The sequence below is a fragment of the Pseudomonas putida genome, from assembly GCF_001636055.1.
Taxonomy (GTDB): Bacteria; Pseudomonadota; Gammaproteobacteria; order Pseudomonadales; family Pseudomonadaceae; genus Aquipseudomonas; species Aquipseudomonas machongensis.
Genome location: NZ_CP011789.1, coordinates 1313988 through 1371423, shown reverse-complemented (window position 1 = coordinate 1371423; position 57436 = coordinate 1313988). Strand labels below are relative to the sequence as shown.

Below are 57436 nucleotides of genomic sequence, written 5' to 3'. Positions count from 1 at the left end.
GGATCGTTCCTGGTTCAGCTACCTGACCTTCGGTCTGTTCGACTGACAGATCGCGCAACGAGAAAGGGAGGCCCAGGCCTCCCTTTTTTCATGGCCGCGCCCTAGACTGTGGCCTCTTCATTCACGACAAGCTGGACACCATGGTTCGCCTACTCTTCTGGATCGCCCTGATCGCCGCCGCGTTCTGGCTGTGGCGCAAATTCAAGATCAGCCAGCAGTCACGTCCCGAGCCACGCCTCGAAGACCCCTTGACCATGGTGCGTTGCGCCCATTGCGGCGTACACCTGCCCAATGACCGGGCGCTCAAGCTCGGCAAGGACTGGTACTGCAGCCAGGCCCACCTCGAACAGGGTCCTGGCCGACAAGGCTGATCGCACAGAACGAGCTCTCCCTTGTGGGAAAGCGGGTTTGCCCGCGCCCACGGGGGGGCAGTTTCAGATTTTCGAGCCCGCCTCACTTATCCCTCCCCGACCCTTTCACTCCATTTGCGACCCCTGCTCCCCCGCCACCATTGACCCCTTCCAGCAAAACTCGCTAAATCCTATTTATCCGCATAAATATGAAAAATAGCGAAATGCTCAAACCCAAACGCAAGCGCCAGAAGCTCTCCGACGTCATCGTCGAATCGGTCAAGCGCTCGATCGTCACGGAGGCCCTGCGCCCAGGCGATCGCCTGCCCACCGAACGCGAGCTGATGGAGCACTTCGAATGCTCCAAAGGGACCGCCCGCGAGGCGCTCAAGGCCCTGGAGGTCGAAGGGCTGGTCAACACCCGCACCGGCCCTACCGGCGGCGCCTATCTCGCTGAAGTCGGCACCGAGCCCGCCAGTCGCGCGCTGCGCAACTACCTGCACTTCCAGCATCTGGACGGCGAACAGGTCTACCAGCTGCGCAAGGTCATCGAGGTCGAGCTGGCAGTGGCCGTGATGGGCCAGCTCAGCGACGCCGACTACGCTGCGCTGCAGGCCAACATCGACTACTGCAGCACCCCGGAAGACAGCGAACAGGGCCAGCGCGAACAGCGCCTGGCGGAGATCGAATTCCACACCTTGCTGGCGCGCCGCTGCCCCAATCCACTGCTGCGCTTCATGGCGGTGTTCCTCAACGACCTGCTGCGCGACCTGGTGGTGCTGAAGAAGGCCTACCTGCCCAAGCGCCAGGCGTTCGCCGCTGCCAACATCGACTACCACAAGCAACTGCTGGTCGCCCTGCGCGCCAGCGACGAGAAGGCCGTGCGCCGGCTGATGCACGAACACATGTGCGACGCCGAACACCATATGACCGCGCTGGAGGGCGAGGTCGAACGCAACTTCCTGCTGGAGTTCGAACACCACCACTGATCCAGCCCGCACAGAGGCCTGCTCAAAGGCCCGGCCGTACCCGCTTTGCCATTGCCACTCCTGCCTAATAACCAGAACCAAGGAGTTATCCATGCAAAGACGTACCCTGCTCAAGGCAGGTCTTGCCCTGGGTGCCCTCGGCAGCCTCCCCCTGGGAGCGCAGCGGGCATTCGCCGAACAGCCGCTGGTCTTCTACGGGCTCAAGTCGATGTCCGGCGCCTTCGCCAGCTATGGCAAGTACGCCGACATGGGCTCGCGCCTGGCCATCGCCGAGCATCCGCAACTGCTGGGGCGGCCGCTGCAGTACAAGGTCATCGACACCGAAGGCAATGCCGGCAAGGCGGTGCGCAAGGTGCAGGAAGCCATCGGCCAGGACGGTGCGAGATTCTTCCAGGGCTGCACCCTGTCTTCGTCGGCCCTGGCCGTGTCCAAGGAAATCAACAAGGCCGGCGGCGTGTTCATGACCCCGGTCGGCGCCGACGAGATCACCGGCAAGGATTGCAATCTGTCGACATTCCGCTGGTCGGTCCCGACCTACGGCGCGATTCGCGAAACCCTGGTGCCGATGATTCGCCAGCTGCCGCAAGCCAAGCGCTGGTACACCATCACCCCGCAATACGTGTTCGGCGATGCGCTGCTGGACAATGCGCGCAAGGTTTTTGCCGAGTTCGGTGTCGAGCACATCGGCAACAGCTACCACTCACTGCAGGAGCAGGAGTTCTCCGGGTACCTGACCAATGCCATCGCCGCCAAGCCCGACGTGCTGGTGCTGCTGAACTTCGGCAGCCAGTCGTCCAACGCCCTGCGCCAGGCGGTCAATTTCGGGATCAAGGAGCGGATGAAGGTGCTGCTGGTCTGGTCGGCAGGGCTCGACCAGTTCCAGGAGCTGGGCAGCGACGTGCTCGAAGGGGTCTACCTGGGTGCCCAGTACTGGCATCAGGTGGATACGCCGCTGAACAAGGCACTGGTCGCCGCCACGCAGAAGGCCTACGGGATCAACCCCAACTATCCGCTGGCTGCCGACTACATCGGCACCAAGGTCATGCTCGACGCCATCGTCCAGGCGGGCACCTTCGACGGCGCCAGCGTCGCCAGGGCCTTGCAGGGCATGCGTTTCCAGGGCCCTACCGGCGAAGAGCTGATCCGCCCTGGTGATCACCAGGTACTCAAGGACTACTACCTGCTGCGCGGCAAGCCCCAGGGCCAGTTGCGCGACGAGGACGACCTGGCTGAAGTCATCAGTTCGGGCCGCTCGTTCGTCGAGGTCGATCACACCGGTTGCGCCTTGGCCTGAGGCTACGGCGCCAGTCAAACACACCTGTACAGGCAGCCGCGCCGCGCGCTGTCGAGGGCACGCTCATGCTCGAATTGTACCTGTTCCAACTGCTCAACGGCCTGGGCCTGGGGATGATCTACTTCCTCATCGCCGTGGGCCTGACGATCATTTTCGGCCTGCTCAACTTCGTCAACTTCGCCCATGGGGCGTTCTTCCTGCTCGGCGCCTACCTGTGCTACACCGCCGTGGCCCTGACCGGCAACTTCTGGCTGGCACTGCTGATCGCACCGTTGGTCGTGGCAGCGCTGGCCTGGGCGGTCGAGCGCCTGCTGATCAAGCGCATCTACCACCTGCCGCACACCTTCCAGATCCTGGTCACCCTGGGCATCGCGCTGATCATCCAGGAAGCCTCGGTACTGATCTGGGGGCCGGTGGGCAAGAACATCGCCGTACCGCCGGAGCTTCGTGGCGTGATCATTCTGGGCGACTTCATCTACCCCTACTACCGCCTGTTCCTGATCGGCTTCGCCGCGCTGATCGGCCTGGCCCTGTGGCTGCTGCTCGAACGCACGCGTTTCGGCGCCCTGGTACGCGCCGGCAGCGAGAGCACCGAAACCGTGTCGCTGCTGGGCACCAACATCTTCCGCCTGTTCTCCCTGACCTTTGCCCTCGGCGTGGGTCTGGCCGGTGTCGCCGGGGTGCTGTTCGCGCCGTTGCGTGGTGCCCAGCCCTTCGTCGGCCCGGAGATCCTCGGCATCGCCTTCGTGGTGGTGGTGATCGGCGGCATGGGTTCGTTCGGCGGCGCGCTGGTCGGTGGACTGCTGGTCGGCGTGGTGCAAAGCATGATGACCAGCCTCTGGCCGCAAGGCGCCAGCCTGATGATCTACGGGGCGATGGCCGCGGTGATCCTGGTCCGTCCCTATGGCCTGTTCGGGAGAGCATGATTGATGAGCGAGAAGAATCCACTACCGGCCGGGCCGCGCACGCCCGTCCTGCTGTTGCTGGTGGTCGCCAGCCTGGTGCTGCTGCCGCTGGTGCTGCCCTCGGCCACGCTGGCCACCGAGATCCTGATCTTTGCCCTGGCGGCGCTCGCCTGCAACCTGCTGTTGGGCTACACCGGCCTGCTGTCATTCGGCCAGGGCATTTTCTTCGGCGTGGGTGCCTATGGCGCGGCACTGCTGATGATCCACCTGAAATGGGGACTGTTCGCCGCGCTGCTGGGCGCTGCGGTATTCGGTGCGTTGCTGGCGCTGCTGGTCGGCGCACTGGCGATCCGGCGCAAGGGCATCTACTTCGTCATGCTGACCCTGGCCTTCAGCCAGATGGCGTACTTCCTGGCCTACACCCTCAGCGGCTGGACCGGTGGCGACAATGGCCTGCTCGACGTGCCACGGCCGAATGTCGAAGTCTTCGGCCACGTGCTGGTCGACCTGGGCAACCCTCGGCACTTCTATGCCTTCGTCGCCCTGCTGTTCCTGCTGATTTTCGCCTTCGCCCTGCGGGTGATCCGCTCGCCCTTTGGCAGCACCTTGCTGGCGATCCGCGAGAACGAGACCCGCGCGGCGGCGATCGGCTACGACACCCGCCACTTCAAGATTCTGGTGTTCATGCTGTCCGGCGCCATCACCGGTATCGCCGGGGCGCTGTACGCCATGCTGCTGCACTTTGCGCCGCTGTCGAACATCGACCTGATGATGAGCGAGAACATCCTGATCATGACCATCATCGGCGGCACCGGCTCGCTGTTCGGCTCGCTGCTGGGGGCCGGCGCCATCGTGGTACTGGGCGATGTGCTGTCGGAGCTGTGGCCACGCTGGCTGATGCTGCTCGGGCTCATCCTGATCCTGGTGGTGGTGTTCATGCGTGGCGGCCTGTGGGGCGGCCTGGCCGAGCTGGGCAAGCGCCTGCGTCCGGGGCGTGCGTTGTCGACCAAGACCAAGGAGACCTTGTGATGAGCGAGTTCCTGCTGGAAACCCGCAACCTGGAGCTGGCCTACGGACCGTTCCGCGCGGTCGGCGGTGTCGACCTGAAAGTCCGGCCTGGCACCATCCACACGGTCATCGGCCCCAATGGTGCCGGCAAGACCAGCCTGTTCCACTGCCTGACCGGCGAACGCCAGGCTACCGCCGGCAGCATCCTGTTCAATGGCCGCGACATCGTCCGCAAGCCCTCCCATGGACGCGTGGCCCTGGGCATGGCGCGCTCGTTCCAGCTCACCAGCCTGTTCCAGAACCTCTCGGTGCGCGAGAACCTGCGCCTGGCCGCCCAGGGCCGCGACGGCCTGGGCGCGCTGAACTTCTGGCGCAGCGTCGAGCACAAGCGCAGCCACTGGGACACCGCCGACCAGGTGCTCGAGCGCCTGAAACTCACAGGCCGTGCCGACACCCTCGCCGGCGAACTCTCCCATGGCCAGCAGCGCGTACTGGAAGTCGGCATGTCGATCTGCGCCAAGCCGAGCCTGCTGATGCTCGACGAGCCCACCTCCGGCATGGGCATCGACGACATCCCGCTGATGACCGAACTGATCAGCGATCTGGGCCGCGACCACACCGTGCTGCTGATCGAGCACAACATGAGCATCGTCATGTCGATCAGCCAGCGCATCACCGTCATGAGCCACGGCCAGATCCTGGTCGAGGGCACCCCGGACTTCGTACGCAACGACGAACGCGTGCGCACCGCCTACCTTGGAGAGGCCGCCTGATGCTCAACGTCGACTCGATCCATTCCTACTACGACAAAAGCCACGTGCTCGAAGGCGTCTCCCTGCAGGTCGGCGCCGGCGAACTGGTGACCCTGCTCGGGCGCAACGGTGCCGGCAAGACCACTACCTTGCGCAGCATCCTCGGCATTGTCCGACCTCGCCAGGGCCAGATCAGCTTCGATGGTCAGCCTCTGGTCGGCCGCGAAATCTTCGATATCGCCCGCCGGGGCATCGCTCTGGTGCCGGAACATCGCGGCATCTTCCGCCAGCTCAGTGTCGAGGAAAACCTGAAGATCGCCACGCGCAAGGAGAGCCGCTGGCAGTTGCGCGACGTCTACGCGATGTTCCCGCGCCTGGAAGAGCGCCGCCGTAACGGTGGCTTCGCGCTGTCGGGCGGCGAGCAGCAGATGCTGGCGATCGCCCGCGCCCTGCTCAACGGCCCGCGCCTGCTGATCCTCGATGAGCCGACCGAGGGGCTGGCACCGGTGATCGTCGACGAGCTGGTGAAGATCCTGCGGCGAATCAAGGACGAAGGCCTGTCGATCCTGCTGGTGGAGCAGAACCTGATGGTCTGCGATGCCTTGGCCGACCGTCACTACGTGCTCGAACAGGGCCGCGTGGCCTACCAGGGCACCGCCGCACAGTTTCGCGACGACCCGAGCATCAAGAACCGTTACCTGGCGCTGAGTGCCTGATTTCAGGCCTTGCTCTGTATCGGCCTCTTCGCGGGCAAGCCCGCTCCCACTGGGATATCGCCACAAGCAGCCCGCGAAGAAGGCCTCTAATTGCTACAGGAGAGACGCACCATGAACACCCGCATCGATCCCTCGCAACACCTGCTCGGCCAGGGCGCCCTGGTCAACCGCGAGCGCCTCTGGCAATCGCTGATGGACCTGGCCCGGCTCGGTGCCACGGCCAAGGGCGGTGTATGCCGCCTGGCGCTGACCGATCTCGACCGCCAGGCCCGCGACCTGTTCGTGCGCTGGTGCGAAGAGGCTGGCTGCACGGTCAGTGTCGACGCCATCGGCAACATCTTCGCCCGCCGCGCAGGACGCAACCCGGCACTGGCGCCGGTCATGACCGGCAGCCATATCGATACCCAACCCACCGGCGGCAAGTTCGACGGCTGCTACGGCGTCATGGCCGGGCTCGAAGTGGTGCGCACCCTCAATGACCTTGGCCTGCAGACCGAGGCCCCGCTGGAAGTGGTGGTGTGGACCAACGAAGAAGGCTCGCGCTTCCCACCGTGCATGATGGGATCGGGGGTGTTTGCCGGTAAGTTCGGTCTGCAGGAGACCCTCGACAAGGTCGACGAACAGGGCCTTTCGGTGGGCGCGGAGCTCCAGCGCATCGGTTACGCCGGCCCGCGGGTGCCCACCGGGCATCCGGTCGGCGCTTATTTCGAAGCGCATATCGAGCAGGGGCCTGTGCTGGAGGACCAGCGCACCACCATCGGTGTGGTTCAGGGCTGCCTGGGCCAGAAGTGGTTCGACCTGGTGTTCACTGGCGTCGAGGCCCATGCAGGCCCGACGCCGATGCACCTGCGCAAGGATGCGCTGGTTGGCGCTGCCGAGGTGGTGGCCGCAGTCAACCGCGTGGCCCACGCCCACCAGCCACATGCCTGCGGTACCGTCGGCTGCCTGAACGTGCACCCCGGTTCGCGCAACGTGATTCCCGGCCAGGTGCAGATGACCCTCGACCTGCGCCACCTCGACCCCGCCCACCTGGATGCGATGGTCGCCGAGGTGCGCGAGGTGATCGAGGCCAGTGCCGCCCGCCATGGCCTGAGTTTCGAGCTGGCCCCCACCGCCGACTTCCCTCCGTTGTACTTCGCCGAGCAATGCGTCGATGCGGTACGCCAGGGTGCGCGCGAATTGGGCTTGAGCCACATGGACATCGTCAGTGGCGCTGGCCACGATGCGATCTTCCTCGCCGAACTGGGCCCGGCCGGGATGATCTTCGTGCCGTGTGAAGGCGGCATCAGCCACAACGAAATCGAGAACGCCGCGCCGCAGGACCTGGCAGACGGCTGCGATGTGCTGCTGCGCGCCATGGTCCAGGCCGCCAACCCGGGAGCCCATTGAGATGACAGGCAAGACCGCCATCGGTGAATTCAGTGCCACCGAGCTGCTCGAACTGTACCGCAGCCGCCAGTTGTCCCCCCTCGAAGTGATCGACGACGTGCTGGCCCGCATCGACCTGCACAACCCCGCCGTCAACGCCTACTGCCATGTCGACGGCGAAGGTGCACGCGCCGCTGCCCGCGCCAGCGAACGCCGCTGGCAGCGTGGCGAGCCGTGCGGACGCCTGGACGGATTGCCCACGTCGATCAAGGACCTGACCTTGACCCGCGGCATGCCGACCCGCAAAGGCTCACGCACCAGCTCAGGCGTCGGACCATGGGAAGTCGATGCGCCCTTCAGCGCCTTCATGCGCGAGGCCGGCGCCGTGCTGGTGGGCAAGACCACCACGCCGGAGTTCGGCTGGAAAGGGGTCACCGACAACCCGTTGTACGGCATCACCCGCAACCCTTGGGATACCCGCCTGACCGCGGGCGGGTCGTCTGGCGGTGCGGCAGCAGCAGCGGCGCTCAACCTCGGCGTGCTGCACCAGGGCAGCGATGCCGGTGGCTCGATTCGAATCCCCTGCGCCTTCACCGGCACCTTCGGCATCAAGCCGACCTTCGGCTACGTACCGCAGTGGCCAGCAAGCGCCATGACCGTGCTGTCGCACCTGGGGCCGATGACCCGTACGGTGGATGACGCCGTGCTGATGCTCGACTGCGTAGCCCGCCCCGACCCCCGCGACGGCCTGGCCGGAGCCCCACGCCAGTCGCCCTGGCTGGACGACTCGACAGACCTGCGCGGCCTGCGTATCGCCTACAGCGCCGACTTCGGCTACATAAAGGTCGATCCGCAGATCTCGGCACTGGTGGCCCAAGCGGTGCAGCGCCTGGCGCGCCTGGGGGCGACGGTGGAGGAAGTCGATCCGGGCTTCAGCGATCCGTTGCAGACCTTCAATACCCTGTGGTTCGCGGGCGCGGCACGCTTGGCCAGTGGACTGAGCGAGGCACAACGGGACTTGCTCGACCCGGGCCTGCGCGGGATCGCCGAGCAGGGGGCTGGGATCAGCCTGGCCGATTACACCCAGGCACTGGAAGCACGTGCCGAGCTGATCGCGCAGATGAACGCCTTCCACCAGCGTCATGACGTGCTGCTTTCACCGATGCTGCCGCTGGTCGCTTTCGAAGCCGGGCACAACGTGCCGCCAGGGTCGGGCATGGCGCAGTGGATGGAATGGACGCCCTTCAGCTACCCGTTCAACCTGACCCAGCAGCCTGCGGCGTCGGTCCCCTGCGGCTTCACCCGCGAGGGGTTGCCGGTGGGGCTGCAAGTAGTGGGCGCGCGCTTTGCCGATGAACAGGTGCTCAGGGTGTGCAAGGTGTACGAACAGCATTACCCGAGTCGGCACCTGCAGGCGCCGCAGCGGCACTGAGGGTTGTGCAAGACACGCAGCGGCCTTGCGCGACCCGAGGCCGCTGCGTGTTTTCAGCCCAGACGCCCGGCCGGGGCGTAGGGCGCAGGATCGATGATCGGCTCGGCGCCGGTCAGCAGGTCGGTAAACAACTGGCACGAAGCAGGCGCCAGCACCAGACCGTTGCGGTAATGCCCGCAGTTGAGCCACAGCCCGGCGTGCCCAGGCACCGGCCCGATGTAGGGAATACCTTCAGGCGAGCCCGGTCGCAGCCCGGCCCAATGCCCAACGACTGGTGCGTCCTTCAGTTGCGGCAACAGTTCGATCGCCGAAGCCCGCAGGCTTTGCAGCGCAACCTCGGTCGGGGTCTTGTCGTAGCCCTCATGCTCAAGCGTGCTGCCCACCAGGATATGCCCGTCACGCCGCGGAATCGCATAGCGCCCCTTGGCCAGTACCATGCTCGGCAGAAAGTCGGCATCGCACTTGAACAGGATCATCTGGCCCTTTACCGGCTCCACCGGCAACTCCAGCCCGAGGGTGCGCAACAGGTCGCCACTCCAGGCACCGGCACTGAGCACCACTTCGTCGGCGGCCAGTACGCCTTCATCCGTCAGCACGCCGGTCACGCGCCCGCCTTTCTGGGCGAAACCGCTGATCTGGCAGTGTTCGCGCAGGCTGACGTTGGGCAGTGCCAGCAACGCGGCTTTCAGCGACTTCACCAGGCGCGGGTTGCGTACGTTGGCCACACCGGCCATGTAGATAGCGTGCTGATAGCCTGGGCCGAGCACCGGCACTGCGTCATAGGCCGCCGAGATGTCGACGGCGCTCAAGGGACGGTGTTCGCGTGCAGCCCAGGCCAGGGCCTGGGCTTCATCGTCGAGGTCGAGCCAGTACAAACCGGTGGTGTGCACTTCAGGATCGACGCCCGTGCTGGCGAACAGACGCTCGCCCAACTGTGGATAGAAATCCTGCGACCAATGCGCCAGGGCGGTCACCGCCGGGCTGTAGCGCCACGGATACAGGGGCGAGACGATACCCCCGCCGGCCCAGGACGACTCACGACCGACCTCGCCCTGGTCGCACACCACTACACGGTCAACCTTTGCGGCCAGGTTGAAGGCAGTCAGCAGACCGATCACCCCGCCACCGACAATCACTACGTGCTTGCTCATCTGTCGATCCAACACCTGAAGTAAAAACGCCTCACCAACAATCCGCCTCATCCAGCGCCCCAGGATTCGCACGCACACCGGCCTGGTCAAGCTGGTAGTCGCCACAGCGATCACGCGCCATCAGCCCCTGGGGCTGACGCTCGGCCAGCAGCCGATAATGGCCGTGCTCGCGCCAGGCTCGCAGGCGGTAGAAACGGCTACCCTCGGGCAGCGGTGTCTGCCACTGCTCGCTGTCGGCATACTGGCCGGTACGGGCGTAGTGGTATTGCAGACGCTGGGCGGCATCGTGCAGCAGGCCGACCGCTTCGCCGCGCGCGGCACGCCGAAGCTGGTCGCTGTAGCTGGGATAGGCAACGCTCGCCAGAATGCCGGTCACGGCTACGACAAGCAACAGCTCCATAAGGCTAAGGCCACGCTGCATCTCAAGACTCCCTGAATCGCTGGCGCCAGGCGATACGCCGGGGTGCCTGGGCCTGTCCGGGCTCGACCGCATAGATCGCCTCCAGTACCTGCCGTGCGCGGGCCTGACGGCTTACCGCAGTGATCCGGAACAAGACCACCCTCGCCCCTTCCGGCATGTGCGCAGCGCGGGTGCTCACCCCCAGTTGCTGCACCAGAAAGAAACCGTGCTCGCTGGTCTGCCACGGTGGCTGCCCATCGATCAGGTCATGGGGTGCGGGCGGCGGGACGCACACCTGGCAGGGCGAGGGAGGCGCCAGGGCAAGCTGCAGCGCGCCCGCCAGCAGGCTCGCCTCGGCCTCTTCAAAGGCGCGCGCCGCCGCCAGCGCGCTGCCCGCCAACGCCATCTGCTGCAGCGTGTCACGCAGGGCCGAGATGGAGAACAGACCCAGCAGCAGGCTCAGCACCAGGGCCAGCAGCAAGACCATTCCGCGCTGGGCGCTCATGACGATGGCAACCGGTTGCGCAGGGCAACGCTCAGCGCGTAGTTTCGCTCGACGCCCAGCACAGGATCGCCAAGGGTCAACTGCAGGTCCACGCGCTCCCCGTCATTGCCCACGACATGGGTGACACGAAAAGCACGCACATTGTCGATGAGCACGGCATTCATGCCGCCGCCGCTGAGCATCAGGCCGTCGCCTTGAAAGCGGTAGGTCTGCCGCCGCACCGGGAACGCCAGCGTAGTGCCGCTACCGGCCTGGCGTGCCGGATGAACCTCGGCCCAGGTGAGGCAATCGGTGAGCAGCGTCCAATCCGGGTTGCCTCCTGCCCCTCGCACGTCGGCCGTCACCAGGCTGAGCGTGACCTCGCGGCCATCGCCGGCATGGGATATCTGCAACGGCTGGGCGAAGGCCTGTGCAGCAGAGGGGGCGATGAACTCGATGGCTTCGGGTGCCAGGCAGCCGAACATGCCGGTCATGCGAATGTCCTGCGCCAGCCGCTGAAAGGCGAGCGAGGCGTCATCCTGCATCCGCGACAGCGCGCCTTGTACGCGCCAGGCTTGCTGGGCCGACACCAGAGCTTGCCCCGCAGCGGCCAGCAGTATCAAGCCCAAGGCCAGTGCCAGCAGGGCCTCCAACAGGCCGAAGCCTCGTTGTCGAGGCGTCATGGCAGCACCCTGCCCTGCAGAGCGATGAACTGCGCCTCGCTGGTGCGTGGGTCATGCCAGCGAATCTCCAGCTGCAACCACTCTCCCGCCACGACCGCCCGCCCCTCACCGCGCTCGTCCAGCAATGAACCTGTCAGGGCGCGCCAGCCGTGCAGCGCCTCGGGTTCAAGCGTACCGCTCGCCCTCACACGCTCGAACAACAGGTGCGCCAACTGCACGGCCTGTGCATCGCGCCGCGCGCCCTCGCCGGCCTGCACTGCGCGTATCTGCGATGCCGCCGCGGCGAACAAGCCGAGCGACAGCACCAGCACTGCCAACACCACTTCCAGCAAGGTCATGCCCTGCTCCCTGTGCACCATGGTTTCGCCTCCTGCGAAATTTCCCGCCAAGCCTGATCGGCCTGGCTGACTGGACCTCCTGGTCCGCAGCACCGAAGCTACAGCGAAGCACTTCCAGGGAGGAATGCACGATGCGGCAACAGGGAGTAACACTGATACAAATGATGAGCGTACTGGCCATGGTCGCGCTTCTGACACAGCTCGCGGCACCGGCCTACGCCAACTTGACCGAAGACCTTCGCCAGGCCGCAGCCGCCCGTGACCTGGCACAGAGCCTGCGAAGCGCACGTGGCGACGCATTGCTGCAGAACCGGAGCGTTGTGGTGCAACCACTGGAGGGGGATTGGGGGAAGGGTTGGCAAACAGTGCTGGAAGGCAACCAACAACTGCTGCGCGAACATCGGCTGGGCCGACCCATGAGGATCGCTGCCAACCTGGAAAAACTGAGGTTCAGTGGCCTGGGTGTCCCGCTGCGCGACAATGGCGCATTTTCCGGCGGCACCTTGCAGATCTGCCAACGTGCGCAGGGCAGCAGTCAGCATCGGGTCGTTGTCGCACCTAGCGGGCGAGTCAGCCTGCGCAGCGGGGCGAGCGAAGCGCCGCGCTGCGTAGGCCCCTGATCAGATCAGCGAGCGAACCCGCAGCTCCTTGGGCATCGAGAAGGTGATGTTCTCTTCACGCCCATCGAGCTCCTCAGCGCCCGTAGCGCCCCAGGCCTTGAGCTGCTCGATCACCCCACGCACCAGCACCTCGGGCGCAGAAGCGCCTGCGGTGATGCCGATGCGCTGGACGCCGTCGAACCAGGCACGCTGCAGGTCTTCGGCACCGTCGATCAGGTAGGCCGGCGTGCTCATGCGTTCGGCCAGTTCGCGCAGACGGTTGGAGTTGGAGCTGTTCGGGCTGCCGACCACCAGCACCACATCACACTCATCGGCCAGTTGCTTGACCGCATCCTGACGGTTCTGGGTGGCGTAGCAGATATCATCCTTGCGCGGACCACCAATATTCGGGAAGCGTGCACGCAGGGCATCGATGACGCGACTGGTGTCGTCCATCGACAGCGTGGTCTGGGTGACGAACGCCAGGTGGTCAGGATCGCGGACCTGCAGGGTGGCGACATCCTTTTCGTCCTCGACGAGGTAGATGGCGCCGCCATTGCTGGCGTCATACTGGCCCATGGTGCCTTCGACTTCCGGGTGTCCGGCATGGCCGATGAGAATGCATTCACGGCCATCACGGCTGTACTTGGCCACCTCGATGTGCACCTTGGTCACCAGCGGACAGGTGGCGTCGAACACCTTCAGGCCACGACCGGCCGCTTCCTGGCGCACGGCTTGCGAGACGCCGTGGGCACTGAAGATGACGATCACATCGTCCGGGACCTGATCCAGCTCTTCGACGAAGATCGCGCCGCGGTTGCGCAGGTCCTCGACGACGAACTTGTTGTGCACCACTTCGTGGCGCACGTAGATCGGCGGCCCGAAAACTTCCAGGGCACGGTTGACGATTTCGATCGCCCGGTCCACACCCGCGCAGAAGCCACGCGGGTTGGCGAGTTTGATTTGCATGCTCGGCTCCAGGCTCACAGCGCCTTCACGTCGAGGATCTTGACCTCGAAGTTCAGGGTCTTGCCAGCCAGCGGATGGTTGAAGTCAATGGTCACCTGGTTGTCATCGAAGGCTTTCACCACACCCGGAAGCTCGGTGTTGGCGGCGTCGTTGAAGATCACCAGCAGGCCCTCTGACAGCTCCATGCCGTCGAACTGCGAACGGGGCATCACCTGCACGTTCTGCGGGTTGGGCTGACCGAAGGCGTTCTCAGGGGTGATGGTCAGCTTGCGCTCGTCGCCGGCCTTGAAGCCGAACAGTGCAGTCTCGAAGCCCGGCAGCAGGTTGCCATCGCCGACCTTGAACACGGCGGGTGCCTTGTCGAAGGTGCTGTCGACGGTGTCGCCGTTTTCCAGGTGCAGCGCGAAGTGCAGGGTGACTTCGGTGTTCTGGCCGATACGGGTCTCAGTCATGGACCGGCTCCTCGCTTTTCTTGCTCTTGAACATGTCCAGCGCCAGCATCACCGCACCAACGGTAATCGCACTGTCGGCCAGGTTGAAGGCCGGGAAGTAGTGGGTGTTGCGCCAGTGGACGAGGATGAAGTCGACCACATGCCCCAGCACGACGCGATCCCACAGGTTGCCGATGGCACCACCCAGCACCAGGGCCAGCGCGACCGCCAGCCAGGTCTCGTTGCGCCCCAGGCGCTTGAGCCAGACCACCAGCACGGCGCTGACCACCACGGCGATCAGGGCGAACAACCAGCGCTGCCAGCCCGAGCTGTCGGCCAGGAAACTGAAGGCCGCGCCCGTGTTGTAGGCCAAGGTCCAGCTGAAGTAGTCGGGAATGACCACGATCTGCTGGTACATGGTCAGGGCGTTGTCGAAATACAGCTTGGTGGCCTGGTCGAGGACCAGGACCACCAGGCTCAGCCAGAGCCAGGCAAGGCGCCCGAAGCGCCCCGCTGCAGGATTAGGCATAGTGGCGCACCTCACCGTTGCCGCTGATGTTGTCGACGCAGCGAGCGCAGATCTCCGGGTGTTCCGGGTGGCTGCCGACGTCGGCGCGGAAGTGCCAGCAACGGCCGCACTTGGCGTGGCCGGACTTGACCACTTTCAGCTTGAGGCCTTCGACTTCGGTTGTCACCGCCTCGGCCGGCGCCTGGACGAACGGCACCACGCTGGCGGCAGAGGTGATCAGCACGAAGCGCAACTCGTCGCCCAGCTTGGCCAGGTCGGCGCTCAGGCTTTCCTCGGCGAAGAGCGTGACTTCGGCTTGCAGGTTGCCACCGATGACCTTGGCCACGCGCTGGTTCTCCAGCTCCTTGTTGACCGCCGCCTTGACCGCCATGATGCGGTCCCAGTAGGCGCGATCCAGCTCGCTGTCCTGTGGCAGCTCGCTCAGGCCCTGATACCAGGTATTGAGCATGACCGACTCGTTGCGCTCGCCCGGCAGGTACTGCCAGATCTCGTCGGCGGTGAAGGCCAGGATCGGCGCGATCCAGCGTACCAGCGCCTCGCTGATGTGGTACAGCGCGGTCTGGCAGGAGCGGCGCGCAACGCTGTTGGCGCCGGTTGTGTACTGGCGGTCCTTGATGATGTCGAGGTAGAAGCCGCCCAGCTCCTGCACGCAGAAGTTGTGCACCTTGGAGTAGACGTTCCAGAACCGGTACTCGGCGTAGTTCTCTTCGAGCTCACGCTGCAGCAGCAGGGTGCGATCGACCGCCCAGCGGTCCAGGGCCAGCATGTCTTCGGCCGGCAACAGGTCGCGCGCCGGATCGAAGCCGGACAGGTTGGAGAGCAGGAAGCGCGCGGTGTTGCGGATACGCCGGTAGGCGTCGGCGCTGCGCTGCAGGATCTGCTCGGAAACGGCCATCTCGCCGGAGTAATCGGTGGCGGAAACCCACAGGCGCAGGATGTCGGCGCCCAGGGTGTTGTTGACCTTTTCCGGCTCGATGGTGTTACCCAGCGACTTGGACATCTTGCGGCCGTTCTCGTCCACGGTGAAACCGTGGGTCAGCAGCTCGCGGTACGGCGCGTGGCCGTCGATGGCGCAACCGGTCAGCAGGGAGGAGTGGAACCAGCCGCGGTGCTGGTCGGAGCCTTCCAGGTACAGGTCGGCGCGCGGGCCGGTGGTATGGCCGATGTCGTGCGAGCCACGCAGCACGTGCCAGTGAGTGGTACCGGAGTCGAACCAGACGTCGAGGGTGTCGGCGATCTTGTCGTACTGGCCGGCCTCGTCACCCAGCAGCTCCTTGGCGTCGAGCTTGAACCAGGCCTCGATACCTTGTTTCTCGACGCGCTTGGCCACTTCTTCCATCAGCTCGACGGTGCGAGGGTGCAGCTCGCCGGTCTGTTTGTCGAGGAAGAACGGGATAGGTACACCCCAGTTGCGCTGGCGCGAGATGCACCAGTCAGGACGGTTGGCGATCATCGCGTGCAGGCGAGCCTGGCCCCAGGACGGCACGAACTTGGTGTCTTCGATGGCCTTGAGCGCACGCTCACGCAGGTTTTCACCGTTGTTGGGCTGCTTGTCCATGCCAACGAACCACTGTGCGGTGGCGCGGTAGATCAACGGGGTCTTGTGGCGCCAGCAGTGCATGTAGCTGTGGCTGATGGTTTCGGTGTGCAGCAGCGCACCGACTTCCTGCAGCTTCTCGACGATGGCCGGATTGGCCTTCCAGATGAACTGGCCACCGAAGAACTCCAGCGATGGCGCGTACACGCCGTTGCTCTGCACGGGCGTGAGAATGTCGTCGTTGACCATGCCGTAGCGCTTGCAGGTGACGAAGTCGTCCTCACCGTAGGCCGGCGCGGAGTGGACCACGCCAGTACCGGCGCCCAGCTCGACGTACTCGGCCAGGTAGATGGGCGACAGGCGCTCGTAGAACGGGTGGCGGAAATTGATCAGTTCCAGCGCCTTGCCTGGCGCGGTGGCCACTACCGAGCCTTCCAGCGCGTAACGCTTCAGGCACGACTCGACCAGTTCTTCGGCCAGCACCAGCAGGCGCTCGCCGGTATCGACCAGGGCGTAGTTGAAGTCCGGGTGGATGTTCAGCGCCTGGTTGGCCGGAATGGTCCAGGGGGTGGTGGTCCAGATCACGATCGCGGCAGGCTTGTTCAGCGAAGCCAGGCCGAAAGCGGCGGCCAGTTTGTCCTGGTCGGCGATCGGGAAGGCGACATCGATGGTCTGGGATTTCTTGTCGGCGTACTCGACCTCGGCCTCGGCCAGGGCCGAACCGCAATCGAAGCACCAGTTCACCGGCTTGAGGCCCTTGAACACGTAGCCTTGCTTGACCATCTCGGCCAGGGCGCGGATCTCGCCAGCTTCGTTGGCGAAGTCCATGGTCTTGTAGGGATTGTCCCAGTCGCCCAGCACGCCCAGGCGGATGAATTCGCTCTTCTGCCCTTCGATCTGCTCGGCGGCGTAGGCGCGGCACAGCTCGCGGGTCTGGTCGGGCGTCAGGTGCTTGCCATGGGTGACCTCGACCTTGTGCTCGATCGGCAGGCCATGGCAGTCCCAGCCCGGCACGTAGGGCGCGTCGAAGCCCGACAAGGTCTTGGACCGGACGATCATGTCCTTGAGGATCTTGTTCAGCGCGTGACCGATGTGGATTTTGCCGTTGGCATAGGGCGGGCCGTCGTGCAGGACGAACTTCGGACGATCCTTGCCAATCTCGCGCAACTTCCGGTACAGGCCAATGCTGTCCCAGCGCTGCAGGATCTGCGGTTCGCGCTGAGGCAGGCCGGCCTTCATGGGGAAGGCGGTGTCCGGAAGGTTAAGCGTGGCTTTGTAGTCGGTCATTTCAGGCTCTTGGTTAGCGGTTGAGCGTGCCAGTGGGCACGTGCGGCGGCGATGTCCGCGTCGATCGCCGACTTCAGCGCCTCCAGGGAGGCGAATCGCTGCTCCTCGCGCAGCTTGTGGTGGAACTCCACTGTCAGACGCCGGCCATAGAGGTCGCCGGTGTAGTCCAGGAGATGGATTTCCAGGTGGGGACGCCCATCACCCTTGACGGTGGGACGAACCCCGATGTTGCCGACACCCGGCCAAGGCGTGCCGTCGATTTCGATGCTGGTCAGGTAGACCCCGGACAGCGGCACGCGACGGCGCTTGAGCTGGATGTTGGCGGTGGGCGTGCCGAGCTGGCGGGCCAGTTTCTGGCCGTGCAGCACGCGCCCGGTAATGCGATACGGACGGCCCAGCAAGTGCTCGGCCAGCTCGAAGTCGGCTTCGGCCAGGGCCTTGCGCACTTCGGTGCTGCTGACGCGCAGGCCGTCCTGGATCACGGTGTTGGCCGCCTCGACGGTGAAACCGTACTGCTGGCCGGCCTGGAGCAGGAAGTCGAAGTCGCCGGCACGATCGCAGCCGAAGCGGAAGTCGTCGCCTACTTCCAGGTGACGCACGCCCAGGCCATCGACCAGCACCGCCTTGACGAACTGATCGGCGCTGAGCTGGCTAAGGCGCTGGTTGAAGGCCAGGCACAACACCCGGTCGATGCCTTCGTCGGCCAGCAGCTCGACCTTGTCGCGCAGACGCGCCAGCCGGGCCGGCGCAGTGTCCGGGGCGAAATATTCCCGCGGCTGCGGCTCGAAGATCACCACGCAGGTGGGCAGGCCCAGCTCCTGGCCGCGCTCACGCAGGCGCGCCAGGATGGCCTGGTGGCCCCGGTGAACCCCGTCGAAGTTGCCAATGGTGGCGACACAGCCCCGGTGCTCGGGGCGCAGGTTGTGAAGACCTCGAACCAGCTGCATAACGCGCTTCTTGCTCATAAAGTGGCCGATTATAACCACACCGGGGCGCTGGTGACAGGCAGCAGTGCCACTGTGGGCCGTGGAATGCGAAAAACCGACGCCTGGCCCTGCCCCGACCTCAGTGCAGCGCCTTGCGGACAAAGTGCCGAGGGCGGAAACCGCACAGGAACAGGCACCCGAAGTAGGTCACCACACCCGCGCCGATCAATGCGCCGAGGCGCAGGAAACGCTCGAGCATGTTGCCCTGCTCCCAGGCTGGCATGAAGTGCATGCCCAGCAGCAGCACGCCAGACATCAGCGCCACCGCCAGTACCAGCTTGAGCAGGAATACCATCCAGCCGGCCTGGGGCTGGAACAGGCCCTGGCTGCGCAGCTTCCAGAACAGCAACCCGGCGTTGAGGCAGGCCCCCAGGCTGATGGCCAGGGCCAGACCTGCATGTTGCAGCGGGCCGATCAGGGCGAGGTTGAACAATTGCGTGCAGACCAGGGTGAAGATGGCGATCTTCACCGGCGTACGGATGTTCTGCTGCGCGTAGAAGCCGGGCGCAAGCACCTTGACCAGGATGATCGCCAGCAGACCGACCGAATAGGCGATCAGTGCGCGCTGGGTCATGGCGGCATCGGTGGCGGTGAACTTGCCGTACTGGAACAGCGCCACGGTCAGCGGCTCGGCGAGGATCGCCAGGGCCAGGGTGCAAGGCAGCACCAGCAGGAAGCACAGGCGCAGGCCCCAGTCGAGGATCCGCGAATACTCTTCACGGTCCTTGTTGGCGTAGGTCTTGGCCAGGGTCGGCAGAAGAATGGTGCCCAAGGCTACCCCCAGCACACCGGAAGGAAGCTCCATCAGGCGGTCGGCGTAGTACATCCAGGAAACCGAACCGGCGACCAGGAAGGAGGCGAAGATGGTGTTGATGATCAGCGAGATCTGACTCACCGACACCCCGAGGATCGCCGGCAGCATCTGCTTGAGCACGCGCCATACCCCCGTATCGCGCAGGTTCAGCCGTGGCAGCACGAGCATGCCGATCTTCTTCAAGGCTGGCAGCTGGTACAGCAGCTGGGCCAGCCCCCCCGCCAGCACGCCCCAGGCCAGGGCCATGATCGGCGGGTCGAAATAGGGGGTGAGGAACACGGCGAAGGCGATCATCGCCACGTTCAGCAGGGTCGGCGTAAAGGCCGGCACCGAGAAGCGGTTCCAGGTGTTGAGGATCGCCCCGACCAGCGACGACAGGGATATCAGCAATATATAAGGAAACGTCACCCGCAACAGTGCGGTGGTGAGTTCGTATTTCTCGGCACTGTCGACAAAGCCGGGGGCCGTGACCCACACCACCCAGGGCGCGGCGAGTATGCCCAGGGCAGTGACCAGAGCCAGGACCAGCGTGAGCAGGCCACTGACATAGGCGATGAAAGTACGCGTGGCCTCCTCGCCCTGCTGGGTCTTGTATTCGGCAAGAATCGGCACGAAGGCTTGGGAAAACGCGCCCTCGGCGAAGATACGCCGCAGCAGGTTGGGCAGTTTGAAGGCAATGAAGAAGGCGTCGGTGGCGATGCCGGCGCCGAAGACCCGCGCCAGAATGGTGTCGCGCACGAAACCCAGCACCCGCGAAATCATGGTGATGGAGCTGACTGCAGCCAGGGATTTGAGCAGGTTCATCGAAAAGTTTTACGCCTGGGACTTGAGAGCGCTGCCAGATGACGCCCGGATGTGCGATAATCCCGCTTCTTTGCAGGGGTGCCAAAAACTCCCGAGTTTACAGGTCGTTGCGTAGAAAGGAATCTCTCCTTCCGCGCACACATGCCACTCGGCAGATCCTTGCAACTGGCCTTGACATCCGTCCGACTCATCGGCATGATTCGCGGCCTTATTTGTTTGCTATTTACCCAAAAGTCTTTCGAGGAGCTCGACGGTGGCCAACACACCTTCCGCCAAGAAACGTGCAAAACAGGCTGAGAAGCGTCGCAGCCACAACGCCAGCCTGCGTTCCATGGTCCGTACCTACATCAAGAACGTAGTCAAGGCCATCGACGCTAAAGACGCCGAAAAAGCGCAAGCTGCTTACACTCTGGCTGTGCCTGTAATCGACCGCATGGCCGATAAAGGCATCATCCACAAGAATAAAGCTGCTCGCCACAAAGGCCGTCTGAATGGCCACATCAAGGCGCTGAAAGAAGCTGCAGCTGCCTAAGCGACGCGCTTTAACAAAAACCGACCCTAGGGTCGGTTTTTTGTTGCCTGCGATTTAGCTGGCCATCGACAGGCAACCCAGAAGTCCGGGCCGCGATAAGCGGCCCTGGACTCATTGCTACTTGCCCACCGGGATCTTCGGCGCCCACTGCAACCAGGCATCATCCGGTTTATCGAACAAGGCAAAGGTCTGCTGCGGCCGCGCGGGATTGCCCATCTGCTCGCCATCCGGCGTTGCAAAGGCGATCCCTCCATCGATGAGGGTTTCCAGCGATTCGGTTCGCACCGTGGCCCCCTTGAACAGCCCCCAGTCAAAGCCGAAACCACTGCTGTTCCAGAAGCGGCTGCCGCCCCGTACCAAGGCGGCATAACGTGGCTCGATCAGAATATGGATCAACACCCGATCCGCACTCTGCCCCAGTTCGTAGCCCGTGACCTTGCCAACCTGTACTTCACGGTAGGTGACTGGTACACCCGGCTTTATCGAACCACGACGTGAGGCGCTCAACGTCAGCGGCAGACCGACTTCCTGACCGACCACCTCCGGCGCTTCGGGCAAGGCGATGAAATCCCGCTGCGGGCCCTGGCTCTTCAATGCCGGCTGTACCTCCAGGTACTGGCCGCCGATCAGGGTATCCAGGTTCTCTGTGCGCACCAGTCCGAATGCCGGCTTCACCACCCAGAATTGCGTGCCTGCCCGGGCAATGCGGTCCGCAGCATCGGTGATCCGCGCACGCAGCAGCACAGCCTGCAGATCGGAGGTCAGGTCGACGCTTTCAATGCTGCCTACGTCGAGGCCACGGAAGCGGATCGGCGTACCGGGCTTGAGACCATCGGCACGCTCCACACGGATGGTCACGAGAGTGCCGGCACGGTTGGCTGCCTCCTCGTTCTCCAGCAGGCGGAAACGTGGAATGTGTCGTTTGAGCGGCACGTTCTGCTGCGGCGTGTCAAAAGCGATGCCTCCGGCCATCAGGGTCTGCAACGACTCACTCTTGATCTTGATACCCGACAGGCCGCCAGTGAGCGTGATACCGCTGGCATTCCAGAAGCGCGTCGAACCGTTCACCAGGCCGGCATACTCTTTCTCGATATGGACACCAATCAGGATACGCTTGCTGTTGCGTGCGAACTGGTAGCTCTGCACGCTACCGACCTTGACCTGGCGATAGGTTACCGGACTACCTACCTCGAGCGAGCCGAGCGTGTCAGCGAACAACACCAGGTGCAGGCCCGGCGCCTTGAGATCGAGCGGTGGCGCCTTGGCTCTGGCCTCGAACTCACGCTGCGGTCGCGCGCCTTTCTCACCCGGACGAATGGCGATGTAGTTACCCTTTACCAGCGCCTCCAGGCCGGTGATGCCCGCCAATGAAATGGACGGTTTGACCACCCAGAACTGGGTACCTTCCACCAGGTAGTCTTCGGCCAGCGGGTCCAGCGTGAGCTCGGCCATGGCGCCATCGAGGCCATCATCGATCTTCAGCGTTTTCATGGAGCCCACCTGGATACCCTTGTACATCACCGGGGTACGTCCAGCCTGCAGGCCTTCGTAATCGGTCAGGTGCACCTTGATGCGGATACCAGCCTGAGCTGCCTCGAAGTCCTCATAGAGACGGAACGGAAGGCTCGGATCGGTGGGCGGGCTGTCCTTGCGATGCTCTGGAGTAGCGAAGGCGATGCCGCCAGCCACGATGCTCGACAGCGATTCACTGCGCACCTTGACGCCCGACAGATTGGCATCGATGCTGATGCCGCTGGCATTCCAGAAACGCGTGTGTTTGCGCACCAGACCAGCGTATTCAGGCTCGATGAACAGCTTGATCTCGACCGTTCCGTGGTCGTCTGACAGGCGATAGCTTTTTACCTTGCCCACCTGGATCTGCTTGTAGAACACCGGGCTCTCACGATTGAGCGAGCCCAGGCGCTCGGCCTTGAGCGTTAGGTGCAGGCCGGGCTCCTTGTCAGAAAGCGGTGGTGCCTCGGCCAGTGCGGTGAAGCGACGGGTAGGTTCGCCCTGCCCTGGATCAACGGCGATGTAGTTGCCGGAAACCAGTGTCTCCAACCCGGAGATCCCAGCCAGGCTGACGCTCGGCTTGACCAGCCAGAAGCGCGTGCCTTTATTCATGTGCGGCTCGGCCGTCTTGTTCATCTCGATGGTGGCGATCACACCCGTATTGCTGCCCTCGGCATCCAGCACCAGGCTGGTAACCTTGCCCACCGACATACCCTTGTAGATCACCTCGGTCTTGTTGGCGACGATACCCTCGCCGGTTTCGAAACGAACCTGAATCTCCACGCCAGCGTCACGATAGGCCTGCCAGGCAAGCCAGCCCCCGATCATCAGGGCGATCAGCGGCAGAATCCAGATGGCCGACCAGTTCGAGGCTGGGCGTGTTTTGGCCGTTGGCAAGTCACTCATGGTCGTCGTCCGACTCCGTGTTATCCCAGATCAGTCGGGGATCGAAAGTTAAAGCAGCAAGCATCGTCAGGATCACCACACTGGCAAAGGCGACGGCGCCCAGGTTGGCTTCGACACTGGCGATGCGACCGAAATTCACCACCGCCACCAGAATGGCGATGACGAAGATGTCGAGCATCGACCAGCGACCGATGAATTCGATAAAGCGGTACATCAGGATCCGCTGCCGGGCCGAGAGCGGCTGATGACGCTGCACCGAGTAAAGCAGCAGGCCAATGCCCACCAGCTTGAAGGTCGGCACCAGAATACTGGCAATGAATACCACCGCGGCAATGGGCAGCATGCCGTGCTTCATCAGGGTGATGACCCCGGACATGATGGTGTCCGGGCTGCCCTGGCCCAAGGTGCTGACGGTCATGATCGGCAGCAGGTTGGCCGGGATGTACAGGATCATCGCAGTGACGAGCAGCGCCCAGGTGCGCACGATACTGTTGGGGCGACGCGCATGCACGATGGCACCACAACGAGTGCAGGCCTGCGAGTCGCTGCCCGGCGCCTGGCGATTGAGCTCGTGACACTCGTTGCAGACCAGGATACCGGCATCAATCGCCCGCATGGGTATCCTCCCCGGAGAGCGCTACCCATATCTGATGCGGCGACATCACCACCTCCAGCCAGACCTGCACCAGCAACAGGCTGATAAAGCAGAACAAACCGAGCCCGACGGTCAGTTGCGCCAGGTCGACCAGCTTGACGATCGCTACCAGCACGCCCATGAAGTACACCTCGAGCATCCCCCACTCCCGCAGGTGATGATAGATGCGATAGAACAACAGGCCATGACCACGACCGATATTCAGGCGAATGCTCAGCAGTACCAGGAGTTGGCACAGCAGCTTGAGCAACGGAATAGCCATGCTGCACAGGAACACCACAATGGCGACGCCACGCATTTCAGAGTTGTACAGGCCCAGAACACCACTCCACACCGTGTCGTCAGCGGTCTGGCCGAGCAGGTGCAGTTGCATGATAGGCAGGAAATTGGCCGGGATATAAAGAAACAGCGCGGTCAGCACCAGCGCGAGGCTGCGATTGACGACATTGTAACGATGCGCATAGAGCTCGTAGCCACAGCGCGGACACTGGGCTTTCTCGCCATGCTGCAGCACAGGCTTGCGCAGCAGCAGGTCACACTCGTGACAAGCCACGAGGTCTTCCAGCGGCAGGCTGGCCAGCGCTTCGGGATCGGCAGGGTTGGACATAGGGAGTTCTGATAGGAAAGTCGGCTCTATTCTAGTGTTCAGAGTCGAAATGTGGGAGATGGTGCTTTGCAAAGGCGGTTACGAATGGTGTCGGCCACCTGCTTGCTCTCGGCAGCGAATGCTGCCGGCTCTTGATCGCGGAAAAGACAAAACCCCTACCTGCTCGCGCAGATAGGGGTTTTGCGAAATGAATCTTGACGATGACCTACTCTCACATGGGGAAACCCCACACTACCATCGGCGATGCATCGTTTCACTGCTGAGTTCGGGATGGGATCAGGTGGTTCCAATGCTCTATGGTCGTCAAGAAATTCGGTTGCCAGTGCGTCCTTGCAGACACGCTAGCCAATTCGGATATGTGATCTTTGTGGGTCGCTTCGAACTTTCGGTTCGTTTCGTCTTCACCACCACAATCTGCAAGGCAGATTGCTTGGGTGTTATATGGTCAAGCCTCACGGGCAATTAGTATTGGTTAGCTCAACGCCTCACAGCGCTTACACACCCAACCTATCAACGTCGTAGTCTTCGACGGCCCTTCAGGGGATTCAAGATCCCAGTGAGATCTCATCTTGAGGCAAGTTTCCCGCTTAGATGCTTTCAGCGGTTATCTCTTCCGAACATAGCTACCCGGCAATGCCACTGGCGTGACAACCGGAACACCAGAGGTTCGTCCACTCCGGTCCTCTCGTACTAGGAGCAGCCCCTCTCAAATCTCAAACGTCCACGGCAGATAGGGACCGAACTGTCTCACGACGTTCTAAACCCAGCTCGCGTACCACTTTAAATGGCGAACAGCCATACCCTTGGGACCGGCTTCAGCCCCAGGATGTGATGAGCCGACATCGAGGTGCCAAACACCGCCGTCGATATGAACTCTTGGGCGGTATCAGCCTGTTATCCCCGGAGTACCTTTTATCCGTTGAGCGATGGCCCTTCCATACAGAACCACCGGATCACTAAGACCTACTTTCGTACCTGCTCGACGTGTGTGTCTCGCAGTCAAGCGCGCTTTTGCCTTTATACTCTACGACCGATTTCCGACCGGTCTGAGCGCACCTTCGTACTCCTCCGTTACTCTTTGGGAGGAGACCGCCCCAGTCAAACTACCCACCATACACTGTCCTCGATCCGGATCACGGACCTGAGTTAGAACCTCAAGGTTGCCAGGGTGGTATTTCAAGGATGGCTCCATGAGAACTGGCGTCCCCACTTCAAAGCCTCCCACCTATCCTACACAAGCAAGCTCAAAGTCCAGTGCAAAGCTATAGTAAAGGTTCACGGGGTCTTTCCGTCTAGCCGCGGATACACTGCATCTTCACAGCGATTTCAATTTCACTGAGTCTCGGGTGGAGACAGCGCCGCCATCGTTACGCCATTCGTGCAGGTCGGAACTTACCCGACAAGGAATTTCGCTACCTTAGGACCGTTATAGTTACGGCCGCCGTTTACCGGGGCTTCGATCAAGAGCTTCGCTTGCGCTAACCCCATCAATTAACCTTCCGGCACCGGGCAGGCGTCACACCCTATACGTCCACTTTCGTGTTTGCAGAGTGCTGTGTTTTTAATAAACAGTCGCAGCGGCCTGGTATCTTCGACCGGCATGGGCTTACGGAGCAAGTCCTTCACCCTCGCCGGCGCACCTTCTCCCGAAGTTACGGTGCCATTTTGCCTAGTTCCTTCACCCGAGTTCTCTCAAGCGCCTTGGTATTCTCTACCTAACCACCTGTGTCGGTTTGGGGTACGGTTCCCAGTTATCTGAAGCTTAGGAGCTTTTCTTGGAAGCATGGTATCAACCACTTCGCACTCTAAAGAGCGCTCGTCATCAGCTCTCGGCCTTGAAATCCCGGATTTGCCTAAGATTTCAGCCTACCACCTTAAACCTGGACAACCAACGCCAGGCTGGCCTAACCTTCTCCGTCCCTCCATCGCAATAACTGGAAGTACAGGAATATTAACCTGTTTTCCATCGACTACGCTTTTCAGCCTCGCCTTAGGGACCGACTAACCCTGCGTCGATTAACGTTGCGCAGGAAACCTTGGTCTTTCGGCGTGCGAGTTTTTCACTCGCATTGTCGTTACTCATGTCAGCATTCGCACTTCTGATACCTCCAGCAAGCTTCTCAACTCACCTTCACAGGCTTACAGAACGCTCCTCTACCGCATCACCAGAGGTGATACCCGTAGCTTCGGTGCATGGTTTGAGCCCCGTTACATCTTCCGCGCAGGCCGACTCGACTAGTGAGCTATTACGCTTTCTTTAAAGGGTGGCTGCTTCTAAGCCAACCTCCTAGCTGTCTAAGCCTTCCCACATCGTTTCCCACTTAACCATGACTTTGGGACCTTAGCTGACGGTCTGGGTTGTTTCCCTTTTCACGACGGACGTTAGCACCCGCCGTGTGTCTCCCATGCTCGGCACTTGCTGGTATTCGGAGTTTGCATCGGTTTGGTAAGTCGGGATGACCCCCTAGCCGAAACAGTGCTCTACCCCCAGCAGTGATACATGAGGCGCTACCTAAATAGCTTTCGAGGAGAACCAGCTATCTCCGAGCTTGATTAGCCTTTCACTCCGATCCACAGGTCATCCGCTAACTTTTCAACGGTAGTCGGTTCGGTCCTCCAGTCAGTGTTACCTAACCTTCAACCTGCCCATGGATAGATCGCCCGGTTTCGGGTCTATACCCAGCGACTAAAGCGCCCTATTAAGACTCGCTTTCGCTACGCCTCCCCTATTCGGTTAAGCTCGCCACTGAATATAAGTCGCTGACCCATTATACAAAAGGTACGCAGTCACCTAACAAAGTAGGCTCCCACTGCTTGTACGCATACGGTTTCAGGTTCTATTTCACTCCCCTCTCCGGGGTTCTTTTCGCCTTTCCCTCACGGTACTGGTTCACTATCGGTCAGTCAGTAGTATTTAGCCTTGGAGGATGGTCCCCCCATGTTCAGACAAAGTTTCTCGTGCTCCGTCCTACTCGATTTCACTGGCAAGAGATTTTCGTGTACGGGGCTATCACCCACTATGGCCGCACTTTCCAGAGCGTTCCACTAATCTCAACCCAGCTTAAGGGCTGGTCCCCGTTCGCTCGCCACTACTAAGGGAATCTCGGTTGATTTCTTTTCCTCAGGGTACTTAGATGTTTCAGTTCCCCTGGTTCGCCTCTTGCACCTATGGATTCAGTACAAGATACTCAGCTTATGCTGAGTGGGTTCCCCCATTCAGAGATCTCTGGATCACAGTCTGTTTGCCGACTCCCCAAAGCTTATCGCAGGCTACCACGTCTTTCATCGCCTCTGACTGCCAAGGCATCCACCGTATGCGCTTCTTCACTTGACCATATAACCCCAAGCAATCTGGTTATACTGTGAAGACGACATTCGCCGAAAATTCGTGAGAACTCACAAATTTTACCTTAGCCTGAACTACCAGCAGTGAAACTGGCATTCAGTCTATTTCTATCACATATCCGAATTTTTAAAGAACGATCTGACAAAAGCCAGAAATCAGCATTCATCAACGAATGTTCATTTCTAGGTTCTGATCAAGGTACAGCGTAAGTGGTGGAGCCAAGCGGGATCGAACCGCTGACCTCCTGCGTGCAAGGCAGGCGCTCTCCCAGCTGAGCTATGGCCCCGCATATTGGTAGGTCTGGGCAGATTTGAACTGCCGACCTCACCCTTATCAGGGGTGCGCTCTAACCAACTGAGCTACAGACCTATATAGGGTCTTGATCGTCTTCACAATGAATCAAGCAATTCGTGTGGGAGCTCATCAGCAGGCTGATGTCTTCGATTAAGGAGGTGATCCAGCCGCAGGTTCCCCTACGGCTACCTTGTTACGACTTCACCCCAGTCATGAATCACACCGTGGTAACCGTCCTCCCGAAGGTTAGACTAGCTACTTCTGGTGCAACCCACTCCCATGGTGTGACGGGCGGTGTGTACAAGGCCCGGGAACGTATTCACCGCGACATTCTGATTCGCGATTACTAGCGATTCCGACTTCACGCAGTCGAGTTGCAGACTGCGATCCGGACTACGATCGGTTTTGTGAGATTAGCTCCACCTCGCGGCTTGGCAACCCTCTGTACCGACCATTGTAGCACGTGTGTAGCCCAGGCCGTAAGGGCCATGATGACTTGACGTCATCCCCACCTTCCTCCGGTTTGTCACCGGCAGTCTCCTTAGAGTGCCCACCATAACGTGCTGGTAACTAAGGACAAGGGTTGCGCTCGTTACGGGACTTAACCCAACATCTCACGACACGAGCTGACGACAGCCATGCAGCACCTGTGTCAGAGTTCCCGAAGGCACCAATCCATCTCTGGAAAGTTCTCTGCATGTCAAGGCCTGGTAAGGTTCTTCGCGTTGCTTCGAATTAAACCACATGCTCCACCGCTTGTGCGGGCCCCCGTCAATTCATTTGAGTTTTAACCTTGCGGCCGTACTCCCCAGGCGGTCAACTTAATGCGTTAGCTGCGCCACTAAAATCTCAAGGATTCCAACGGCTAGTTGACATCGTTTACGGCGTGGACTACCAGGGTATCTAATCCTGTTTGCTCCCCACGCTTTCGCACCTCAGTGTCAGTATCAGTCCAGGTGGTCGCCTTCGCCACTGGTGTTCCTTCCTATATCTACGCATTTCACCGCTACACAGGAAATTCCACCACCCTCTACCATACTCTAGCTCGCCAGTTTTGGATGCAGTTCCCAGGTTGAGCCCGGGGCTTTCACATCCAACTTAACGAACCACCTACGCGCGCTTTACGCCCAGTAATTCCGATTAACGCTTGCACCCTCTGTATTACCGCGGCTGCTGGCACAGAGTTAGCCGGTGCTTATTCTGTCGGTAACGTCAAAACAGCAAGGTATTAACTTACTGCCCTTCCTCCCAACTTAAAGTGCTTTACAATCCGAAGACCTTCTTCACACACGCGGCATGGCTGGATCAGGCTTTCGCCCATTGTCCAATATTCCCCACTGCTGCCTCCCGTAGGAGTCTGGACCGTGTCTCAGTTCCAGTGTGACTGATCATCCTCTCAGACCAGTTACGGATCGTCGCCTTGGTGAGCCATTACCTCACCAACTAGCTAATCCGACCTAGGCTCATCTGATAGCGCAAGGCCCGAAGGTCCCCTGCTTTCTCCCGTAGGACGTATGCGGTATTAGCGTTCCTTTCGAAACGTTGTCCCCCACTACCAGGCAGATTCCTAGGCATTACTCACCCGTCCGCCGCTGAATCAAGGAGCAAGCTCCCGTCATCCGCTCGACTTGCATGTGTTAGGCCTGCCGCCAGCGTTCAATCTGAGCCATGATCAAACTCTTCAGTTCAATACTGCTTGGGTTTTTAAGAAACCCTAAACTTGGCTCAGCAATCTCAAATGACTATGTGATTTCTCGCATGGCCACTTGTGATGCTGATAATCTTGGCGACTATCAGTCCGTACTCACAAGCACCCACACGAATTGCTTGATTCGATTTGTTAAAGAGCGGTTGGTTAAGAGCTTTTCGTCTCAACCGAGGCGCGCATTCTACGCTTTCCTCATTGGCTGTCAAGCGTTTATTTTGAAGTTTTTCGCGAGAAACTCGTTTAGCTTCAAACACTTGACTCGCTGCGATCTCTCGTAGCGGGAGGCGAATCATACAGCACTCGAAGATGCTGTCAACTGCCTTTTTCACCGCTGCCGATCAGGTGACCGAAGCCCTTCACGCCTTGCCGAAATCGCTTAACTCGTTGATTAACAAGAAGTTTTGCGTTCCGTTTGCTGCGGAAGTGGGGCGCATTATAAGGGAATCTGAGAGGCCGTCAACCTTTTATTTCAAAAAAACGATAAGAATGAAAAGCTTAAGCGCGCCGGCCTATCAGACGAGGCACCCGCCGCCATACCGGTGGGACCCGCATCACCATCAGCAGCGCCCCTACCCCGGCATAGATAGCCCACTCCTGCAGGTCCGAACGCACAATCCACAGGAAATGCAGCAAGCCCAGGCCGAGAATCACATAGACCAGTTTGTGCAGCTTCTTCCAGCGCGCACCGAGCCGTCTCTGGCTATAACGGTTGGAGGTCACCGCCAAGGCCAGCAGCCCCAGGAAGGCGATAACCCCGACGATGATATAAGGTCGCTTGCGCAACTCGACGCCAAGCTGCCCCCAGTCGAGCCCAAGGATGAAGACCATATAGGCCGTCATGTGCAGGACGATATAGGCAAAACACCACAATCCGAGCTGTCGCCGCGCGACGATCCAACCACCCCACCCCGTCAGACGCTGCAGAGGGCTCATGCCCAAGGTCACCAGCAGGAACACCAGCGCACCGAGCCCCAACCTGTCTACCAGAATTTTCCCCGGATCCGGCCCAAGCAGGTTCGTAGCCGCCTCATACAACCACCAGGCCGGAAACAGGCAGCCAACGATGAAAATCGCCAAGCGAAACCAGGGATAACGCATCAGTAGTTCTTCCGAAGATCGAGACCGCTATAAAGAGAGGCAACCTCCTCCTCATAGCCATTGAACATCTGAGTGGTTCGCACATTGGGGCTGAACAGGCCACTGGGCAGCCGCCGCTCACGCGCCTGGCTCCAACGCGGGTGATCGACCTGAGGATTGACGTTGGCATAGAAGCCATACTCGTTCGGCGCCAGCCCCTGCCAAGTGGTCTTCGGTTGCTCGGCCACCAGACTGATGCGCACGATCGACTTGATGCTCTTGAACCCGTACTTCCATGGCACCACCAGACGCAGTGGTGCTCCATTCTGGTTGGGCAGTTCGCGCCCATACATGCCAACCGCCAGGATCGCGAGCGGGTTCATCGCCTCATCCAGGCGCAACCCTTCCACGTAAGGCCAGTCGATCAGGGCAAAGCCCGAACGTTGGCCCGGCATGCTCTTGGGGTCCTGCAGCGTTTCGAAACGCACATAGCGAGCCTTGGAAGTTGGCTCGACCTGCTTGAGCACCTCGGACAGCGGAAAGCCCAGCCAGGGGATGACCATCGACCAGGCCTCGACGCAACGCAGCCTATAGATGCGCTCTTCAAGCTGCAGGGGCTTGACGAAATCTTCCAGCGCGTAGCGCCCAGGCTTGCCGACCTCGCCATCGACCACCACGCTCCAGGGTTCGGTCTTGAGGCTACCGGCATTGGCCGCCGGGTCGCCCTTGTCGGGTCCGAACTCGTAGAAGTTGTTGTAGTGGGTAGCGTCCTTGAACGGCGTGATTGCCTCATCCTTGACCGTCACGGCCTGCCAGCGCGTCGCACCGAGCTTGTCCTTGAACCAGCCAGGTGTCGAACCCGCTTCCACGTCAGCATAGCGTGAAGCCTCGGCGGCCTGGCCGAGCACGGGCAAAGCGCCCAACGCAAACCCGGCTAGAGAGGCACCCAATACAGAGCGGCGAGAGAAATAGACACTTTCGGGGGTAACGTCCGATTCGTTGCAATCGGACGACTTGGGAAGCTTGATGAGCATGGCGGCTCCACAGCACTGGTGGCGGATGTACCAGTAAGACTATGGAGCCGGAGAGTTATTCCAGCATTAAATCTTTTTTCAGACTTTGCGACGACGACCGCGCAGCAAGTACTGCACTGGGCCTGAAACCGCATAGCCGAGGAAGATCAGCAGCAGAATCCGTGGTGGATCGCTGAACACCACGGCGAACACCAGCACCACGGCCAGGATCGCAACAAAAGGTACGCGCCCCTTGAGATCCAGCTCCTTGAAGCTGTTGTACTTGATATTGCTGACCATCAGCATGCCTGCAGCCGCCACCAGCAGCGCCACCAGGAACGACAGTTTCGAGCCCTGGATACCGTAGTCGCTGAAGGCCCAGACGGTCCCCGCCACCACACCTGCGGCAGCCGGGCTGGCCAGACCGATGAAGTAGCGTTTGTCGGCGGTGCCGACCTGGGTGTTGAAACGCGCCAGACGCAACGCTGCGCCGGCCACATAGATGAAGGCGACCATCCAGCCGACCTTGCCCATGTCACCCAATGCCCAACCAAAGGCCAGCAGTGCCGGCGCCACACCGAAGGCAACCATGTCCGACAACGAGTCGTACTCGGCACCGAAGGCGCTCTGCGTGTTGGTCATCCGCGCCACACGGCCATCGAGGCTGTCCAGAACCATGGCGACGAAGATGGCGATAGCGGCGAAGGCGAAGTACTTGCTCGCCTCGCGCGGGTCGCCTGCGCTCAGGGCGCTCTGCGCACTGATGGAGTTGATGATCGAGTAGAAACCGGCGAACAGGTTGGCGGTGGTGAAGAGGTTGGGCAACAAGTAGATGCCGCGATGCCGGACCTTGCGCCCTTCGGCGTCGTGACCTTCCTCAACATGCTCATCGACAGGTAGCAGGCTTTCGGCGTCGGAGGGCTTGTTCGGCTCTTCGGGACGTTCGCTCATGAAATGCACCTTGCAACTGGGTGGAATAAGTTCGACAGAGGCCGGCGAAACAGGTTCTAACGGCAGGCCTCTGGTCGCTTTATACCAGAAGCTGGCTGCCTAAACGAAAAAACGCGGCCGAAGCCGCGTTTTTAATCTATCGAGGCAAGACTCAGTTCTTGGTCTTGTCGACGATCTTGTTGGCCGAGATCCAAGGCATCATCGAGCGCAGTTGCTCGCCGATGATTTCGATGCCGTGGGCGGCGTTGTTACGACGCTTGGCGGTCATCGAAGGGTAGTTGGTCGCACCTTCGCTGATGAACATCTTCGCGTATTCGCCGTCCTGGATGCGCTTCAGAGCGTTGCGCATGGCCTTGCGGGATTCTTCGTTGATGACCTCAGGACCGGTGACGTACTCACCGTACTCGGCGTTGTTGGAGATCGAGTAGTTCATGTTGGCGATGCCGCCTTCGTACATGAGGTCAACGATCAGCTTCAGCTCGTGCAGGCACTCGAAGTAGGCCATTTCAGGCGCGTAGCCTGCTTCGACCAGGGTTTCGAAACCGGCCTTGACCAGCTCGACGGTACCGCCGCACAGAACGGCCTGCTCACCGAACAGGTCGGTTTCGGTCTCGTCCTTGAAGGTGGTTTCGATGATGCCGGTACGGCCACCACCGACGCCAGCGGCGTACGACAGTGCGACGTTCTTGGCGTTGCCCGAAGCGTCCTGGTAGACCGCGATCAGGTCAGGAATACCGCCGCCCTTGACGAACTCGGAGCGCACGGTGTGGCCCGGAGCCTTCGGCGCGATCATGATCACGTCGAGGTCGCCACGTGGAACGACTTGGTTGTAGTGGATCGAGAAGCCGTGGGAGAAGGCCAGGGTCGCGCCTTTCTTGATGTTCGGTTCGATCTCGTTCTTGTACAGGGTGCCCTGGAATTCGTCCGGGGTCAGGATCATGACCAGGTCGGCAGCAGCGACGGCGGTGGCGACGTCAGCGACTTTCAGGCCGTGGGCTTCTGCCTTGGCAACGGTAGCCGAACCTTTACGCAGACCGACGGTAACGTCTACACCGGAGTCTTTCAGGTTGCACGCCTGGGCGTGACCCTGGGAGCCGTAACCGATGATGGCGACTTTCTTGCCCTGGATGATGGAGAGGTCGCAGTCTTTGTCGTAGAACACTTTCATGGAAATACCCCTGGTTATATCTCGGCCCCGCAGGACCATCGCTAATTGGTGAAGTTAGATGCTGAGTACTTTGTCGCCACGGGCAATGCCGGTGACGCCGCTGCGCACGGTTTCGAGAATCGAAGCGGTGCCGATCGCCTGGATGAAGCTGTCCAGCTTATCGCTGGTGCCGCTCAGTTGCACGGTATACACACTGGCGGTGACATCGACGATCTGCCCACGGAAAATATCCGTGGTGCGCTTGATTTCGGCGCGCTGGGCGCCAGTAGCCTTGACCTTTACCAGCATCAGTTCGCGCTCGATATGAGCGCTCTCCGACAGGTCGACCAGCTTGACCACCTCTACCAGCTTGTTCAGGTTCTTGGTGATCTGCTCGATCACTTCGTCATGACCCACGGTGGTGAGGGTGAGACGCGACAGGGTCGGGTCCTCGGTCGGTGCAACCGTCAGGCTTTCGATGTTGTAGTTGCGCTGGGAGAACAGACCGACCACGCGCGACAAGGCACCAGGTTCGTTTTCCAGCAGCAGGGAAATGATGTGCCGCATATCAGGTACGCTCCGTCTTGCTCAGCCACATGTCACGCATCGAGCCGTCCTTGATCTGCATCGGGTAGACGTGCTCGGTCCGGTCGACCGCGATGTCGATGAACACCAGGCGGTCCTTCATCGCAAAGGCCTCTTCCAGTTTCGGCTTGAGGTCTTTGAGGCTGGTGATGCGGATACCCACATGGCCATAGGCCTCGGCCAGCTTGATGAAGTCAGGCAGCGACTCGACGTAGGAATGCGAGTGACGACCGTTGTAGGACATGTCCTGCCATTGGCGAACCATGCCCAGCACCCCGTTGTTCAGGTTGACGATCTTCACCGGCAGGCCGTACTGCATGCAGGTGGACAGCTCCTGGATGTTCATCTGGATGCTGCCTTCGCCAGTGACACAGGCCACGTCCTGGTCCGGGAAGTTGAGCTTGACGCCCATGGCTGCCGGGAAACCGAAGCCCATGGTGCCCAGGCCACCGGAGTTGATCCAGCGGTTGGGTTTGTTGAAGCGGTAGTACTGCGCCGCGAACATCTGGTGCTGACCTACGTCGGAGGTGACGAAGGCATCGCCATGGGTCACTTCGCACAGCGTCTCGATGACCTGCTGAGGCTTGATGACACTGCCGTCGCCCTTGTCGTAAGGGAACAGGCCGCGATCACCGCGCCACTCATCAATCTGCTTCCACCAGGCATCGAGGGCCGCCTTTTCAGGCTTCTCGCCGATTTCCTTGAGGATGGCCAGCATCTCGCTGAGCACGCTCTCGACCGGCCCCACGATCGGCACGTCGGCCTTGATCATCTTCGAGATCGACGCAGGGTCGATGTCGATGTGGATGATCTTGGCGTTCGGGCAGAACTTGGCCGGGCCGTTGACCACACGGTCATCGAAGCGCGCACCCACGGCGAGGATCACGTCGGCATTGTGCATCGCCAGGTTGGCGGTGTAGCTGCCATGCATGCCCAGCATGCCGAGGAACTGGCGATCGGTACCCGGGAAGCCACCCAGCCCCATCAGGGTGTTGGTGACCGGCAGGTTCAGGGACTTGGCGATTTCGGTCAGGGCTTCGGAGCCGCCACCGAGAATCACGCCGCCGCCGGAATAGACGATCGGACGCTTGGCGGCCAGGAGCATCTCGGCGGCCTTGCGGATTTGGCCGGAGTGGCCACGGACCGCAGGGCTGTAGGAGCGCAGCTTGACCTTTTTCGGGTAGACGTATTCGAACTTCTCGGCCGGGTTGGTCATGTCTTTTGGAATGTCGACCACGACCGGACCTGGGCGACCGGATTGCGCCAGGTAGAACGCTTTTTTCAGAACTTCCGGAATCTCGGTGGGGTTCTTGATCATGAAGCTGTGCTTCACGATCGGCCGGGAGATCCCGATCATGTCGGTTTCCTGGAAGGCATCGGTGCCGACCATGGTGCTGGGCACCTGGCCAGACAGGATGACCATCGGGATGGAATCCATGTAGGCGGTGGCGATACCGGTAATAGCGTTGGTCGCACCGGGACCGGAGGTCACCAGGACCACGCCAGCCTTGCCGGTGGCACGGGCGTAACCGTCTGCCATGTGAGTGGCAGCCTGCTCATGACGCACCAGGATGTGCTGGACTTCCGGTTCCTTGAACAGGGCATCGTAAACATGAAGGAGAGCACCGCCAGGGTACCCGTAGATGTGCTTAACGCCTTCGTCACGCAAGAAGCGGACGACCATCTCAGCGCCAGATAAAAGCTCCACGTTGTTCACCTCTAAAACGCCAGAATACCGCCCCATCCGGGCGGGTCTTAATAGGTTTACTGCCAAGCAGAGCATGAGCGAACGTCAGCACTGACTGAGCAAGTATTGGGATCGCCCCAGAGTGTTGCGGGGTTTTCCCACCCAGCGCGAGGTAACGCGTTGCGGGGTGTAGCGAGTCGGCGCGGGTGTGCGCCTCATGATCTGCCTAGCGGGTCTGCTTCTGGCAGTCCCCCTACAGCGGAAACTGGATTCTTCTGATTCGCCGCCCTCAAGTCAAGAAAAATTATTGCCAATTTTTCCCTGAGATGAATTCCCACCACCACGAAAAAGGACACCAGCAGCAGGAAAGTAAAGATTTCCATAAAAAAGGGCCACAATCTGCGGCCCTTGAAGGAAAAAGAGAAGAAATCAGGCTCAAGCGGCGATCAATCGATCGAATGCTGCCAGCAGGCGGCGAAGTTCGCGGCTTTCTTCCGGACGGTCGGTGAAGACCGTCTCGGCCATGATCAGGATCCCAGATGCACTGGGCAGAGGATGGCCATGCTCAAGAATAAGCTTCATCCGCGGCAGGAAAATCCACTGCAGCCACTGCTCGAACGCCAGCGTATCGACTGCGAACGGTACGGTGCTGGCCAGGGCGCTTTCGCCAGGAGACACCTCGTCCCACCAGCCACGGACCTGAAGCTCGCGCTCGATCAGCAGCAGGTGGTCGGCTATATCGAGAATGCGCTGTTCCATCACGAAGCGGTCCGCGCCTTCTGCCGTGCCAGGGCGGCGCCGGCACTGTCACCCTGCTTCTCGCGAGCCTGGGCGATGATGTTCCACAGCTCGGCCTGCAGATCAGGACGACCGTTGGCATACGTCAGTGCCCGGCGAGCGAGTTGCTCGGATTGTGCAGCGTCACCTTGCGACAGACGCACCTGAGCCAGGCGGAACAGCACCTGCGGCTCACGCGGTGCGATGCGCTGGGCACGCTCCAGGCTGGACGAAGCACCGTTGAGGTCTCCGCTGCCCTGCTGCTGTTGGGCGGTTGTCAGCAATGCCAGTACTGGACCGTCCAGCTGCTCATCGGCGGACAACCCGCCCCCATTGCTGCGCGGAATACCGGTAGGCGCACGAGTGGCAGCGGCCGGGGCGCTGTTCATCGACGCGATGTCGAAAGGTTCGTCACCTGCCGGATTAGGGTTGGTGGTGATCGGCCCGCCACTGACCGGTCCCGGGGTGATCGGGCCGGTGCTCAGCGGTGCAGAGCCGGTCTGGGCCGGGAAGGTCTGGATCGGCGATGCGCCCGCGCCCTGCGGGATCATCACCGTGACCCCGGAATCCTCAGGCAGGGACTGGGCCTGGGACGTACCATTGCTGCCGGAGGAGACCGGCGCGCCACGGTTGGCCGAGACACGCTCGCTGTTCGAGACCCGCGTACTCGAATCGACCACCGGAATGGCGCCACGCGGGACGCTGGCGCAGCCGTGCAGCACGGCCAGCGCCGTCAAGGCAGGAAACCACCACTTGTTCACTTCACACCCTCTTCAATACAGGCCGCTCAATTCATCCAGCCCTTGACCCAGTCCATGACCGACTCGGCAGGATTCTGTTCGCCACCGCAAGTCGTACCGGCAGGTGGTTCGCTCCCACGAATATACGGCATCTGCACCGCTCCCGGACAGCTACCGTCGGAGCCCTGGGCGCTGTGCGGATCGATCCAGGCCTTCACCACGTTATCCGGCTGCGGCATGTCCAGCGGCAGCGGGTCGGCCTTGCGCATGAAGCTGGTCCAGACCTGCAACGCGCCGGTGGCGCCGGTGAACGGGGTCTTGCCATTGTCGTCGCGGCCAAGCCAGACCACTGCCAGCAGGTCTTGGCTGAAGCCCGAGAACCAACTGTCGCGCGAGTCGTTGCTGGTACCGGTCTTGCCCGCCAGCGTCAGATTGTTCGGCAGCACGTTGTACACCGAGCGGCCGGTACCCTCGCGCATCACCCGCTGCATGGCGTTCTGCACCAGGTAGATCGCACCCGGATCGAAGGTCTGCTGGATCTGAAACGGGTAGCGCTTGAGCGGCTCGCCTTCGGCGGTCAGCACGCTGCGAATCCCGCGCATCGGTGTATTGAAGCCGCCGTTGGCGATGGTCTGGTACATGGTCGCGACCTGCATCGGCGACATGCCGCCAGCGCCCAGCAGCATCGACGGGAACGCCGGCCAGTCGACCTTGACACCCAGTCGGCCGATGGTCTTGATGACGTTGGGCACGCCCACCTCAAGGCCCAGCTTGGCAGTTGACAGGTTGTAGGAGTTGGCCAGCCCCTGATACAGGTAGATAGTGCCGTGGGAGCGTCGGTCGTAGTTCTGCGGGCGCCATACCTGGCCATCGGCGCCCTTGACCGAAAACGGTTCGTCCTGCACCCAGCTGGTCAGGGTGTACTTGCTCGGCTGCTCCAGCGCAGTCAGATAGACCGCTGGCTTGACCAGCGAACCGATCGGCCTGACCGCGTCGATGGCGCGGTTGAAGCCGGCGAAGCCCGACTGACGGCTGCCGATCAGCGCCTGCACTTCGCCGGTTTCCGGGTTGGTCACCACCATCGCCGACTCGACCTCGTCGGCGCCCTTGCGGCCGGCCAGGCGCTTGAAGGTTTCACTCATCGCGGTTTCGGCCTTCATCTGCAGGATCGGGTCGAAACTGGTGAAGATACGCAAGCCTTCTTCGGTCAGGTCTTCGTCGCGATAGTCCTGGCGTAGCTGACGCTTGACCAGGTCGAGGAAAGCCGGGAAAGAACTATCGGCCAGGCTGCCGCGCTTGGTCACGCCCAGCGGCATCTTCTTCGCCGCATCGACCACTTCCTGGCTGGCCACGCCCTGCTCGGCGAGCAGGTCGAGCACCAGGTTACGCCGTTGCAGAGCGCGCTCAGGGTAGCGGCGCGGGTTGTAGTAGGACGGCCCCTTGACCATACCTACCAGCAGGGCAATCTGGTGCAGCTTGAGCTCCGACAGCGGCTGGCTGAAGAAGAACTGGCTGGCCAGGCCGAAACCGTGCACCGCGCGCTGGCCGTCCTGACCGACAAACACTTCGTTCAGATAGGCCTCGAGAATCTCGCGCTTGTCGTAGTGCATTTCCAGCAGCACGGCCATCATCGCTTCGGTCAACTTGCGGCTGAGGCTGCGTTCGTTGGTCAGGAAGAAGTTCTTCACCAACTGCTGCGTGAGCGTACTGCCGCCCTGGCGCATGGCCCCGGACGACGTATTGACCCACACCGCCCGCGCGATCGACTTGGGCGAAACACCGAAGTGGCTGTAGAAATCGCGGTCTTCGGTGGCGATCAAGGTCTCGAGCAGGTATGGCGGCACCTGGTCGATATTGATCAGGATGCGGTCTTCGAGATTCTTCGGGTAGATACCACCGATCATCAACGGTTCCAGGCGCACCACGTCGAGCTTGCCACCGTTGGCCCCTGCCAGCCCCGCGACATAGTCGCCGGAGAAACGTACACGCACGAACTGCGCAGGCTCCATGCCCTCGTAGAACTGGAAGCCTCGGGTATTGAGATCGACGTTGCCGCCGTTGACCGAGGCCTCGCCGGGGCCATTGGCCGTTGCCTCGCGGCGGTAACCCAGGGCATCGAGTTCGGTGAGGAAGTCGTCCTTGCTCAGCTTCTGGCCGACGAACAGCTCCAGCGGCCGGGCATACACCTTGGCCGGGATGGTCCAGCGCTTGCCGGAGAACTTCTCCTGGACGACGGCATCGAGGTAGACCGCAAAGCCGGCGATCACCACCAGGCCGACCAGGCTGAGCTTGAGAGCCCAGCCCAGCCAGGCGCGGGAGCGGCTGGGCGGACGTTTCTTGGGGGTTCGGGAATTTCGGGTACGAGTCATGGCGGCGGATTATACGCACTTTGCAAAGGCAGGGGACGCCCTCCAGCGGTAGGCAGGGGCGGCTCCATTGACCATAATGTCGCCTTCGAATTCCCTGACCCCGGAAGGATCTCCGTGAGCCAAGCCCTGATCAGCGCGCTGCAGAACCCCGCCCTCTACCCCCACGCCGTAGAAGGCTTCCAGCTCATCGAGACGCACATCTCCTGGGTTCTACTCACTGGCGAATACGCCTACAAGATCAAGAAGCCGATGAACTTCGGCTTCCTCGATTTCACCGGCCTGGACCAGCGCCAGCATTTCTGTAACGAAGAATTGCGCCTGAACCAGCGCCTGACCGAAGGCCTGTACCTGGAAGTGCTGCCGATCACCGGCAGCGCCGAAGCACCGCAGCTCGGCGGCGAAGGTGAGCCGATCGAGTTCGCCCTGAAGATGCGCCAGTTCCCCCAGGGTCAGATGCTCAGCACCCTGCAAGCCAACGGCGAGCTGAACGCCGGCCACATTGACCAGATGGCCCGGCAGATCGCCGAATTCCACCTGCAAGCGCCGAAAGTGCCGGTCGATCACCCGCTGGGCACGCCGGAAGCGGTAATGGCGCCGGTCGAGCAGAACTTCGAGCAGATCCGCCCGTTCCTTACCGACAAGGCCGACCTGCAGCAACTCGACGCCCTGCAAGCCTGGGCCCGCAGCAGCTTCGAACGCCTGCATGGCCTGCTCGAGGCGCGCAAGGCCAATGGTTTCATCCGCGAGTGCCACGGCGACATCCACCTGGGTAACGCCACCCTGATCGACGGCAAGGTGGTGATCTTCGACTGCATCGAATTCAACGAGCCGTTCCGCCTGACCGATGTGTACGCCGACACCGCTTTCCTGGCCATGGACCTGGAAGACCGCGGCCTGAAATGCCTGGCCCGGCGCTTCGTCAGCCAGTACCTGGAACTGACCGGCGACTACGAAGGCCTGGAACTGCTGAATTTCTACAAGGCCTACCGTGCCCTGGTACGCGCCAAGGTCGCCCTGTTCAGCCTGTCGCCCGATGCCGATGGCGTGCAGCGCGCCACGACCCTGCGCACCTATCGCAACTACGCCAACCTGGCAGAGAGCTACAGCGCCATCCCTTCGCGCCTGCTGGCCATCACCCATGGCGTATCCGCCGTCGGCAAGAGCCATGTGGCGATGCGCCTGGTCGAGTCGCTGGGGGCGATCCGCGTACGTTCGGATGTCGAGCGCAAGCGTCTGTACGGCGAGCAGCAGGCGCAGAACTCCGGCCAACTGCAAGCAGGCATCTATGACCAGGATGCCAGCATCGCCACCTACCAGCGGTTGAATGAGTTGGCCGCGACCATCCTGCGCGCCGGCTTCCCGGTCGTGCTCGATGCCACCTACCTCAAGCGCGAGCAGCGCAAGGCGGCAGCTGAAGTGGCCAACAGCACCGGCGTCCCCTTCCTGATCCTCGACTGCCAGGCGCCCGAAGCGGTCATCATCAGCTGGCTTGAGCAGCGTCAGACAGAAAATGTCGATCCGTCCGACGCCACCCTGGAGGTGGTCAAGGCCCAGCAAGCCAGCCGCGACCCATTGGACGAAGAAGAGGCCGTGCACGGCAAGCGGGTCGACACTCATGAAAGTGCCAGCATGGACCAACTCATCGAGCAGATCCGCCAGCGCCTGCCTGGTCTCTGACCTGCAAGGCGTGAAGCAGTCCACAGTTCGCGCCTGATCTTCGGCGCCACCTCAGTGATGGCATTACAATATCATCACAACCCTGAGGAGGCGCCGTCATGAACCAGCCCCGGCAACTGGACAACGCCCTGTACACTCTGGTGCGCGAGGAACAGATCGCCACCTTCAACCGCGAGAAGCCTGACGACGGCCCCATCGATTTTCGCGGTGGTGATTTCCGAGGCCTTGACCTGCGCAACCTCGACGTAAGCGGTATCGATTTCACCGACGCCTACTTCCATGCAGCCGACCTGCGCGGGCTGGATCTGCGCGAAACAGGCATGGAAGGTGCCAGCATCTCCCACGCGCAGATCTCCGGGACCTACTTCCCGGGCGACCTGAGCGCCGATGAAATCCTCATGTCCCTGAAGTTCGGTACGCGCATGCGTTATCGTCCGAAGGGCTAAGCCTGACATTTCTGGACACAGCATCCCGTCGCCCTCACATGGCAAAAGGCCGCGTATTCGCCCAGCCCCGCTACACTCCTCTCTGACCTGCTCGCGATTTATCCACAGACCCGTTCGGCCATCGCAAGGAGGCTCGATGAACGATGAGTTGCAGCATCTGAAGAATCTAGGCAAGACCTCTGCGCAATGGTTGCATGCCGCCGGTATCCACAGCGCTTCGGATTTGCGCCGCCTGGGCGCGGTCGGCGCTTACCAGGCCGTGAAAACACGGGGCTTCCGTGCCTCGAAAGTGTTGTTGTACGCCATTGAAGGCGCACTGCTGGATATGCATTGGAACGATCTGCCCGCCGAACGCAAGCAGGCACTGAACCAACAACTGGACGCCAAGACCCCGCCGCAAAAAAAAGCAGAATAATCGAAGAAAGGGTATTGACCTCTAAATGAGAATCGTTATGATTATCACAACTGGTCGCGAGACTGGTTGGATAAACTGAAAGCCCCTGGTTCGGACTCTCAGATTATCTCCTCATCAGGCTAATCACGGTTATTGACCCGGCAATTTGCCGGGTCTTTTTTTGCCCGCAGGTTTGCAGGCAAATATCCTGAGCGGCGCGTGATGACTACCCGCCGCGCAACTGAGCACAGTAATCCTGTTCAGGCAGTGCCGCGGTGTACCACACGTAGTCCGCCATCCCTGCCTCGACCTTCTGCCCGACTTCGGCCAGCAACAGCACACGGGTATCGCCTTGCGCCTGCAGATCGATCAAATGCAACGGCACACCCAAGTCCTTGCGCGCGTGGTAGGCGCCGGCCAGCAAGAGTGCAGGCTGCGGTGCCGCGAGCAGACGCTCGGCCATGTGTCGGTCCCTTTGCTGCTGGATGACCAGCATGGCCGGCAACTGGCTTTCCGGCAGCAATCCGCAATGGCCTTCGCGCACTTGCTCCAGCAAGGCAGCCTTCACCTGCGGGGCATTCGAACGCACGCCGCTCAGCACGGGCTGTCGGCGATACGCCTCACGCATTGCCTCGGGGCTCAGGTCGCCAGCCAACAAAACCCCAGGGCCTTTCAGGGCCTCGCGCACGATCGGCGCGTACATCTGCCAATCCCAACCCTGCTGCCAGTCCAGTGCTGCGGGCAAATCGCTCGGAAGCTGCGCCTGACGCTGCACCTTGTCGATCAGCGGCTGCTGGGCAGGCTGGAGCATCTCCAGCACCACGCTGCCTTGCGGCCTGGCGGTCTGCAAAGCCTGCAGCAGCCATCGCTGCAGCGCATGGTGATCGGGGTTGTCGTGTTTTTCCCCGACCAGTATTCGCGGCACATCGCTCAATGCCTGAACCAGCTCATCGGGCGCCAGGACACGCCCACTGGGCAATGCCTGTATCTGACCGAGCGCTGGCTCTTCCAGCCCTTGGCTACTCTGCCAGGCTGGCAACTCTGGCAATGCAGGTCGATGTACCTGGCAACCCGAAATCGTCAAGAACACGCTCATCGACAGGCCGAACAGCAAGGCATAGCGCATCGAGGGCTCCTAGCGGGTGATGATCAGCGGGTGGCCACGCTCCGGATGGGGCTGCACGAGCACATCGATACCGAAGACCGCCTTGAGCGCCTGCGGAGTCAGCACCCGGGCCGGTGTATCGAGCGCGTGGCTGCGCCCCTGTTCCAGCAGCAGAATAGCGTCACAGTAGCGCGCGGCAAGGTTCAGGTCGTGCAGGATCACCAGCACTGCCGCACCGCGGTCGGCAAAACTGCGCACCGCCTGCAACGTGGTGTGCTGGTGCAACGGATCGAGGGCCGAGGTCGGCTCATCCAGCAGCAGCGTCGCCCCCTTCTCCCCTGGCCACAACTGCGCCAGCACCCGGGCCAGATGAACACGCTGACGCTCGCCGCCGGACAACGCGAGGTAACTGCGTTCGACCAGGTGCCAGGCATCGGCCGCCTTCAGTGCCGCCTCGACGATCTCCCGGTCGCGCTGCTGGCCACTACCGTGGGGCAACCGGCCCAGGCCCACCACTTCTTCGACACTGAAGGCAAAGCCCAGGCTGGACACCTGCGGCAACACCGCCAGACGTCGCGCGCGCTCCTGCCCCGGCCAGTGTGCCAACGCCCGCCCTTGCAGCAGGACTTGCCCCTGGCTCGGCGCCAGCTCGCCACACAATGCCCCCAGCAAGCTGCTCTTGCCCGCCCCGTTGGGGCCGAGCACACCCAGGACCTGCCCAGGTCTGAGATGCAGGTCGATACCGTGCAGCACCTCGGTGCTGCCGCGCTTGAGCGACAAGCCTTTGACTTCGAGCATCAGCGCCCCCTCCTGACCAGCAGGAACAGGAAGAACGGAGCACCAATGAAGGCCGTCACGATCCCGATCGGCAGCTCCGCGGGCGCCAACGCCAAGCGTGCCACCAGATCAGCGAACAGCAGCAGCGTACCGCCCGCCAGCAACGACGCGGGCAACAGCACGCGATGATCAGGCCCCGCAACCAGACGCACCAGGTGCGGAACCACCAGACCAATGAAGCCGATCAGACCCGCTGCCGCCACTGCCGCGCCAACACCCAGGGCAGTGCAGAACACCAGTTCGCGCTTGAGCCCTTCTACATCGATGCCCAGGTGACGCGCTTCGGACTCACCTAGCAACAACGCGTTCAACGCCTGCGCCCGACGCGGCAGCCACAAGGTTACCCCCAGAGCCACCAGCAGCAGTGGCCACAGGCGCTGATAGCTGGCGCCGTTGAGGCTGCCCAGGTTCCAGAACGTCAGAGTGCGCAAGGTGGCGTCGTCGGCCAGGTAGGTGAACAACCCGACCGCCGAGCCGCCGAGGGCGGTCATGGCGATACCGGCCAGCAGCATGGTAGCCACATCGGTCTGACCATTGCGGCGCCCCAGGCGGTAGACCAATGCCGTAACACCAAGCCCGCCGATGAAGGCACAGAGCGACAGCAGGTAGGGTGCGAACCACTCCGGTATGCCACCCAGCCAGGCACCGCCGACAATGGCCACGGCGGCGCCGAGCGCCGCGCCGCTGGCAACCCCGACCAGGCCAGGATCCGCCAACGGGTTGCGAAATAGCCCCTGCATGGCGACCCCGGACAGCGCAAGCACCGCACCGACGGCCAGCCCCAGGAGCGTGCGCGGCAAGCGGATCTGCCCGAGAATCAGCTCAGCTTGCTCGAGACCCGCCCGCTCGACGGGCATCCCCAGCAGCCGCAATCCGGCGCGCAGGATATCGCCCAGCGGCAGGCTGACCGGCCCCAGCGCCAGCGACAGCCACACCGCCAGCAGGCACAGGAATGTCAGACCGATGAACAGCGTACGCGGCTGGACCCGCTGCTTCATTGGCTGAGGCTGGCCTTGGCTGCGGGATAGAAGGCGCCAGCCAGCTCATGCAAGGTGGCCGGCAGCCGCGGACCGAGGCCACCCACCAGCAGCGTCGGATCGAGTGACACCAGGCGCTTGTCGCGCACCGCACGCGAAGCGGCCAACGCCGGGTTTTCCTTGAGCAGGGCCTTGAGCGCCTGCTCGCCGTCCAGTGCCCGATCGGAAAACACCACGACGTCCGGATCCAGCGCTGCCAGCGCTTCGACGGAGAAGTTCTTGTAACCCTGGTGATCCGCCAGGTTGCGCGCACCAGCCTGGCGCAACAGCCAGTCGCCTGAAGTGCCCTGCCCCGCGATCAACGGCTTGGCCCCGGCATGTCCGACCAGCAGCAACACGCCTGGAGCCTTCTGACCGGCCTGGGCCCGCTTGATCTTCGCCTGAAGCGCATCGAGCTGCTGGTGGTAGCGGTTGCTCAGCTCACTGGCTTTATGCTGCGCGCCGAGCAGCTCGCCCAGGTGCTGAAGATTCTTGTCCACTGCCGCCAAGTCGGCCTCGCTGGAGAACAACTCGACACGCACACCGGCCCCGCGCACCTGCGCCAGCACTGGTGGCGGCCCCATCTCCTCGGTGCCGACCAGCACATCCGGACGCAGGCTGAGGATACCCTCGGCCGACAGTTGGCGCTGGTAGCCGATGCTCGGCAGGGCCTTGAGCGACTGCGGATGCTGGCTGGTTGTGTCGACGCCGACCAGACGCGCCTCGCCGCCCAGGGCGCTGATCCATTCGCTCAGCGCGCCCCCGGCGCTGACCCAGCGCTGCGGCAAGTCGGCGGCCAGCAACGGGGAAGAAAGGACAAGACCGGCGCACAAGGCGATCAGGGCAACAGGACGACGCATCATCGGGTTCCTTTGCAGAAGGCGGCCAGACACCTTGTGGCACCTGACGGAACTGCGCACCATGGACGGGCTGGCGCAGTGGATGCGGGCAATTTGATAATTATTCGCATTGAAGCGTCAAGCCACCATTGGTTTCAAGAGTCTTGTCTGCAATGCATTTCCTCTGCTCCTCCCAAGCCCTCGCAGAAGGCCACAGCCGCGCCTTCAGCGTAGCCGGTGAAACGCTGTTCGGCGTGCGCCGCCAGGGCCGGGTGTACCTGTACCGCAACTACTGCCCGCACCGCGGCATCACCCTGAACTGGGCACCGGACAGTTTTCTCGATGACAGCGCCAGCCTGATTCATTGCGCCCACCATGGCGCGCTGTTCCTGATCGAGTCCGGCGAATGCGTGTCGGGCCCCTGCGAGGGCGAGTCGTTGCAGGCCCTGGACTGCCACGAAGACAGCCAGGGCATCTGGCTCAAGGATTGAGCAATACCGGCAGGCAGCGATCGATGACGATCTGCTCGGCGTCAAGGCGTGCACCATAGGCCAGCACCTCGACGCCATCGGCCACCGCATCGCGCAGTGCCTGGGCATAGCCGGGGTCGATCTCTTCGGCCGGGCGTACCGCCTCGATGCCGGTGAGGTTGACGCAGTACAACTGCACGGCGCGAACACCCTGGCGGGCCAGTGCGGCGAGCTCGCGCAGGTGCTTGGCGCCGCGCTGGGTCACCGCATCAGGAAAGGCCGCTACCGCCGTATCGGGATAGCCCAGGGTCACACTCTTGACCTCGACATAAGCCGGGCCATCGGCGAACTCCAGGCGAAAATCCACGCGACTGCGCTCCTCGCCATAGGCCACCTCACGCTTGAGCGCGGTGAACCCGGCCAACTCGGTGATCACGCCCGCGCGCAGGGCTTCCTCGACCAAGGCATTGGCCCTGCCGGTATTGACGCAGGCCATGCGCCCCTGGGGCGTTTCGCTGATCTCCCAGGTGCCCGGCAGCTTGCGCTTGGGATCGTTGGAACGACTGAACCAGACCTGCCCGCCGTCGCGCATGCAGTTGAGCATGGAGCCGGTATTCGGGCAGTGGATGGTCATCTGTTCGCCATTGGCCAGCTCGATGTCGGCCAGGAAGCGCTTGTAGCGGCGCAGCAGACGCGCCTGTTCGAGCTCGGGAAAAAACAGCATCAGGGTTGCCAGCTCCGCAGGCCACGGGCGATGCGCTGCACCGCTTCTTCCAGGCGCGCCAGGCTCTGGGTGTAGGCAAAGCGTACGTGATGCCCGGCCTGGTGACGGCCGAAGTCCAGCCCAGGCGTGAAGGCCAGGTGCTCGGTTTCCAGGAAATGGCGGCAGAAGGCGAAGGCATCGCCGCCGAAAGCACTGATGTCGGCATATAGATAGAAGGCGCCCTGCGGCTCCACGGCGATGCCGAAACCGAGCTCGCGCAAGGCGGGCAGCAGGTAGTCGCGGCGCCGGGCGAACTCGGCGCGGCGTTCTTCGAAAATGGCCAGGGTGCCAGGCTCGAAGCACGCCAGCGCAGCATGCTGGGCCATGCTCGGCGCGCTGATGTAGAGGTTCTGCGCCAGCTTTTCCAGGTCAGCCACGGCCGAAGGCGGCGCCACCAGCCAGCCGAGACGCCAGCCGGTCATGCCGAAATACTTGGAAAAACTATTCAGGACGAAGGCGTCGTCATCCACCTCCAGCACGCTCGGCGCGTCCATGCCGTAGGTCAGGCCATGGTAGATCTCGTCCACCACCAGGTGCCCATGATGCTCACGGGTGGCCCGGGACAAGCTGGCCAGGGCCTCACGGTCGAGCACGGTGCCGGTCGGGTTGGCGGGCGAAGCCACCAGCGCACCCACGGTATCCTTGTCCCAGTGCCGCTCGACCAGGTCGGCGGTGAGCTGGTAATTCACCTCCGGCCCCACCGGTACCAGTTGCGCGCCACCTTCGACCAGGCGCAGGAAATGGCGGTTGCACGGGTAGCCTGGGTCGGCCAGCAGCCAGTGCTTGCCCGGATCCACCAGCAGGCTGCTGGCCAGCAGCAGAGCGCCGGAACCTCCAGGCGTCACGAGGATGCGCTCGGGATCCACCGCCAGGCCATAACGCTGGCCGTAGAAACCTGCGATCGCCTCGCGCAACGCAGGCAGGCCACGGGCGGCAGTGTAGCGGGTGTGCCCTGCCGCGAGCGCGGCCTGCCCGGCTTCGACGATCGGCGCGGCCGTGGTGAAGTCCGGCTCGCCGATCTCCAGGTGGATCACATCATGGCCAGCCGCCTGCAGCTCGTTGGCACGCGCCAGCAGCGCCATGACATGGAAGGGTTCGATGGCGCGGCTGCGCGCACTGTAGGAGTGGGCCATGACCTTCTCTCAATTGAGTCTAAACTGGTGATTCTACTGTCGAGAAACACCGAACGGGCGACGCGGGCTGCTGTCAATACTTCGGATCGGGCGGGGTAGCGCACCCCCGATCTATCTGGTAAGTTCGGCGGCTCGCAGTCGCAGGGCCGGCGGTCGCCGGAGATGGAGCATCCTGCGCATTGGATCAGATGAGTGAGAGGCGGTCTATTCATGTCCACCGTAGAAAAGCAGAAAACCAATCAGACCATGTACGGTGTCGAGCCCTATAAGGAAACCAAGGGTGAAGAGTACATGGGCGAACCCATGCGCAATCACTTCACCAAGCTACTGGGCGCATGGAAGCTCGAGCTGATGACCAGTGTCGATCAGACCGTGAGCCATATGAAGGACGAAGCCGCCAACTTCCCGGACCCTGCGGACCGCGCGAGCCAGGAAGAAGAGTTCGCTCTGGAGCTGCGTAACCGCGACCGTGAACGCAAGCTGATCAAGAAGATCGACAAGACCTTGCAGAAGATCGTGGACGAAGAATACGGCTGGTGCGACTCCTGTGGCATCGAGATCGGCCTGCGCCGACTGGAAGCCCGTCCCACCGCAGACCTGTGCTTCGACTGCAAGGAAATTGCCGAGAAAAAGGAAAAGACGGTCGGCAAAGGCTGATCCTTCTTCCCTTCGAACGGGGCGCATCGAGCGCCCCGTTTCATTTATATGCCCAGCACATCCATGAACGACTCCCGCTATATCGGGCGATTCGCCCCCACCCCCAGTGGCTTCCTGCATTTCGGCTCGCTGGTCGCCGCCCTCGCCTCCTGGCTCGATGCCCGCGCCGTCGATGGGCGCTGGCTGCTGCGCATGGAGGACACCGATCCGCCCCGGGAAATGCCCGGTGCCCGTGACGCCATCCTGCAGACCCTCGAACGCTACGGCCTGGAGTGGGATGGCGAAGTGGTGTTCCAGAGCCAGCGTCATGAGGCCTACGCCACAGTGGTCAATCGCCTGTTCAGCATGGGCCTGGCCTACGCCTGCACCTGTTCGCGCAAGCAGTTGGAAGGGTATGGCGGCATCTATCCCGGTTTCTGCCGCAACGCTGGCCATGCCCGCGAAAATGCCGCCATCCGTATTCGGGTGCCCGAACTGCTCTACCGCTTCAACGACCGCGTACAGGGGGAATACCAGCAGCACCTTGGACGCGAGGTGGGGGATTTCGTCATCCAGCGCCGCGACGGGCTGTATGCCTATCAACTGGCAGTGGTGCTGGACGATGCCTGGCAAGGCGTGACCGACATCGTGCGCGGCGCCGATCTGCTCGACAACACCCCGCGCCAGCTGTACCTGCAGGAACTACTGGGGTTCTCGCAACCGCGCTACCTGCACATTCCGCTGATCGTGCAGCCTGATGGGCACAAGCTGGGCAAATCGTACCGTTCACCACCGCTGCAGGCGGACCAGGCCACACCGTTGCTGCTGCGAGCGTTACGGGCACTGGGGCAGGCGAGTGACCCGGCGCTGGAAGGCGCCAGTGCGGCAGAGGTCCTGGCGGTAGCGCGCAGGCAGTGGAAACCTGAGGCGATTGCGCGGCGGTTCACGGTGCCGGAAGCAGATCTGCGCTGACGCGGCCGGCCCTCTCGCGAGGCAAACTCTGCACGATTCAAAACCCCAAGAAATTCAAACTCTTGGCGAACACCCCAGAATCCCGCTAGCATCGCCCCGGCCATTTGCGCCAATAATAAGAAGCTCAAATCCGCAGCGCCCTGCCATCGAGGCCCGCATGTATATCTATCGCTTGGTCCTGCTTCTGGTCGTGGGGATCTATCTGTTCTCCCCGGCCATCATGGACTGGTGGATCGAACCGACCGGAGCCTGGTACCGCCCGTATCTGCTCTGGCTGATCCTGATCGTCGTCACCTTCATCCTGCAGAGCCAACGAGATGCCGATGAGCTTTAGCCTTACCCAGATGATCCTGATCAGCGCCGCCTACCTGCTGGTGCTGTTCGGCGTGGCCTGGGTCAGCGAACGCGGGTTGATCCCGCGCTCGGTCATCCGCCACCCCCTGACCTACACCCTGTCGCTGGGCGTCTATGCCAGTGCCTGGGCGTTCTATGGTTCAGTAGGCCTGGCCTACCAGTACGGCTACGGCTTCCTCGCCTGTTACCTGGGCGTGTCCGGGGCCTTCCTGCTGGCACCGGTGCTGCTCTACCCGATTCTCAAGATCACCCGCACCTACCAGCTCTCCTCACTGGCCGACCTGCTGGCGTTCCGGTTCCGCAGCACCTGGGCCGGTGCCCTGACCACGGTGATCATGCTGATCGGCGTATTGCCGTTGCTGGCCCTGCAGATCCAGGCGGTGGCCGATTCCATCAGCATCCTGACCGGCGAGCCGGTCAAGGCGCGCGTGGCATTCGCCTTCTGCGTGCTGATCATTCTCTTCACCATTTTCTTCGGCTCACGCCATATCGCCACCCGCGAGAAGCACGAAGGCCTTGTGTTCGCCATCGCCTTCGAGTCGGTGATCAAGCTGCTGGCCCTGGGCGGCATCGGCCTGTACGCCTTGTATGGGGTGTTCGGTGGGCCGCACGAGCTGGAAGTCTGGCTGCTGCAGAACCAGACGGCACTGGCCGCGCTGCACACGCCGTTGCAGGAGGGACCATGGCGCACGCTGCTGCTGGTGTTCTTCGCCTCGGCGATCGTCATGCCGCACATGTACCACATGGCTTTCACCGAGAACCTCAGCCCGCGCTCGCTGGTCAGCGCCAGTTGGGGCCTGCCGCTGTTCCTGCTGCTGATGAGCCTGGCGGTGCCGCTGGTGCTATGGGCTGGCCTGCGCCTGGGTGCGAGCACCAACCCGGAATACTTCACCCTGGGCCTGGGCATCGCCGCCAACAACGAGGCACTGGCCTTGCTCGCCTACGTCGGCGGTCTGTCAGCAGCCAGCGGCCTGATCATCGTCACCACCCTGGCACTCTCGGGCATGGCCCTCAACCACCTGGTGCTGCCGCTCTACCAGCCCCCTGCCGAGGGCAACATCTATCGCTGGCTGAAATGGACGCGCCGCGCGCTGATCGTCGCGATCATCACCGCAGGCTTCGTCTTCTACCTGACCCAGAATACCCACCAGAGCCTGGCCAACCTGGGCATCGTCGCCTTCGTCGCCACGCTGCAGTTCCTGCCGGGCGTACTTTCGGTACTGTACTGGCCAACCGCCAATCGACGCGGCTTCATCGCCGGCCTGCTGGCCGGCACACTGGTGTGGATGGTCACCATGCTGCTGCCGCTGCTGGGCAATGTGCAGGGCTTCTACATCCCGCTGCTGAACATGATCTACGTGCTGGACGACACCAGCTGGCACATGGCGGCCATCGCCTCGCTGGCGGCCAACGTGCTGCTGTTCACCCTGATCTCGCTGTTCACCAACGCCAGCAGCGAGGAGGTCAGCGCCGCCGAGGCCTGCGCAGTGGACAATGTGCGCCGCCCGCAACGTCGCGAACTGCATGCGGCCTCACCCCAGGAGTTCGCTACCCAACTGGCCAAGCCACTGGGCGCCAAGGCCGCGCAAAAAGAAGTCGAGCAGGCCCTGCGTGACCTCTACCTGCCCTTCGACGAACGCCGCCCCTACGCCCTGCGTCGCCTGCGTGACCGCATCGAGGCCAACCTCTCGGGGCTGATGGGCCCCAGCGTAGCCCAGGACATGGTCGAGACTTTCCTGCCCTACAAGTCCGGTAACGAGAACTACGTCACCGAAGACATTCACTTCATCGAAAGCCGTCTCGAGGACTACCACTCGCGCCTGACCGGCCTTGCCGCCGAGCTCGATGCGCTGCGTCGCTACCACCGGCAGACGCTGCAGGAATTGCCCATGGGTGTCTGCTCGCTGGCCAAGGACCAGGAAATCCTGATGTGGAACCGGGCCATGGAGGAGCTGACCGGCATCGCCGCCAAGCACGTGGTCGGTTCGCGCCTGGTGACCATCGCCGAACCTTGGCGCGGGTTGCTGCAAGGCTTCATCGACCTTCCCGACGAGCACCTGCACAAGCAACGCCTGGCCCTCGATGGCCAGCCACGCTGGCTCAACCTGCACAAGGCGGCCATCGACGAGCCGCTGGCCCCGGGTAACAGCGGCCTGGTGCTGCTTGTCGAAGACCTCACCGAGACCCAGGCCCTGGAAGAGAAGCTGGTGCACTCCGAGCGCCTGGCCAGTATCGGCCGCCTGGCTGCGGGCGTGGCTCACGAGATCGGCAACCCGATCACCGGCATCGCTTGCCTGGCGCAGAACCTGCGCGAGGAACGCGAAGGCGACGGCGAGATCATCGAACTGTCAAGCCAGATCCTCGAACAGACCAAGCGTGTCTCGCGCATCGTACAGTCGCTGATGAGCTTCGCCCACGCCGGTGGCAGCCACCAGAATACCGAAGAGCCCGTGTCGCTGGCCGAGGTCGCGCAGGATGCCATCGGTCTGCTGGCGTTGAATCGGCGCAATTTCGAAGTACAGTTCTTCAATCTTTGCGACCCGGACCACTGGGCCGAAGGTGACCCGCAACGCCTGGCCCAGGTGCTGATCAACCTGCTGTCCAACGCCCGCGACGCCTCGCCACCCGGCAGCGCCGTGCGTGTGCGCAGCGAAGCGAGCGAGCATACCGTCGACCTTATCGTCGAAGACGAGGGCAGCGGTATTCCGAAGAACATCATGGATCGCCTGTTCGAGCCCTTCTTCACCACCAAGGACCCTGGCGAGGGAACCGGACTGGGGCTCGCTCTGGTCTATTCCATCGTGGAAGAGCATTATGGGCAAATCACCATCGACAGCCCGGCCGATCTCGATCGGCAACGTGGCACACGGATCCGCGTGACCCTGCCCCGGCATGTCGTAGCGACGTCCCCTGAAATTCGAGACCGTCGAGAGAATTGAATCAATGCCGCACATTCTGATCGTCGAAGACGAAACCATCATCCGTTCGGCCCTGCGTCGTCTGCTCGAGCGAAACCAGTACCAGGTCAGCGAAGCCGGCTCGGTGCAGGAAGCCCAGGAACGCTTCAGCATTGCCACCTTCGACCTGATCGTCAGTGACCTGCGCCTGCCCGGGGCACCGGGCACCGAGCTGATCAAGCTCGGCCAGGGCACGCCGGTGCTGATCATGACCAGCTACGCCAGCCTGCGCTCGGCGGTCGACTCGATGAAAATGGGTGCGGTGGACTACATCGCCAAGCCTTTCGACCATGACGAGATGCTCCAGGCTGTCGCGCGCATCCTGCGCGACCGGCAGAATGCCCCGGTCGCCACTGCGGCCACGGCAGACGTGCGCAGCAACGGCAAAGCACCAGGGGCTGAAAAGCAGACCGGCGTCTCGGCCAACGGCGAGATCGGCATCATTGGCTCCTGCCCCCCTATGCAGGACCTGTACAGCAAGATCCGCAAGGTCGCCCCTACCGACTCCAATGTCCTGATCCAGGGCGAGTCCGGTACCGGCAAGGAGCTGGTCGCCCGTGCCTTGCACAACCTCTCGCGACGCGCCAAGGCACCGATGATCTCGGTGAACTGCGCGGCCATCCCGGAAACGCTGATCGAATCCGAGCTGTTCGGCCATGAGAAAGGCGCCTTCACCGGCGCCAGCGCTGGCCGTGCCGGCCTGGTCGAGGCAGCGGACGGCGGGACCCTGTTCCTGGACGAGATCGGTGAATTGCCGTTGGAGGCCCAGGCTCGACTGCTGCGTGTGCTGCAGGAAGGCGAGATCCGCCGGGTCGGCTCGGTACAGTCGCAAAAGGTCGATGTGCGCCTGATCGCCGCGACCCATCGTGACCTGAAGAACCTGGCCAAGTCCGGCCAGTTCCGCGAAGACCTTTATTACCGTCTGCACGTCATCGCCCTGAAACTGCCCGCCTTGCGCGAGCGCGGTAGCGACGTCAACGAGATTGCCAACGCCTTCCTCGCCCGACAGAGCGCACGCATCGGCCGTGACGACCTGCATTTCTCCAGCGATGCCGAGCAAGCCATCCGCCATTACAGCTGGCCGGGTAACGTCCGTGAGCTGGAGAATGCCGTCGAGCGCGCGGTCATTCTCAGCGAAAGCCCGGAAATATCCGCCGACCTGCTGGGCATCGACATCGAACTGAGCGGCCTTGAAGACGACGACCTGCTCGACAGCCTGCCGGTGGTCGCAGGTGTCGGTGGTAACAACGCCAGCCACGAGCCGACGGAAGACCTGTCGCTGGAGGATTACTTCCAGCACTTCGTCCTCGAACACCAGGACCACATGACCGAGACGGAGCTGGCCCGCAAGCTGGGTGTGAGCCGCAAGTGCCTGTGGGAGCGTCGCCAGCGCCTGGGGATTCCGCGGCGCAAGAGCAACGTCGCCAGCGAGAACTGATACGTCCACAGCTCTACAGCGCCGACCCTGGGTCGGCGCTTTGCGTTCAGGGGCCAGCCCCCCCGATGACACCTGCCCCCTCGTCAGCCGGTAACACCCGGTTACCATGAAAAATCTGTTACCTCAGCCGCCCGCGACGTAACAAACCGAGGCATACGGTAACGAAATTTCTACATTCCCCCGCCTTTCGGGCTGACCGAAAATCCGCAAACCCTTGATTTCATTGGATTTGAAAAAGTTGGCACGCCACCTGCTATATCTTTCGTACAAGAACAATAACAAGCACTGCTACTCAGAATAAGAACAAGACGAAACGGCTCACGCATAACAAGAACAAGACGGCGGAGGCGCAGCTAACTGATTCTTTTGGAGAGGAGTTGTGTTTGGGGCTTGCCCCACAACCAGGCAGAGAACAACAAAAACTGCACTAAAGCAGCGCCTGAACTGGTTGGATCGATTGATCAGCATAGCATCAGCGACCAAAGCAATCCGTTTGCTCTTCACCCCTTGATTTGGGGTCGTCCACACGCTTCAAGCTGTGTGGACTGGGCACTCAACAAAAACAAGAAGCCCGATAAAAAAACAATAAGAGCACGCAACGACTTGATGGGGAGCTTAGGCTCCCCATGTCGTTTCTCCCCGCCTTAATCGCCTTTCGGCACCGCCTACACCATTCCGCCAGTAAATGCTAGAATCCCCCGCCATCATGCGGCCATTCTCCTAGTCTTGGCCGAACATTCCTTCAAACAGTGCATCCCATGCTGAAGAAGCTGTTCCAGTCGTTCCGTCCTCCCATCAGTGGTCAGCACCACAGGCGCACCACGCCTGAAGTGATCAACAAGAGCCAGCACTCGCTGCAGCGCAGCCAGTTCAGCCGCCACGCCGTGAGCATCGTCGAGCGCCTGCAGGGCGCCGGCTACCAGGCCTACCTGGTCGGCGGCTGCGTGCGCGACCTCCTGCTGGGCATCACCCCCAAGGATTTTGACGTCGCCACCAGCGCCACGCCCGAACAGGTGCGTGCCGAATTTCGCAATGCCAGGATCATTGGCCGGCGCTTCAAGTTGGTCCACATCCATTTCGGCCGCGAAATCATCGAAGTCGCCACCTTCCGCGCCCATCACAGCGAAGATGACCAGGGTGACAGCCACCGTTCGTCGCACAACGCCAACGGGCGAATCCTGCGCGACAACGTCTACGGCACCCTCGAAGACGACGCCCAGCGTCGCGACTTCACCATCAACGCCCTGTACTACGATCCGGTCAGCGAGCGCATCCTGGACTATGCCAATGGCGTCCACGACATTCGCAACCGCCTGCTGCGCCTGATCGGCAACCCGACCCACCGCTACCAGGAAGACCCGGTGCGCATGCTGCGCGCGGTGCGTTTCGCCGCCAAGCTCGACTTCGGCATCGAGAAGCACACCGTCCAGCCAATCCGCGAACTGGCCAAGCTGCTGCGCGAAATCCCGCCGGCGCGCCTGTTCGAGGAAGTGCTCAAGCTGTTCCTGTCCGGCCAGGGGGCAATCGCCTTCGAGATGCTGGTCGACCTGGACCTGTTCGAGCCCCTGTTCCCGGCCAGCGCCCATGCCCTGGATGAACGCCCGACCTACACACACACCCTGATCAGCCAGGCACTGGCCAACACCGACCTGCGCGTCAAGCAGGGCAAACCGGTGACCCCGGCCTTCCTGTTCGCCGCACTGCTGTGGCCTGCCCTGCCGGCACGCGCACTGTACCTGCAGAGCCAGGGCGTACCGTCGATTCCGGCGATGAACGAAGCCGCCCACGACCTGATCGCCGAACAGTGCCAGCGCATTGCTATTCCCAAGCGCTTCACCCTGCCGATCCGCGAAATCTGGGACATGCAGGAACGCCTGCCGCGGCGCAGCGGCAAACGTGCCGACATGCTGCTGGACAACCCGCGCTTCCGCGCCGGCTACGACTTCCTGCTGCTGCGCGAAAGTGCCGGCGAGGAAACCGATGATCTGGGCCAATGGTGGACCGACTACCAGGACGCCCACGACAGCGAACGCCGCGACATGATCCGCGAGCTGGGTAGCCGTGACGAAGGCTCGGGGCCAGCCCCGCGCAAACGCAAGCGCAGCAACAGCAAGCGCAAGAGCGGCGGTGGCGACGAGGCCTTCGACTGAATATGCCGGTACGCGCCTATATTGGCCTGGGCAGCAATCTCGACGCCCCCGCCGAGCAACTGCGCAGCGCCCTCCAGGCGCTGGATCAGATCGCCGGGACGCGCCTGGTGGCCACTTCGGCGTTGTACACCAGTGACTCCCTGCTGCCCGGCCAGCCGCGCTACACCAATGCGGTCGCTGCCCTCGACACCGACCTGGCACCGTTGGCGTTGCTCGATGCCCTGCAGGGTATCGAGAACGACCAGGGTCGGGTGCGCAAGGAGCGCTGGGGCCCGCGCACACTCGACCTGGATGTACTGCTGTTCGGCGATCAGCTCATCGATGTGCCACGCCTGAAAGTGCCGCATTACCACCTGCATGCCCGCCCCTTCGTCCTTTATCCACTGGCCGAACTGGTCCCTGACGACTTCCATCTGGCAGACGGCCGCAGCCTCGCGCAACTGCTCCAGGACTGCCCGTTCGTCGGGCTGGAACGCTTGTAATCCGGGCGTTTCAGCCATCGGTAACGCCAGTAACA

The 57436-nt window shown here is 62.2% G+C and carries 52 protein-coding genes, 2 tRNA genes and 3 rRNA genes (1 of these 57 running past the window's edge); 23 read left to right on the top strand and 34 right to left on the bottom strand.

Features of this window, described 5'->3' with window-relative positions; genetic code table 11:
• The 10 genes from AB688_RS06205 to AB688_RS06160 all read left to right on the top strand — a co-directional run.
• Positions 1 to 46 carry the end of an outer membrane protein assembly factor BamD gene (locus tag AB688_RS06205; RefSeq protein ID WP_054895114.1) on the top strand. Its footprint begins 974 nt before the window's first position, so only the last 46 of its 1020 coding nucleotides appear in the window; the start codon falls outside the window, past its left edge; the stop codon is at positions 44 to 46.
• 94 nt (positions 47 to 140) lie between these two features.
• Positions 141 to 371 (top strand): PP0621 family protein, encoded by a 231-nt coding sequence (locus tag AB688_RS06200; RefSeq protein WP_063542822.1) that lies wholly within the window; start codon positions 141 to 143, stop codon positions 369 to 371.
• A gap of 203 nt (positions 372 to 574) precedes the next feature.
• A complete protein-coding gene (locus tag AB688_RS06195) occupies positions 575 to 1339 on the top strand; it encodes a FadR/GntR family transcriptional regulator (RefSeq protein ID WP_063542820.1) in 765 nt (254 codons plus the stop codon).
• A 91-nt stretch (positions 1340 to 1430) separates the two neighbouring features.
• Positions 1431 to 2633 carry an ABC transporter substrate-binding protein gene (locus AB688_RS06190; RefSeq protein ID WP_054895111.1) on the top strand — a complete coding sequence of 401 codons (1203 nt, stop codon included), beginning with the start codon at positions 1431 to 1433 and terminating at the stop codon, positions 2631 to 2633.
• Between the two features lie 65 nt (positions 2634 to 2698).
• Positions 2699 to 3559, top strand: a complete 861-nt coding sequence (locus tag AB688_RS06185; RefSeq protein ID WP_054895110.1) for a branched-chain amino acid ABC transporter permease — start codon at positions 2699 to 2701, stop codon at positions 3557 to 3559.
• 3 nt (positions 3560 to 3562) lie between these two features.
• On the top strand, positions 3563 to 4567 hold the full coding sequence (locus tag AB688_RS06180; RefSeq protein WP_054895109.1) for a branched-chain amino acid ABC transporter permease: 1005 nt from the start codon (positions 3563 to 3565) through the stop codon (positions 4565 to 4567).
• Positions 4567 to 5319 carry an ABC transporter ATP-binding protein gene (locus AB688_RS06175; RefSeq protein WP_054895108.1) on the top strand — a complete coding sequence of 251 codons (753 nt, stop codon included), beginning with the start codon at positions 4567 to 4569 and terminating at the stop codon, positions 5317 to 5319. The genes AB688_RS06180 and AB688_RS06175 overlap by 1 nt, the downstream gene beginning before the upstream one ends.
• Positions 5319 to 6014, top strand: a complete 696-nt coding sequence (locus AB688_RS06170; protein WP_063542818.1) for an ABC transporter ATP-binding protein — start codon at positions 5319 to 5321, stop codon at positions 6012 to 6014. The genes AB688_RS06175 and AB688_RS06170 overlap by 1 nt, the downstream gene beginning before the upstream one ends.
• Positions 6015 to 6125: 111 nt before the next feature.
• A complete protein-coding gene (locus AB688_RS06165) occupies positions 6126 to 7403 on the top strand; it encodes a Zn-dependent hydrolase (protein WP_063542816.1) in 1278 nt (425 codons plus the stop codon).
• A gap of 1 nt (position 7404) precedes the next feature.
• Positions 7405 to 8814 (top strand): amidase, encoded by a 1410-nt coding sequence (locus AB688_RS06160; RefSeq protein ID WP_063542814.1) that lies wholly within the window; start codon positions 7405 to 7407, stop codon positions 8812 to 8814.
• Between the two features lie 53 nt (positions 8815 to 8867).
• On the opposite strand, the gene thiO is transcribed toward AB688_RS06160, so the two are convergent.
• From thiO to AB688_RS27445, 5 genes are read right to left on the bottom strand one after another with little or no spacing between them, the layout of a single operon-like run.
• A complete protein-coding gene (gene thiO, locus AB688_RS06155; RefSeq protein ID WP_063542812.1) occupies positions 8868 to 9965 on the bottom strand; it encodes a glycine oxidase ThiO in 1098 nt (365 codons plus the stop codon).
• 31 nt (positions 9966 to 9996) lie between these two features.
• Positions 9997 to 10386, bottom strand: coding sequence for a type IV pilin protein (locus AB688_RS06150; protein WP_063542810.1), 390 nt, complete (start codon positions 10384 to 10386; stop codon positions 9997 to 9999).
• 1 nt (position 10387) lies between these two features.
• Complete coding sequence (locus AB688_RS06145; RefSeq protein ID WP_063542808.1) at positions 10388 to 10870, bottom strand: hypothetical protein; 483 nt, start codon at positions 10868 to 10870, stop codon at positions 10388 to 10390.
• A complete protein-coding gene (locus AB688_RS06140; RefSeq protein WP_063542806.1) occupies positions 10867 to 11532 on the bottom strand; it encodes a PilW family protein in 666 nt (221 codons plus the stop codon). Before AB688_RS06140 ends, AB688_RS06145 begins: the two co-directional genes overlap by 4 nt.
• Positions 11529 to 11891 (bottom strand): prepilin-type N-terminal cleavage/methylation domain-containing protein, encoded by a 363-nt coding sequence (locus AB688_RS27445; protein ID WP_063542804.1) that lies wholly within the window; start codon positions 11889 to 11891, stop codon positions 11529 to 11531. Before AB688_RS27445 ends, AB688_RS06140 begins: the two co-directional genes overlap by 4 nt.
• Positions 11892 to 12001: 110 nt before the next feature.
• Here AB688_RS27445 and AB688_RS06130 point away from each other — a divergent pair, with 110 nt between their 5' ends.
• Positions 12002 to 12490, top strand: coding sequence for a GspH/FimT family pseudopilin (locus AB688_RS06130; protein WP_063542802.1), 489 nt, complete (start codon positions 12002 to 12004; stop codon positions 12488 to 12490).
• Here the strand turns inward: AB688_RS06130 and ispH are convergent, their stop codons facing one another.
• The 6 genes from ispH to murJ form a co-directional block, all read right to left on the bottom strand.
• Positions 12491 to 13438 (bottom strand): 4-hydroxy-3-methylbut-2-enyl diphosphate reductase, encoded by a 948-nt coding sequence (ispH, locus tag AB688_RS06125; protein WP_063542800.1) that lies wholly within the window; start codon positions 13436 to 13438, stop codon positions 12491 to 12493.
• Between the two features lie 14 nt (positions 13439 to 13452).
• The gene (locus tag AB688_RS06120; RefSeq protein ID WP_054895098.1) at positions 13453 to 13890 is read right to left on the bottom strand and encodes an FKBP-type peptidyl-prolyl cis-trans isomerase; all 438 of its coding nucleotides are present in this window, start codon (positions 13888 to 13890) and stop codon (positions 13453 to 13455) included.
• A complete protein-coding gene (lspA, locus tag AB688_RS06115; protein WP_063542798.1) occupies positions 13883 to 14398 on the bottom strand; it encodes a signal peptidase II in 516 nt (171 codons plus the stop codon). Before lspA ends, AB688_RS06120 begins: the two co-directional genes overlap by 8 nt.
• Complete coding sequence (gene ileS, locus AB688_RS06110) at positions 14391 to 17222, bottom strand: isoleucine--tRNA ligase (RefSeq protein WP_063542796.1); 2832 nt, start codon at positions 17220 to 17222, stop codon at positions 14391 to 14393. The genes lspA and ileS overlap by 8 nt, the downstream gene beginning before the upstream one ends.
• On the bottom strand, positions 17219 to 18169 hold the full coding sequence (gene ribF, locus AB688_RS06105; protein WP_063542794.1) for a bifunctional riboflavin kinase/FAD synthetase: 951 nt from the start codon (positions 18167 to 18169) through the stop codon (positions 17219 to 17221). The genes ileS and ribF overlap by 4 nt, the downstream gene beginning before the upstream one ends.
• Positions 18170 to 18287: 118 nt before the next feature.
• Entirely contained in the window at positions 18288 to 19826 is a 1539-nt protein-coding gene (gene murJ / locus AB688_RS06100) for a murein biosynthesis integral membrane protein MurJ (RefSeq protein WP_054895094.1), read from the bottom strand.
• Positions 19827 to 20079: 253 nt separating this feature from the next.
• Here murJ and rpsT point away from each other — a divergent pair, with 253 nt between their 5' ends.
• Positions 20080 to 20358, top strand: a complete 279-nt coding sequence (gene rpsT, locus AB688_RS06095; RefSeq protein ID WP_029614579.1) for a 30S ribosomal protein S20 — start codon at positions 20080 to 20082, stop codon at positions 20356 to 20358.
• Positions 20359 to 20475: 117 nt separating this feature from the next.
• Here rpsT and AB688_RS06090 read toward each other — a convergent pair whose 3' ends face one another.
• The 17 genes from AB688_RS06090 to mrcB form a co-directional block, all read right to left on the bottom strand.
• Complete coding sequence (locus AB688_RS06090) at positions 20476 to 22776, bottom strand: PqiB family protein (protein ID WP_054895093.1); 2301 nt, start codon at positions 22774 to 22776, stop codon at positions 20476 to 20478.
• Positions 22769 to 23392: a paraquat-inducible protein A gene (locus AB688_RS06085; RefSeq protein WP_063542792.1), complete on the bottom strand. Its 624-nt coding sequence runs from the start codon at positions 23390 to 23392 to the stop codon at positions 22769 to 22771. Before AB688_RS06085 ends, AB688_RS06090 begins: the two co-directional genes overlap by 8 nt.
• Positions 23379 to 24038, bottom strand: a complete 660-nt coding sequence (locus tag AB688_RS06080) for a paraquat-inducible protein A (protein ID WP_063542790.1) — start codon at positions 24036 to 24038, stop codon at positions 23379 to 23381. The genes AB688_RS06085 and AB688_RS06080 overlap by 14 nt, the downstream gene beginning before the upstream one ends.
• 192 nt (positions 24039 to 24230) lie before the next feature.
• Positions 24231 to 24346, bottom strand: a 5S ribosomal RNA gene (rrf, locus tag AB688_RS06075).
• A gap of 133 nt (positions 24347 to 24479) precedes the next feature.
• Positions 24480 to 27372: ribosomal RNA gene (locus AB688_RS06070) — 23S ribosomal RNA — on the bottom strand.
• A 222-nt stretch (positions 27373 to 27594) separates the two neighbouring features.
• Positions 27595 to 27670: transfer RNA gene (locus AB688_RS06065), tRNA-Ala, on the bottom strand.
• 6 nt (positions 27671 to 27676) lie between these two features.
• Positions 27677 to 27753 (bottom strand) — tRNA-Ile (locus AB688_RS06060).
• 76 nt (positions 27754 to 27829) lie between these two features.
• Positions 27830 to 29366: ribosomal RNA gene (locus AB688_RS06055) — 16S ribosomal RNA — on the bottom strand.
• The 16S, 23S and 5S rRNA genes sit together here with 2 tRNA genes alongside, the layout of an rRNA operon.
• A gap of 515 nt (positions 29367 to 29881) precedes the next feature.
• A complete protein-coding gene (gene msrQ, locus AB688_RS06050) occupies positions 29882 to 30484 on the bottom strand; it encodes a protein-methionine-sulfoxide reductase heme-binding subunit MsrQ (protein WP_063542788.1) in 603 nt (200 codons plus the stop codon).
• On the bottom strand, positions 30484 to 31497 hold the full coding sequence (msrP, locus tag AB688_RS06045) for a protein-methionine-sulfoxide reductase catalytic subunit MsrP (RefSeq protein WP_063542786.1): 1014 nt from the start codon (positions 31495 to 31497) through the stop codon (positions 30484 to 30486). Before msrP ends, msrQ begins: the two co-directional genes overlap by 1 nt.
• Positions 31498 to 31575: 78 nt before the next feature.
• Complete coding sequence (gene pssA, locus AB688_RS06040) at positions 31576 to 32427, bottom strand: CDP-diacylglycerol--serine O-phosphatidyltransferase (RefSeq protein ID WP_054892580.1); 852 nt, start codon at positions 32425 to 32427, stop codon at positions 31576 to 31578.
• Positions 32428 to 32578: 151 nt separating this feature from the next.
• A complete protein-coding gene (gene ilvC / locus AB688_RS06035) occupies positions 32579 to 33595 on the bottom strand; it encodes a ketol-acid reductoisomerase (protein ID WP_054892581.1) in 1017 nt (338 codons plus the stop codon).
• Positions 33596 to 33649: 54 nt separating this feature from the next.
• The gene (gene ilvN / locus AB688_RS06030) at positions 33650 to 34141 is read right to left on the bottom strand and encodes an acetolactate synthase small subunit (RefSeq protein WP_003250040.1); all 492 of its coding nucleotides are present in this window, start codon (positions 34139 to 34141) and stop codon (positions 33650 to 33652) included.
• Position 34142: 1 nt separating this feature from the next.
• Positions 34143 to 35867 carry an acetolactate synthase 3 large subunit gene (locus AB688_RS06025; protein WP_063546633.1) on the bottom strand — a complete coding sequence of 575 codons (1725 nt, stop codon included), beginning with the start codon at positions 35865 to 35867 and terminating at the stop codon, positions 34143 to 34145.
• A gap of 414 nt (positions 35868 to 36281) precedes the next feature.
• Positions 36282 to 36608, bottom strand: coding sequence for a YqcC family protein (locus AB688_RS06020; RefSeq protein ID WP_054892582.1), 327 nt, complete (start codon positions 36606 to 36608; stop codon positions 36282 to 36284).
• Positions 36605 to 37384, bottom strand: a complete 780-nt coding sequence (locus tag AB688_RS06015; protein ID WP_063542784.1) for a tetratricopeptide repeat protein — start codon at positions 37382 to 37384, stop codon at positions 36605 to 36607. The genes AB688_RS06020 and AB688_RS06015 overlap by 4 nt, the downstream gene beginning before the upstream one ends.
• Positions 37385 to 37410: 26 nt before the next feature.
• A complete protein-coding gene (mrcB, locus tag AB688_RS06010) occupies positions 37411 to 39732 on the bottom strand; it encodes a penicillin-binding protein 1B (protein WP_063542782.1) in 2322 nt (773 codons plus the stop codon).
• Between the two features lie 114 nt (positions 39733 to 39846).
• Here mrcB and AB688_RS06005 point away from each other — a divergent pair, with 114 nt between their 5' ends.
• The 3 genes from AB688_RS06005 to AB688_RS05995 all read left to right on the top strand — a co-directional run bounded on the left by AB688_RS06005 (position 39847) and on the right by AB688_RS05995 (position 42270).
• Positions 39847 to 41409 (top strand): AAA family ATPase, encoded by a 1563-nt coding sequence (locus AB688_RS06005; protein WP_063542780.1) that lies wholly within the window; start codon positions 39847 to 39849, stop codon positions 41407 to 41409.
• Between the two features lie 98 nt (positions 41410 to 41507).
• Complete coding sequence (locus AB688_RS06000) at positions 41508 to 41855, top strand: pentapeptide repeat-containing protein (protein ID WP_063542778.1); 348 nt, start codon at positions 41508 to 41510, stop codon at positions 41853 to 41855.
• Positions 41856 to 41991: 136 nt separating this feature from the next.
• Positions 41992 to 42270, top strand: a complete 279-nt coding sequence (locus tag AB688_RS05995) for a TfoX/Sxy family protein (protein WP_054892587.1) — start codon at positions 41992 to 41994, stop codon at positions 42268 to 42270.
• Between the two features lie 205 nt (positions 42271 to 42475).
• On the opposite strand, the gene AB688_RS05990 is transcribed toward AB688_RS05995, so the two are convergent.
• From AB688_RS05990 to AB688_RS05975, 4 genes are read right to left on the bottom strand one after another with little or no spacing between them, the layout of a single operon-like run.
• Positions 42476 to 43375 (bottom strand): ChaN family lipoprotein, encoded by a 900-nt coding sequence (locus tag AB688_RS05990; RefSeq protein WP_063542776.1) that lies wholly within the window; start codon positions 43373 to 43375, stop codon positions 42476 to 42478.
• Positions 43376 to 43384: 9 nt separating this feature from the next.
• Positions 43385 to 44152 (bottom strand): heme ABC transporter ATP-binding protein, encoded by a 768-nt coding sequence (locus tag AB688_RS05985; RefSeq protein ID WP_063542774.1) that lies wholly within the window; start codon positions 44150 to 44152, stop codon positions 43385 to 43387.
• A complete protein-coding gene (locus AB688_RS05980) occupies positions 44152 to 45135 on the bottom strand; it encodes a FecCD family ABC transporter permease (RefSeq protein ID WP_162714446.1) in 984 nt (327 codons plus the stop codon). The genes AB688_RS05985 and AB688_RS05980 overlap by 1 nt, the downstream gene beginning before the upstream one ends.
• 50 nt (positions 45136 to 45185) lie before the next feature.
• Positions 45186 to 46070, bottom strand: coding sequence for a heme/hemin ABC transporter substrate-binding protein (locus AB688_RS05975; RefSeq protein WP_063542770.1), 885 nt, complete (start codon positions 46068 to 46070; stop codon positions 45186 to 45188).
• A gap of 149 nt (positions 46071 to 46219) precedes the next feature.
• Here AB688_RS05975 and AB688_RS05970 point away from each other — a divergent pair, with 149 nt between their 5' ends.
• A complete protein-coding gene (locus tag AB688_RS05970) occupies positions 46220 to 46537 on the top strand; it encodes a Rieske (2Fe-2S) protein (protein ID WP_063542768.1) in 318 nt (105 codons plus the stop codon).
• Here AB688_RS05970 and sfsA read toward each other — a convergent pair.
• Both sfsA and AB688_RS05960 read right to left on the bottom strand, forming a co-directional pair.
• Positions 46527 to 47240, bottom strand: coding sequence for a DNA/RNA nuclease SfsA (gene sfsA / locus AB688_RS05965; RefSeq protein WP_063542766.1), 714 nt, complete (start codon positions 47238 to 47240; stop codon positions 46527 to 46529). The genes AB688_RS05970 and sfsA overlap by 11 nt on opposite strands.
• Complete coding sequence (locus tag AB688_RS05960) at positions 47240 to 48412, bottom strand: pyridoxal phosphate-dependent aminotransferase (protein WP_054892594.1); 1173 nt, start codon at positions 48410 to 48412, stop codon at positions 47240 to 47242. The genes sfsA and AB688_RS05960 overlap by 1 nt, the downstream gene beginning before the upstream one ends.
• A 210-nt stretch (positions 48413 to 48622) precedes the next feature.
• On the opposite strand from AB688_RS05960, the gene dksA reads away from it, so the two are divergent.
• The 7 genes from dksA (at position 48623) to folK (ending at position 57401) form a co-directional block, all read left to right on the top strand.
• On the top strand, positions 48623 to 49069 hold the full coding sequence (dksA, locus tag AB688_RS05955; protein WP_063542764.1) for an RNA polymerase-binding protein DksA: 447 nt from the start codon (positions 48623 to 48625) through the stop codon (positions 49067 to 49069).
• A 63-nt stretch (positions 49070 to 49132) separates the two neighbouring features.
• The gene (gene gluQRS, locus AB688_RS05950) at positions 49133 to 50020 is read left to right on the top strand and encodes a tRNA glutamyl-Q(34) synthetase GluQRS (RefSeq protein WP_063542762.1); all 888 of its coding nucleotides are present in this window, start codon (positions 49133 to 49135) and stop codon (positions 50018 to 50020) included.
• Positions 50021 to 50177: 157 nt separating this feature from the next.
• Positions 50178 to 50354, top strand: coding sequence for a hypothetical protein (locus AB688_RS26720; protein WP_003250005.1), 177 nt, complete (start codon positions 50178 to 50180; stop codon positions 50352 to 50354).
• Entirely contained in the window at positions 50338 to 53313 is a 2976-nt protein-coding gene (locus tag AB688_RS05945; protein WP_162714346.1) for a sensor histidine kinase, read from the top strand. The genes AB688_RS26720 and AB688_RS05945 overlap by 17 nt, the downstream gene beginning before the upstream one ends.
• A 4-nt stretch (positions 53314 to 53317) precedes the next feature.
• A complete protein-coding gene (locus tag AB688_RS05940; RefSeq protein WP_063542757.1) occupies positions 53318 to 54769 on the top strand; it encodes a sigma-54-dependent transcriptional regulator in 1452 nt (483 codons plus the stop codon).
• A 758-nt stretch (positions 54770 to 55527) separates the two neighbouring features.
• Positions 55528 to 56919 (top strand): polynucleotide adenylyltransferase PcnB, encoded by a 1392-nt coding sequence (locus AB688_RS05935; protein ID WP_063542755.1) that lies wholly within the window; start codon positions 55528 to 55530, stop codon positions 56917 to 56919.
• Positions 56920 to 56921: 2 nt separating this feature from the next.
• Positions 56922 to 57401, top strand: a complete 480-nt coding sequence (gene folK, locus AB688_RS05930; RefSeq protein ID WP_063542753.1) for a 2-amino-4-hydroxy-6-hydroxymethyldihydropteridine diphosphokinase — start codon at positions 56922 to 56924, stop codon at positions 57399 to 57401.
• Positions 57402 to 57436 lie beyond the last annotated feature (35 nt).

Bases quoted from the DNA above. Each gene is read 5' to 3' on its own strand.
- AB688_RS06200 (WP_063542822.1), top strand. From the start codon at position 141: ATGGTTCGCCTACTCTTCTGGATCGCCCTGATCGCCGCCGCGTTCTGG.
- AB688_RS06195 (WP_063542820.1), top strand. From the start codon at position 575: ATGCTCAAACCCAAACGCAAGCGCCAGAAGCTCTCCGACGTCATCGTC.
- AB688_RS06190 (WP_054895111.1), top strand. From the start codon at position 1,431: ATGCAAAGACGTACCCTGCTCAAGGCAGGTCTTGCCCTGGGTGCCCTC.
- AB688_RS06185 (WP_054895110.1), top strand. From the start codon at position 2,699: ATGCTCGAATTGTACCTGTTCCAACTGCTCAACGGCCTGGGCCTGGGG.
- AB688_RS06180 (WP_054895109.1), top strand. From the start codon at position 3,563: ATGAGCGAGAAGAATCCACTACCGGCCGGGCCGCGCACGCCCGTCCTG.
- AB688_RS06175 (WP_054895108.1), top strand. From the start codon at position 4,567: ATGAGCGAGTTCCTGCTGGAAACCCGCAACCTGGAGCTGGCCTACGGA.
- AB688_RS06170 (WP_063542818.1), top strand. From the start codon at position 5,319: ATGCTCAACGTCGACTCGATCCATTCCTACTACGACAAAAGCCACGTG.
- AB688_RS06165 (WP_063542816.1), top strand. From the start codon at position 6,126: ATGAACACCCGCATCGATCCCTCGCAACACCTGCTCGGCCAGGGCGCC.
- AB688_RS06160 (WP_063542814.1), top strand. From the start codon at position 7,405: ATGACAGGCAAGACCGCCATCGGTGAATTCAGTGCCACCGAGCTGCTC.
- thiO (WP_063542812.1), bottom strand. From the start codon at position 9,965: ATGAGCAAGCACGTAGTGATTGTCGGTGGCGGGGTGATCGGTCTGCTG.
- AB688_RS06150 (WP_063542810.1), bottom strand. From the start codon at position 10,386: ATGCAGCGTGGCCTTAGCCTTATGGAGCTGTTGCTTGTCGTAGCCGTG.
- AB688_RS06145 (WP_063542808.1), bottom strand. From the start codon at position 10,870: ATGAGCGCCCAGCGCGGAATGGTCTTGCTGCTGGCCCTGGTGCTGAGC.
- AB688_RS06140 (WP_063542806.1), bottom strand. From the start codon at position 11,532: ATGACGCCTCGACAACGAGGCTTCGGCCTGTTGGAGGCCCTGCTGGCA.
- AB688_RS27445 (WP_063542804.1), bottom strand. From the start codon at position 11,891: ATGGTGCACAGGGAGCAGGGCATGACCTTGCTGGAAGTGGTGTTGGCA.
- AB688_RS06130 (WP_063542802.1), top strand. From the start codon at position 12,002: ATGCGGCAACAGGGAGTAACACTGATACAAATGATGAGCGTACTGGCC.
- ispH (WP_063542800.1), bottom strand. From the start codon at position 13,438: ATGCAAATCAAACTCGCCAACCCGCGTGGCTTCTGCGCGGGTGTGGAC.
- AB688_RS06120 (WP_054895098.1), bottom strand. From the start codon at position 13,890: ATGACTGAGACCCGTATCGGCCAGAACACCGAAGTCACCCTGCACTTC.
- lspA (WP_063542798.1), bottom strand. From the start codon at position 14,398: ATGCCTAATCCTGCAGCGGGGCGCTTCGGGCGCCTTGCCTGGCTCTGG.
- ileS (WP_063542796.1), bottom strand. From the start codon at position 17,222: ATGACCGACTACAAAGCCACGCTTAACCTTCCGGACACCGCCTTCCCC.
- ribF (WP_063542794.1), bottom strand. From the start codon at position 18,169: ATGCAGCTGGTTCGAGGTCTTCACAACCTGCGCCCCGAGCACCGGGGC.
- murJ (WP_054895094.1), bottom strand. From the start codon at position 19,826: ATGAACCTGCTCAAATCCCTGGCTGCAGTCAGCTCCATCACCATGATT.
- AB688_RS06090 (WP_054895093.1), bottom strand. From the start codon at position 22,776: ATGAGTGACTTGCCAACGGCCAAAACACGCCCAGCCTCGAACTGGTCG.
- AB688_RS06085 (WP_063542792.1), bottom strand. From the start codon at position 23,392: ATGCGGGCGATTGATGCCGGTATCCTGGTCTGCAACGAGTGTCACGAG.
- AB688_RS06080 (WP_063542790.1), bottom strand. From the start codon at position 24,038: ATGTCCAACCCTGCCGATCCCGAAGCGCTGGCCAGCCTGCCGCTGGAA.
- msrQ (WP_063542788.1), bottom strand. From the start codon at position 30,484: ATGCGTTATCCCTGGTTTCGCTTGGCGATTTTCATCGTTGGCTGCCTG.
- msrP (WP_063542786.1), bottom strand. From the start codon at position 31,497: ATGCTCATCAAGCTTCCCAAGTCGTCCGATTGCAACGAATCGGACGTT.
- pssA (WP_054892580.1), bottom strand. From the start codon at position 32,427: ATGAGCGAACGTCCCGAAGAGCCGAACAAGCCCTCCGACGCCGAAAGC.
- ilvC (WP_054892581.1), bottom strand. From the start codon at position 33,595: ATGAAAGTGTTCTACGACAAAGACTGCGACCTCTCCATCATCCAGGGC.
- ilvN (WP_003250040.1), bottom strand. From the start codon at position 34,141: ATGCGGCACATCATTTCCCTGCTGCTGGAAAACGAACCTGGTGCCTTG.
- mrcB (WP_063542782.1), bottom strand. From the start codon at position 39,732: ATGACTCGTACCCGAAATTCCCGAACCCCCAAGAAACGTCCGCCCAGC.
- AB688_RS06000 (WP_063542778.1), top strand. From the start codon at position 41,508: ATGAACCAGCCCCGGCAACTGGACAACGCCCTGTACACTCTGGTGCGC.
- AB688_RS05995 (WP_054892587.1), top strand. From the start codon at position 41,992: ATGAACGATGAGTTGCAGCATCTGAAGAATCTAGGCAAGACCTCTGCG.
- AB688_RS05990 (WP_063542776.1), bottom strand. From the start codon at position 43,375: ATGCGCTATGCCTTGCTGTTCGGCCTGTCGATGAGCGTGTTCTTGACG.
- AB688_RS05985 (WP_063542774.1), bottom strand. From the start codon at position 44,152: ATGCTCGAAGTCAAAGGCTTGTCGCTCAAGCGCGGCAGCACCGAGGTG.
- AB688_RS05975 (WP_063542770.1), bottom strand. From the start codon at position 46,070: ATGATGCGTCGTCCTGTTGCCCTGATCGCCTTGTGCGCCGGTCTTGTC.
- AB688_RS05970 (WP_063542768.1), top strand. From the start codon at position 46,220: ATGCATTTCCTCTGCTCCTCCCAAGCCCTCGCAGAAGGCCACAGCCGC.
- sfsA (WP_063542766.1), bottom strand. From the start codon at position 47,240: ATGCTGTTTTTTCCCGAGCTCGAACAGGCGCGTCTGCTGCGCCGCTAC.
- AB688_RS05960 (WP_054892594.1), bottom strand. From the start codon at position 48,412: ATGGCCCACTCCTACAGTGCGCGCAGCCGCGCCATCGAACCCTTCCAT.
- dksA (WP_063542764.1), top strand. From the start codon at position 48,623: ATGTCCACCGTAGAAAAGCAGAAAACCAATCAGACCATGTACGGTGTC.
- gluQRS (WP_063542762.1), top strand. From the start codon at position 49,133: ATGAACGACTCCCGCTATATCGGGCGATTCGCCCCCACCCCCAGTGGC.
- AB688_RS26720 (WP_003250005.1), top strand. From the start codon at position 50,178: ATGTATATCTATCGCTTGGTCCTGCTTCTGGTCGTGGGGATCTATCTG.
- AB688_RS05945 (WP_162714346.1), top strand. From the start codon at position 50,338: ATGCCGATGAGCTTTAGCCTTACCCAGATGATCCTGATCAGCGCCGCC.
- AB688_RS05940 (WP_063542757.1), top strand. From the start codon at position 53,318: ATGCCGCACATTCTGATCGTCGAAGACGAAACCATCATCCGTTCGGCC.
- AB688_RS05935 (WP_063542755.1), top strand. From the start codon at position 55,528: ATGCTGAAGAAGCTGTTCCAGTCGTTCCGTCCTCCCATCAGTGGTCAG.
- folK (WP_063542753.1), top strand. From the start codon at position 56,922: ATGCCGGTACGCGCCTATATTGGCCTGGGCAGCAATCTCGACGCCCCC.